General features: G+C 63.0%; 52 protein-coding genes and 1 pseudogene (1 of these 53 running past the window's edge). 24 read left to right on the forward strand and 29 right to left on the reverse strand.

The window, feature by feature from the left end; genetic code table 11:
- The first annotated feature begins 172 nt into the window (after positions 1-172).
- Both HDG37_RS26815 and HDG37_RS26820 read left to right on the forward strand, forming a co-directional pair.
- Complete coding sequence (locus tag HDG37_RS26815; protein WP_184052705.1) at positions 173-871, forward strand: SDR family NAD(P)-dependent oxidoreductase; 699 nt, start codon at positions 173-175, stop codon at positions 869-871.
- Between the two features lie 105 nt (positions 872-976).
- Positions 977-1,287 (forward strand): annotated as a pseudogene (locus tag HDG37_RS26820) (acylphosphatase).
- Positions 1,288-1,393: 106 nt separating this feature from the next.
- Here HDG37_RS26820 and HDG37_RS26825 read toward each other — a convergent pair.
- The 10 genes from HDG37_RS26825 to HDG37_RS26870 all read right to left on the reverse strand — a co-directional run bounded on the left by HDG37_RS26825 (position 1,394) and on the right by HDG37_RS26870 (position 12,328).
- Positions 1,394-1,618 carry an antibiotic biosynthesis monooxygenase gene (locus HDG37_RS26825; protein ID WP_260335054.1) on the reverse strand — a complete coding sequence of 75 codons (225 nt, stop codon included), beginning with the start codon at positions 1,616-1,618 and terminating at the stop codon, positions 1,394-1,396.
- 495 nt (positions 1,619-2,113) lie between these two features.
- Entirely contained in the window at positions 2,114-3,121 is a 1,008-nt protein-coding gene (gene lhpH / locus HDG37_RS26830; protein WP_184052707.1) for a trans-3-hydroxy-L-proline dehydratase, read from the reverse strand.
- Between the two features lie 78 nt (positions 3,122-3,199).
- Entirely contained in the window at positions 3,200-4,147 is a 948-nt protein-coding gene (gene lhpI / locus HDG37_RS26835) for a bifunctional Delta(1)-pyrroline-2-carboxylate/Delta(1)-piperideine-2-carboxylate reductase (RefSeq protein ID WP_184052709.1), read from the reverse strand.
- Between the two features lie 53 nt (positions 4,148-4,200).
- Positions 4,201-5,460 (reverse strand): amidohydrolase family protein, encoded by a 1,260-nt coding sequence (locus HDG37_RS26840; RefSeq protein WP_184052711.1) that lies wholly within the window; start codon positions 5,458-5,460, stop codon positions 4,201-4,203.
- A gap of 10 nt (positions 5,461-5,470) precedes the next feature.
- The gene (locus tag HDG37_RS26845; RefSeq protein ID WP_260335055.1) at positions 5,471-6,766 is read right to left on the reverse strand and encodes an MFS transporter; all 1,296 of its coding nucleotides are present in this window, start codon (positions 6,764-6,766) and stop codon (positions 5,471-5,473) included.
- 151 nt (positions 6,767-6,917) lie between these two features.
- Positions 6,918-7,817 (reverse strand): LysR substrate-binding domain-containing protein, encoded by a 900-nt coding sequence (locus tag HDG37_RS26850; protein ID WP_184052966.1) that lies wholly within the window; start codon positions 7,815-7,817, stop codon positions 6,918-6,920.
- Between the two features lie 320 nt (positions 7,818-8,137).
- Complete coding sequence (locus HDG37_RS40425) at positions 8,138-8,686, reverse strand: hypothetical protein (RefSeq protein ID WP_221312156.1); 549 nt, start codon at positions 8,684-8,686, stop codon at positions 8,138-8,140.
- A gap of 1,715 nt (positions 8,687-10,401) precedes the next feature.
- Positions 10,402-10,920 (reverse strand): hypothetical protein, encoded by a 519-nt coding sequence (locus HDG37_RS26860; RefSeq protein ID WP_184052712.1) that lies wholly within the window; start codon positions 10,918-10,920, stop codon positions 10,402-10,404.
- 249 nt (positions 10,921-11,169) lie between these two features.
- Positions 11,170-11,649 (reverse strand): nuclear transport factor 2 family protein, encoded by a 480-nt coding sequence (locus tag HDG37_RS26865; protein ID WP_184052714.1) that lies wholly within the window; start codon positions 11,647-11,649, stop codon positions 11,170-11,172.
- Positions 11,650-11,662: 13 nt separating this feature from the next.
- Positions 11,663-12,328 (reverse strand): TetR/AcrR family transcriptional regulator, encoded by a 666-nt coding sequence (locus HDG37_RS26870; protein ID WP_184052716.1) that lies wholly within the window; start codon positions 12,326-12,328, stop codon positions 11,663-11,665.
- Positions 12,329-12,451: 123 nt separating this feature from the next.
- Here HDG37_RS26870 and HDG37_RS26875 point away from each other — a divergent pair, with 123 nt between their 5' ends.
- Positions 12,452-13,102, forward strand: coding sequence for a YceI family protein (locus HDG37_RS26875; protein WP_184052718.1), 651 nt, complete (start codon positions 12,452-12,454; stop codon positions 13,100-13,102).
- A 41-nt stretch (positions 13,103-13,143) separates the two neighbouring features.
- On the opposite strand, the gene tdh is transcribed toward HDG37_RS26875, so the two are convergent.
- Entirely contained in the window at positions 13,144-14,175 is a 1,032-nt protein-coding gene (gene tdh, locus HDG37_RS26880; protein ID WP_090810329.1) for an L-threonine 3-dehydrogenase, read from the reverse strand.
- A gap of 28 nt (positions 14,176-14,203) precedes the next feature.
- The gene (locus HDG37_RS26885; RefSeq protein ID WP_184031083.1) at positions 14,204-15,409 is read right to left on the reverse strand and encodes a glycine C-acetyltransferase; all 1,206 of its coding nucleotides are present in this window, start codon (positions 15,407-15,409) and stop codon (positions 14,204-14,206) included.
- A 137-nt stretch (positions 15,410-15,546) separates the two neighbouring features.
- On the opposite strand from HDG37_RS26885, the gene HDG37_RS26890 reads away from it, so the two are divergent.
- From HDG37_RS26890 to HDG37_RS26900, 3 genes are all read left to right on the forward strand, one after another.
- Entirely contained in the window at positions 15,547-16,194 is a 648-nt protein-coding gene (locus tag HDG37_RS26890) for a helix-turn-helix domain-containing protein (RefSeq protein ID WP_184052720.1), read from the forward strand.
- Positions 16,195-16,261: 67 nt separating this feature from the next.
- Entirely contained in the window at positions 16,262-16,672 is a 411-nt protein-coding gene (locus HDG37_RS26895; RefSeq protein ID WP_184052722.1) for a DUF2471 family protein, read from the forward strand.
- Between the two features lie 115 nt (positions 16,673-16,787).
- Entirely contained in the window at positions 16,788-17,870 is a 1,083-nt protein-coding gene (locus HDG37_RS26900) for a site-specific integrase (RefSeq protein WP_184031072.1), read from the forward strand.
- A gap of 69 nt (positions 17,871-17,939) precedes the next feature.
- On the opposite strand, the gene HDG37_RS26905 is transcribed toward HDG37_RS26900, so the two are convergent.
- On the reverse strand, positions 17,940-19,169 hold the full coding sequence (locus tag HDG37_RS26905) for a DNA-binding protein (protein WP_184052724.1): 1,230 nt from the start codon (positions 19,167-19,169) through the stop codon (positions 17,940-17,942).
- A 1,945-nt stretch (positions 19,170-21,114) separates the two neighbouring features.
- On the opposite strand from HDG37_RS26905, the gene HDG37_RS26910 reads away from it, so the two are divergent.
- Complete coding sequence (locus HDG37_RS26910) at positions 21,115-22,464, forward strand: replication initiation protein (RefSeq protein WP_184052726.1); 1,350 nt, start codon at positions 21,115-21,117, stop codon at positions 22,462-22,464.
- Positions 22,465-22,522: 58 nt separating this feature from the next.
- Here HDG37_RS26910 and HDG37_RS26915 read toward each other — a convergent pair whose 3' ends face one another.
- Together HDG37_RS26915 and parA are read right to left on the reverse strand one after the other, a co-directional pair.
- Positions 22,523-23,578 carry a ParB/RepB/Spo0J family partition protein gene (locus HDG37_RS26915; RefSeq protein ID WP_184052728.1) on the reverse strand — a complete coding sequence of 352 codons (1,056 nt, stop codon included), beginning with the start codon at positions 23,576-23,578 and terminating at the stop codon, positions 22,523-22,525.
- Positions 23,579-23,602: 24 nt separating this feature from the next.
- Positions 23,603-24,265: a ParA family partition ATPase gene (gene parA / locus HDG37_RS26920; RefSeq protein ID WP_013092840.1), complete on the reverse strand. Its 663-nt coding sequence runs from the start codon at positions 24,263-24,265 to the stop codon at positions 23,603-23,605.
- A gap of 724 nt (positions 24,266-24,989) precedes the next feature.
- Here parA and arsC point away from each other — a divergent pair.
- Positions 24,990-25,349: an arsenate reductase (glutaredoxin) gene (gene arsC, locus HDG37_RS26925; protein WP_184052730.1), complete on the forward strand. Its 360-nt coding sequence runs from the start codon at positions 24,990-24,992 to the stop codon at positions 25,347-25,349.
- Positions 25,350-25,403: 54 nt separating this feature from the next.
- Here the strand turns inward: arsC and HDG37_RS26930 are convergent, their stop codons facing one another.
- Complete coding sequence (locus tag HDG37_RS26930; protein WP_184052732.1) at positions 25,404-26,387, reverse strand: sulfonate ABC transporter substrate-binding protein; 984 nt, start codon at positions 26,385-26,387, stop codon at positions 25,404-25,406.
- Positions 26,388-26,659: 272 nt separating this feature from the next.
- Between HDG37_RS26930 and HDG37_RS26935 the strand changes: the two genes are divergently transcribed.
- The gene (locus HDG37_RS26935) at positions 26,660-27,307 is read left to right on the forward strand and encodes a GntP family permease (RefSeq protein WP_260335057.1); all 648 of its coding nucleotides are present in this window, start codon (positions 26,660-26,662) and stop codon (positions 27,305-27,307) included.
- A gap of 133 nt (positions 27,308-27,440) precedes the next feature.
- Positions 27,441-27,731, forward strand: a complete 291-nt coding sequence (locus HDG37_RS26940; RefSeq protein WP_184052734.1) for a DUF1272 domain-containing protein — start codon at positions 27,441-27,443, stop codon at positions 27,729-27,731.
- A gap of 24 nt (positions 27,732-27,755) precedes the next feature.
- On the opposite strand, the gene HDG37_RS26945 is transcribed toward HDG37_RS26940, so the two are convergent.
- The 3 genes from HDG37_RS26945 to HDG37_RS26955 form a co-directional block, all read right to left on the reverse strand.
- On the reverse strand, positions 27,756-27,968 hold the full coding sequence (locus HDG37_RS26945; protein ID WP_184052736.1) for a zf-HC2 domain-containing protein: 213 nt from the start codon (positions 27,966-27,968) through the stop codon (positions 27,756-27,758).
- Entirely contained in the window at positions 27,949-28,557 is a 609-nt protein-coding gene (locus HDG37_RS26950) for an RNA polymerase factor sigma-70 (RefSeq protein WP_184052738.1), read from the reverse strand. The genes HDG37_RS26945 and HDG37_RS26950 overlap by 20 nt, the downstream gene beginning before the upstream one ends.
- A 752-nt stretch (positions 28,558-29,309) precedes the next feature.
- Positions 29,310-29,525, reverse strand: a complete 216-nt coding sequence (locus tag HDG37_RS26955) for a hypothetical protein (protein WP_013092833.1) — start codon at positions 29,523-29,525, stop codon at positions 29,310-29,312.
- A gap of 290 nt (positions 29,526-29,815) precedes the next feature.
- Between HDG37_RS26955 and HDG37_RS26960 the strand changes: the two genes are divergently transcribed.
- Complete coding sequence (locus HDG37_RS26960) at positions 29,816-30,370, forward strand: NADPH-dependent FMN reductase (RefSeq protein ID WP_184031046.1); 555 nt, start codon at positions 29,816-29,818, stop codon at positions 30,368-30,370.
- Positions 30,371-30,476: 106 nt separating this feature from the next.
- On the opposite strand, the gene HDG37_RS26965 is transcribed toward HDG37_RS26960, so the two are convergent.
- Both HDG37_RS26965 and HDG37_RS26970 read right to left on the reverse strand, forming a co-directional pair.
- Complete coding sequence (locus HDG37_RS26965) at positions 30,477-31,646, reverse strand: hypothetical protein (RefSeq protein ID WP_184052740.1); 1,170 nt, start codon at positions 31,644-31,646, stop codon at positions 30,477-30,479.
- A gap of 235 nt (positions 31,647-31,881) precedes the next feature.
- Positions 31,882-34,176, reverse strand: a complete 2,295-nt coding sequence (locus HDG37_RS26970; protein WP_184052742.1) for a hybrid sensor histidine kinase/response regulator — start codon at positions 34,174-34,176, stop codon at positions 31,882-31,884.
- A 606-nt stretch (positions 34,177-34,782) separates the two neighbouring features.
- Between HDG37_RS26970 and HDG37_RS26975 the strand changes: the two genes are divergently transcribed.
- From HDG37_RS26975 to HDG37_RS27005, 7 genes are all read left to right on the forward strand, one after another.
- Positions 34,783-35,148, forward strand: coding sequence for a response regulator (locus tag HDG37_RS26975; RefSeq protein WP_090808122.1), 366 nt, complete (start codon positions 34,783-34,785; stop codon positions 35,146-35,148).
- Positions 35,141-35,764: a chemotaxis protein CheC gene (locus HDG37_RS26980; RefSeq protein ID WP_184031036.1), complete on the forward strand. Its 624-nt coding sequence runs from the start codon at positions 35,141-35,143 to the stop codon at positions 35,762-35,764. The genes HDG37_RS26975 and HDG37_RS26980 overlap by 8 nt, the downstream gene beginning before the upstream one ends.
- A complete protein-coding gene (locus tag HDG37_RS26985) occupies positions 35,761-36,711 on the forward strand; it encodes a GGDEF domain-containing protein (RefSeq protein WP_184052744.1) in 951 nt (316 codons plus the stop codon). The genes HDG37_RS26980 and HDG37_RS26985 overlap by 4 nt, the downstream gene beginning before the upstream one ends.
- 233 nt (positions 36,712-36,944) lie before the next feature.
- Positions 36,945-37,793, forward strand: a complete 849-nt coding sequence (hpnD, locus tag HDG37_RS26990) for a presqualene diphosphate synthase HpnD (protein WP_184052746.1) — start codon at positions 36,945-36,947, stop codon at positions 37,791-37,793.
- 4 nt (positions 37,794-37,797) lie between these two features.
- Entirely contained in the window at positions 37,798-39,066 is a 1,269-nt protein-coding gene (gene hpnE, locus HDG37_RS26995) for a hydroxysqualene dehydroxylase HpnE (RefSeq protein WP_184052748.1), read from the forward strand.
- A complete protein-coding gene (gene shc, locus HDG37_RS27000; protein WP_184052750.1) occupies positions 39,063-41,141 on the forward strand; it encodes a squalene--hopene cyclase in 2,079 nt (692 codons plus the stop codon). Before hpnE ends, shc begins: the two co-directional genes overlap by 4 nt.
- Positions 41,142-41,144: 3 nt before the next feature.
- Complete coding sequence (locus tag HDG37_RS27005) at positions 41,145-41,903, forward strand: phosphorylase (RefSeq protein ID WP_184052752.1); 759 nt, start codon at positions 41,145-41,147, stop codon at positions 41,901-41,903.
- A gap of 55 nt (positions 41,904-41,958) precedes the next feature.
- Here the strand turns inward: HDG37_RS27005 and HDG37_RS27010 are convergent, their stop codons facing one another.
- Positions 41,959-42,180, reverse strand: coding sequence for a hypothetical protein (locus HDG37_RS27010; protein WP_184052754.1), 222 nt, complete (start codon positions 42,178-42,180; stop codon positions 41,959-41,961).
- A gap of 871 nt (positions 42,181-43,051) precedes the next feature.
- Here HDG37_RS27010 and HDG37_RS27015 point away from each other — a divergent pair.
- Entirely contained in the window at positions 43,052-43,528 is a 477-nt protein-coding gene (locus tag HDG37_RS27015; RefSeq protein WP_184052756.1) for a DUF3828 domain-containing protein, read from the forward strand.
- 278 nt (positions 43,529-43,806) lie between these two features.
- Here the strand turns inward: HDG37_RS27015 and HDG37_RS27020 are convergent, their stop codons facing one another.
- Together HDG37_RS27020 and HDG37_RS27025 are read right to left on the reverse strand one after the other, a co-directional pair.
- On the reverse strand, positions 43,807-44,826 hold the full coding sequence (locus HDG37_RS27020) for a VacJ family lipoprotein (protein ID WP_184052758.1): 1,020 nt from the start codon (positions 44,824-44,826) through the stop codon (positions 43,807-43,809).
- 2 nt (positions 44,827-44,828) lie between these two features.
- Positions 44,829-47,444, reverse strand: coding sequence for an MMPL family transporter (locus tag HDG37_RS27025; RefSeq protein WP_184052760.1), 2,616 nt, complete (start codon positions 47,442-47,444; stop codon positions 44,829-44,831).
- A gap of 211 nt (positions 47,445-47,655) precedes the next feature.
- On the opposite strand from HDG37_RS27025, the gene HDG37_RS27030 reads away from it, so the two are divergent.
- Positions 47,656-48,258 (forward strand): phospholipid-binding protein MlaC, encoded by a 603-nt coding sequence (locus HDG37_RS27030; RefSeq protein ID WP_184052762.1) that lies wholly within the window; start codon positions 47,656-47,658, stop codon positions 48,256-48,258.
- A gap of 142 nt (positions 48,259-48,400) precedes the next feature.
- Here HDG37_RS27030 and hpnH read toward each other — a convergent pair whose 3' ends face one another.
- A complete protein-coding gene (gene hpnH, locus HDG37_RS27035) occupies positions 48,401-49,555 on the reverse strand; it encodes an adenosyl-hopene transferase HpnH (protein ID WP_184052764.1) in 1,155 nt (384 codons plus the stop codon).
- Between the two features lie 10 nt (positions 49,556-49,565).
- Complete coding sequence (gene ispH, locus HDG37_RS27040; protein ID WP_184052766.1) at positions 49,566-50,510, reverse strand: 4-hydroxy-3-methylbut-2-enyl diphosphate reductase; 945 nt, start codon at positions 50,508-50,510, stop codon at positions 49,566-49,568.
- Between the two features lie 376 nt (positions 50,511-50,886).
- On the opposite strand from ispH, the gene hpnC reads away from it, so the two are divergent.
- Together hpnC and HDG37_RS27050 are read left to right on the forward strand one after the other, a co-directional pair.
- Entirely contained in the window at positions 50,887-51,753 is an 867-nt protein-coding gene (gene hpnC, locus HDG37_RS27045) for a squalene synthase HpnC (protein ID WP_184052768.1), read from the forward strand.
- The gene (locus HDG37_RS27050) at positions 51,753-52,925 is read left to right on the forward strand and encodes a glycosyltransferase (RefSeq protein WP_090808094.1); all 1,173 of its coding nucleotides are present in this window, start codon (positions 51,753-51,755) and stop codon (positions 52,923-52,925) included. The genes hpnC and HDG37_RS27050 overlap by 1 nt, the downstream gene beginning before the upstream one ends.
- 92 nt (positions 52,926-53,017) lie before the next feature.
- Here HDG37_RS27050 and HDG37_RS27055 read toward each other — a convergent pair whose 3' ends face one another.
- Together HDG37_RS27055 and hpnA are read right to left on the reverse strand one after the other, a co-directional pair.
- Complete coding sequence (locus tag HDG37_RS27055; RefSeq protein ID WP_184052770.1) at positions 53,018-53,596, reverse strand: hypothetical protein; 579 nt, start codon at positions 53,594-53,596, stop codon at positions 53,018-53,020.
- Between the two features lie 122 nt (positions 53,597-53,718).
- A complete protein-coding gene (gene hpnA / locus HDG37_RS27060; RefSeq protein ID WP_184052772.1) occupies positions 53,719-54,729 on the reverse strand; it encodes a hopanoid-associated sugar epimerase in 1,011 nt (336 codons plus the stop codon).
- Positions 54,730-54,867: 138 nt separating this feature from the next.
- On the opposite strand from hpnA, the gene HDG37_RS27065 reads away from it, so the two are divergent.
- On the forward strand, positions 54,868-55,161 hold the full coding sequence (locus HDG37_RS27065) for an acylphosphatase (protein ID WP_184052774.1): 294 nt from the start codon (positions 54,868-54,870) through the stop codon (positions 55,159-55,161).
- Between the two features lie 103 nt (positions 55,162-55,264).
- On the opposite strand, the gene egtD is transcribed toward HDG37_RS27065, so the two are convergent.
- A complete protein-coding gene (egtD, locus tag HDG37_RS27070) occupies positions 55,265-56,248 on the reverse strand; it encodes an L-histidine N(alpha)-methyltransferase (RefSeq protein WP_184052776.1) in 984 nt (327 codons plus the stop codon).
- Between the two features lie 560 nt (positions 56,249-56,808).
- On the opposite strand from egtD, the gene rarD reads away from it, so the two are divergent.
- Positions 56,809-57,035 carry the beginning of an EamA family transporter RarD gene (gene rarD / locus HDG37_RS27075; protein ID WP_184052778.1) on the forward strand. 670 nt of this gene lie beyond the right edge of the window, so 227 of the gene's 897 nt are visible here — the first part of the coding sequence; the start codon lies at positions 56,809-56,811; the stop codon falls past the right edge of the window.

Here is a 57,035-nt window from a genome sequence, read left to right on the forward strand (position 1 = left end):
CAGTCCTTCACCTTCTCACACGACGTCGGCAAGGCAACATTGCGACAACAGAAAACCACATTTGTGCTTGCGCTCAATGGGGAAGCCCTTGTAGTAGCCTTAGGATGTGCGGAAACGGACTGACGGCACGGCATACGTAGCTACTCAAGTCCCTGTTGAAGCAGGAGGAACCATGAGTCGAATTGAGACCGCTTTGATTGTGGGTGCGGGAAAGGGATTGAGTGCCTCCCTCGCGCGACTGTTTGCGGCCGAGGGTATGCAGGTCGCACTCGCTGCCCGCGACACCAGCAAGCTGACAAACCTCGTCGACGAGACCGGCGCTCTCGCCTTGAGTTGCGACGCCAGTCGAGCGGACGAGGTCAAGGCACTCTTTGACCATGTAGAAGACGCATTCGGCGCTCCTGACCTCGTTGTTTATAACGCGAGTGGCCGCTATCGCGCGGCTGTCGAAGATGTCGAGGCAGAGAAACTTGAGGATGCCTTCAAAGTGACCGCCTTCGGTGGCTTTCTCGTCGCCCAGGCAGCGGCAGTTCGAATGCTGGCACGCGGCAACGGCACCATCCTCCTGACCGGCGCTACGGCGAGCGTAAAAGGTCTACCCGGTTCGACGCCATTTGCAATGGGCAAGTTCGCCTTGCGAGGGATGGCCCAATGCATGGCGCGAGAGCTCGCCCCGAAAAATATCCATGTGGCGCATTTTGTGATTGACGGCGGCATTGCCAGTAGCTGGGCACAATCAGACGATGGCGGGACGGACGACAAATGGTTGAACCCTGACGCGATAGCGCGGGAATACCTTCACGTTCATCGTCAGCACCGCAGCGCGTGGACGTGGGAGGTGGAACTCCGACCATGGGTGGAGAGATTTTAGGAAACACCGCTCGCCTCACAACGCTGCGAAGTTGGCCGCTATGCCAGCCGTGGTCTCCCTGAAGAAACAGTGAGATACACTTCGCCATTCTTTCGAGGACTTCGCATGGACGCTGACGACGAAGATGGGATGCTTGAGACTCGGCTCGTTCGAGTACGCGGTCAGGTACAGGGCATCGGCTATCGGGATAGCGTGCGTACGCCGGGCTCAAGCGCTCGGCGTCTCCGGCTGGGTGCGCAACCGGATGGACGGTTCGGTAGAAACGATGCTGCAGGGCTCATCCGTGCAGCTTGCCGAAAATGTGCGCCTGGTTGAGCGGCGGGATGTCTGTAGCGCTTGTCGACGAGCTTGAGGTGACCGGGGTTCAGCCGGCGTTTGCTCGCTTTGACCGCTTTGAGCGATTGCCCACGTTGTAGTGGCGAGCGAGTGTCGCGAGATTGTTCGATGCGGTGTGACGCTGAGTTCCACAGCTGCCCGCCGCTGCTGCACCCGACTTTTTAGTCGGTCTGGCCGTGGCCTACGCTAGTATTGAAGGACCGCGGGAAAAAGAAAGCGAACTTCCTTGTCGGCAATGAAGTCCTTCGTCGCATCGTCATAGATGGCTCGATACGGCTTCTGGGGCTGCTCGCTGAGCCATTCGTCTCGGGTGCCGTTCCAAACTTCGAATAGAACCAGTTCGTCCGGTGCCTCCGGGTCTTCGCTGAGCACCGCACTGACGAAAGCTGGTTCTCTCGCCATCGTGTTCATGAGCTCCGCAAGATGTGGCACGAACAGTGGCCCGGTCGAGGGGTATCAGCCTGAGCGCGAGCTACGCTTATGTGATAGGCAACGCGGCTCTCGACAGGGCCCATGGGCATCAAATTGCGGCCATTGCAGAATACTTCCTCTCGAAGCGAAGCAGCGTCTATGTGATGAGTGTCTATCAGCGGGCTAGTTCTGGAGCGCTCGCCTCGATTACCGGTACCGGCGCGGTCTCCGACAGTCAGAATCAGTTGGTCGCAAGAATCGGCATGAAAACAAGGTTCTGACCAGTGCATCTTATCGGTGCGAGTCAGCTCGGCACTCTTTCCGTCGAGATGACTCGGGTTGCGCTATAGATGGGTTGCTCGTCACCCGCGCGCCTTCATCCTCGAAGGCTCCGAAACGAGATGCGGAGCCGGCGTCGGCGTCCTGAGAAAGCGGTCATTGGGGCATCGAAGTGTAAGCATTGCTCGTGTCAGTTGCACAAGCATTGCAGTCTGTCTATCGAACCAGGAACCCGTAAGTCAGAGGGTCACGCTCGTCCACAATCCAATTCGCAAAGCCGCAAACGAAAGCGTTGCCTTCTACTTCGGGGATGACTGCCCTGAAATCGCCCACCGTCGTCTCGCTCAGCACCCGTCCTTTGAATACCGTGCCGATGATGGACTCGTTCACGAGCGTGTCGCCATTTCCCAACTTACCGCGCAGATATAGCTGAGCGACGCGTCCGCCGGTGCCTGAGCCGGTCGGTGAACGGTCCACTTCGCGGTCGGCGAATACGCAGCAGTTGGCTTGCGTGGAACCCTCGTGCCGCGGTGCGTTAGCGATAATCGTTCCGTAGATATGGTTGATTTCAGGGATATCAGGGTGTACGACCGGGAACGCCTTGTTCGCAGCTTCCTTTACTTCCCCTCCAAAACGGATGAGCTGTTCCACCGACGATTCACGAACTTCAAGTCCATGTGGCTGACCATCGGTGTAAAAGTAGAATGCGCCGCCGAACGCAATATCGCCAGTCACCGAACCAAACGACGGCGTCTCGACCGTCACGTCCTGTTTCCAGATGAAGGACGGCACATTAACGAAACGGACATTGCCCGCGTGTTCGCCGTCCCACTGCACGAATGCCTCGATGAATCCGCACGGCGCATCGATACCGACGCGTGTCTCGGGCACCTGACGTTGCACCCAGCCAAGCTCCACCGCCGCCGTCGACAGTGCGATGACACCGTGGCCGCAATGGTCGCTATAACCTTCGTTGTGAACAAAGACGATGCCGAAATCAGCGTTCGGGCTAACCGGCTCGGTCAGGTAACCGCCGTACATATCGGCATGCCCACGCGGTTCGAACATGAGCGCCTTGCGAATATCGTCGGCGTTTTCTTTCAGCCATGCGCGACGCTTGACGATGGTGTCGCCAGGCAGACGCGGCAGACCGCTGGTAACGATGCGGAATGCTTCACCGCCGGTGTGGACTTCAACGGTCGAGATGGTGCGGGTGATTTTCATGTCTGCTTCAGTGAAGTCGGTGGGTATCCTGCTTTTACTCGCCGTAAGGAACCGGCAAGCAATTTAAATCGGCGCTACTTACACGTCAGCGCCGAATTGACACGCGTTTGCGTCGAGCGTTTTACGTGCTACGCGGCACGCGGCCAGGTCCCACGCAGCGCAGCCAACGCTCTTGAACAGAATCGGCGCACTCGGCTTCAGCTCGCCAGCCAGTGCCTTGGCAAGCGGAGAAACTGAGGTCCAGTCGACCTTGGCTTTGATAAGGTCGCCCGCTTCATGCTTTGCGCCGACGGGGTCGTCTACGACCACGCAACTTGCGTCGACGGTTTCCTTGCCGATTTCCGCTGCGTCTGCCGTGAAAGCGCCGACCCCGACGACGAGACGGCCGGGTCGCGCCGGCAACGTGTAGACCGGAGACTTGCTGGTTGTCAAAGTGATGACGACTTCAATGCTGTCGGGAATCACATCGCCATCAAGGACAGAGAGGTTCGGTGCTACCGACCGGCTCAGGGCCACGAAGGCCTCCGCTGCTGCCGGCGAGGTGCCCTTTGCGAACAGTTTGGCTTCCGGGAAGGAGGCCGCGAAAGCTTCAGCGTGGTTGGCCGCCTGCTTCCCGGTGCCGATGATGAGAATTTTGCGCGGAGCCATGCCATGCAGGGCCTGGATGCCCAGCACAGTGACCGCTGCCGTTCGCCGCCCGGTCACGGTCGGCCCGTCGAGCACGAACAACATTTCCCCGGTGTGCGCGTCGCATGCGATGACCTGACCATGGATGGTCGGAAGCTGGCGCTTCCCATTCGAAGGACACACGGTCACCAACTTGTGGATGGCGATGTCTTTGGCACTAGCAGGCATCGACAGCATCAGGCCGCCGTCCTGCATCGGAATGGCCAGCCGCTCAGGACTCACGATGTGTCCCGCGTCGTATTCGATGATGGTCTCCCGAAGAAGGCGCACCAGCGAGGGATAGTCCAGCAGTGCAGCTGTTGCGTGGGCGTCGAAACTTCGGGTGCTGAGAGAGGACATGTTCGGTTTCGCCTTTGGAGGAGTGGGCGCGACCCATGGCGCGCGCCAGCAGTTCACTCTGCGACTGGCTCGAGCAGTCGGCCGGCTTCCTTCATACACACCCCAGCCTTGATGACCACGGGAATGTGTTCGCCTTGCCCCAGCAGAAGGGAAATGTCCTCAATCGGGTCACCGTCGACCACGATGAGGTCAGCCACGGCTCCGACAGCGACCGTTCCCCGCACGCCTGGTTCACCCGTGATTTCGGCGGCAACGCAGGTTGCTGACCGGATGGCCTCAACGTTACCGACGATTTCTGCCCGAACCGCAAACTCGTCGGACTGGAAGCCGTGCAGCTCGCCCAGCATGTCCGAGCCGAACCCGACCTTCACGCCTTCGCGCGCCATCAGCGCAAGTGCCTGCCGGCCGACAGAGCGTGCTCCCTCAATCTTTGCGAGCGATTCAGCGGGGAAACCAAGCGCGGGACCTTGTTCAATGAGACGGTCGAGAGTAGCGATTGTGGGCACAACCGCTACGCCACGCTCCGCGAGCAGACGGGCAGTCTCCTCGTCGATGAGGTTTCCGTGCTCGATACATTTCACCCCGCACTCGACTGCGCGCCGGACGGCACGAGCGGTGTAGGCGTGCGCCATCACGTAAGTCCCGGCGGCCTCCGCTTCCTGAACCGCGGCACGGATTTCATCTTCCGAGTACTGGGTGTTGGTGATGGGGTCGTTGGGCGAAGCGACGCCGCCCGACGCCATTATCTTGATTTGGGAGGCCCCTTTGAGGAGTTCTTCGCGTACCGCCAGGCGCATCGCCTCGACACCATCGACCACCCGGGCAATCGCTCCCTGACGTCCCAGGCACCCGCAGGCATCGTCAAGATTGTCATTGCGCTGACGGAAGTCGCCGTGCCCACCGGTCTGCGATAACGCCTTGCCCGACGACAGGATGCGCGGGCCCCAAAGCACGCCGCTGTTGACAGCATCGCACATTGCAAAGTCAGCGCCACCTGCATCACGAACGGTGGTGAACCCGCGATTCAGCATGCCGCGCAGGATGGGCAACGTTTTAAGCGCAGCCAGAAAGTTTGGCATCATCGCGTTAGCGCCCAGATTCGCATTCGACGCGACAACGTGGACATGCAGGTCGATGAAACCCGGCAAAACGGTGCGCCCGGGGAGGCTCATTCTGCGGGCACCGACAAACGACGGTGGTATCTGTCCTATTGCCGCAATCTTCCCGTCGGCGATGCAGACATTGACGTTTGTCTGGCGTTTCTTCGTTGCGGGGTCGAAAACATTCACCCCTTCGATTACCAACATGCTCATGTGAATTTTCTCAAGACTGGTATGGCTTTGTCAGCAAGATGCCGAGCAGGCTAACCACCGCGGCGAAGATGATGTAATAAGACGCAGACTCGGCGTCACCCGTGTGTTGGGTAAGCCAGGTGATGATGAAAGCGGCAAAGCCACCGAAGATGGTCACTGCGCCGTTGTAGGCCAAAGACAATCCGGTCGCACGGATGCGGCTCGGGAACATTTCCGTGAAGAGAGCCAGAATCGGGCCGGTGTATGCAGCAATCAGCACGCCGAAAATCGCCTGGAAGGTCAGCAGCGTGGCAAAGTCGGGCGATTTAATCAGATGAGAGAACAGTGGATAGCCGGCAACCAGAATAACGAGCGCAGCAACCGACAGGACCCGCCGCTTGCCGACCTTATCCGATAGTGCCCCGAACACGGGCGCCATGACCATCAGCACGACACCGCTGACGACGCCCGACGTGAATCCCTCACGCTGGGTCATGTGCAGATACTTCACAACATAAGTCGGGATGTAGAACAGGATGACGTACGTGCAGACGGTCCACAGTACGACCATCAGCAGGCTGGAGAGCACCTGGCGAGGATACTCGCGAATGACGTCACGCAGCGGCGTGTTGGTGTGGCGCTTCTCCGATACGAACTCGGGCGTTTCCTCGATTTTCAGCCGAATGTAGTATCCAACCGGGGCCACCAGCATGCCGATGAAAAACGGAATACGCCATCCCCATGCGGTCAGCGAATCAGCCGACATGCTCGACGTGATGAGCGTACCGGTAAGGCTGCCGATGACCACTGCGAAACCGATACTCGTCTGAATCCAGCTCGAATAGAAAGCACGACGTTTAGCTGGAGCATGCTCGGTAAGGAACGCAGTAGCGCCGCCCATTTCACCGCCAGCGGACAGCCCCTGCAGCAATCGCGCGATTACGATAAGACACGGCGCGGCGATGCCGATAGATTGGTACGTAGGGGCGAAAGCAATGATGCCCGAGCCGAGCGCCATGATGAGCATGGCGAGCGACAGCGCTCGCTTGCGACCCACCTTGTCGCCGTAGATGCCGAACGCGATGCCACCGAGGGGTCGCATCACAAAGCCAACCCCAAAGGTTGCCAGTGATAGCAGCAGCGACGTTGTCTCGTTGCCTGCGGGGAAAAATAACTTACCAATGGTTGCTGCGAAGAATGCGTACCCGGAAAAATCGAACCACTCCAGACCGCTGCCAATGACAGTGGCGAAAATCGCCTTCCGGCGCGTCACCATCCTGATGGGCGGCTCGCCCACCAGTATGCCGTTTGATGCACTCGTTGCCATTTAGACCTCTCGGAATTGTCGTTTAGCGACGTGAGCGTTCGCGATTCGTCACGCATTCAATGTAATTTTTGGCGTGACGACCTCATAACGTTAAATTCGCAAACGCGCTTGCAAAAAACGCAACCGCATCGAGAGGCTTGCAACGGAGAGCTCAGGGAGCGACTGTCTGACCGATTACCCACTCGCGGAACCGACGGGCGGCAGGTGTTTCCGCACGCTCGGATGGCCAGGTGACAAAGTATGAGCCGCCCATGGTGGCGTAAGAGTCCGATGCCCTGACGAGCGCGCCGTGCTCAAGGAGCGGGTCAATGACCCGGTTCCAACCTAGCGCGACGCCCTTGCCATGCGTCGCGAGCTGCACAATGAGTGGGTAGCTGTTGACAATGATGGTTTGATTGAGCGCTGGTCGTTCAAGCCCCGCCTGTTCGAACCAGGTGTGCCAGGACATCCAGCTACGTTCCGCGTCCTCCAGAACAAGCAGCGTGCAGGACAGCAGTTCCACTGGCTTCAGTTTGCGCCCATCAAGATAGGTCGGCGAACAAACCGGAAATACCTCCTCGTCGAAAAGCTTCCGTGTGTACGTTCCGGGGACCTCGGGGTTGCGCAGATAGAAAATGCCTACGTCGTACTCAGCTGGCGAGACGGCTCCAAAGTGGTCCCGCACGATAATGCGCAGGTCCACATCGGGATTCGCATCGATAAACGAGCCGATTCTCGGCGCGAGCCAGAATACCGAGAGGCCAGCTGTGCAGGACACCGTGAGACGAGACCTGACGACGCGAGCCATCAGGCTCGACGTAACGCTAGTGCACAGCTCCAACATGCGCCGCACATCCACCGCATAAGTTTCCCCTGCCGGCGTGAGCCTTAGGGTGTTGTGCTCCCGCACGAACAGCCGGCGTCCCAGGAATTCTTCGAGTTGAGATATCTGGCGGCTCACAGCACTGGTAGACAGGTGCAGTTCCTGCCCCGCACGAGTGAAGCTCAGATAACGGGCGCTAGCTTCGAATGCTTGCAGACATGCCAGTGGAGGCAACGGGGAGAGAGCCATGGCGTGCGGCGGAATATCCAGGTTGTAATCGAGCAACAGGATAGCCCAACGGCGTGAGCCGACGGTCATGAGTGTCCCCAGACAGTTTCACGGTCGTATAACCGTTACTTGGAAAGCGGCTCGAGCGGACAATAACAGTCCGAGGCTGCCTGATATCCAGGAATCGATGACAAGTCGTTTGCGGAGGTCGCGTACGCGCCCGAATGAGGTTGAGACGCGATTTTGTGCGGAACTCGGGCCATCCTGCAATGCATAGCGCTGGTCATCTGCGGAAGGGGCAACTGACGACCAGCCGTCCTTATCACCGCCTCAAGCTGAAGCTAAATCACTCTGGAACTCGCCTGCTGCATTGTAGGGCAGCAAAGAGAGAGGTTTTGCTTCCCTACAGTGCAGCAAGCCTTGCCGGTGTCTTCATTTCGGTTTTGAAGGTTGTATTCCGCACGCACGGTCTTTAGCACGCCCTCGATGTCGCGCTCGAAGCCGACCGCGTTGCCGAAGTGGGTCATGTTCCAGTTGCAGCCTGTCTTGTCAGCCGTCCGCTCTCGCTTCACCTGCTTCCGGAGGCGTCCCGTGGCCGGCAGCTGGTCTTCTAAGCTCATAGAGTGCGCCAGTCCCCCGACCACTTGCACGGCTATCGCGTGGGCACGCTCCTCGTCCGTCTGCGTGAGCGGCTTTCGACGAACCAAAGCGTAGACGAGCCCGCAGTCGAGTCCGTCGGCCAGCTTGCGCAACTGTCTCAGTGTGATGCGCTCATCCGCTTCCGGCTGCTCGCTCTTGTGCAAGGTCGAAGCCGAGATGCCCTGTCGCGCGGCCGGCTGCCGCTCGGTGAGGCCCAAGGTCTCGCGAATGAGCTTCAGCCAGCCACGCACCCCATCAAACCTTTACTCTCCGGTACGGTGAGCCGTTGCAGGAGATCGCTCGAGATACCAATTGGTGAGCGGCACCCGGGTCCGGTCTTCACTCTCCATACGGTGAGTCGCCTCGGGAGGTCATGTGCGACTGTCAATCGGTGAGCGCGCCGCGCCCGATCAAATCTTCCCCCGCCGGTACGGTGAGCCATTCCAGGAGGTTGTTCGCGCGAGTCAGTCGATGACTTCACGAGAATCAGGCGCAGCCGACAGGTATGGTGAGGAGTTCCAGGAGAATCTTTTAGCACAGTCTGATAACGCGAAAAATGCCGGGCTGAGCAATCCCAAGAAATGCTCCTCAGCTGGGAATGGTGAGGTGAATCTAAAGTGCGTTTTCACTCATGCGTACGGTGAGAGAATCCAGGAGATGCTCATCATCTGCGAACTGTACGTTGTATCTGACACGGGTCTTTACTTACACGCACGGTGAGCAACTCCAGGAGGTGCCCGACAGCTGCGAATGGTGGGCTGGATCTGACACGGCCCTCACTCATACGCACGGTGAGCAACTCCAGGAGGTGCCCGACATCTGCGAATGGTGGGCTGGATCTGACACGGCCCTCACTCATACGCACGGTGAGCAATTCCAGGAGGTGCCCGGCAGCTGCGAATGGTGGGCTGGATCTGACACGGCCCTCACTCATACGCACGGTGAGCAATTCCAGGAGGTGCCCGGCAGCTGCGAATGGTGCGCTGGATCTGACACGGCCCTCACTCATACGCACGGTGAGCAATTCCAGGAGGTGCCCGGCAGCTGCGAACGGTGCGCTGGATCTGACGCGGCCCTCACTCACACGCACGGTGAGCAATTCCAGGAGGTGCCCGGCAGCTGCGAACGGTGCGCTGGATCTGACACGGCCCTCACTCACACGCACGCTGAGCAATTCCAGGAGGTGCCCGGTAGCTGCGAACGGTGCGCTGGATCTGACACGGCCCTCACTCATACGCACGGTGAGCAATTCCAGGAGGTGCCCGGCAGCTGCGAACGGTGCGCTGGATCTGACACGGCCCTCACTCATACGCACGGTGAGCAATTCCAGGAGGTGCCCGACAGCTGCGGATGGTGCGCTGGATCTGACATAGGCCTTCACTTACGGTGAGCAATTCCAGGAGGTGCCGGCAGCTGCGGATGGTGCGCTGGATCTGACATGGGCCTTCACTCATACAGACGGTGAGCAATTCCAGGAGGTGCGCGGCAGCTGCGGATGGTGCGCTGGATCCGACACTCACCCTCACTCACAGGGACGGTGAGCAATTCCAGGAGGAGTGCCTCGCAGCTGCGAACGGTGCGCTGGATCTGACACGGGTCTTCACTTAGGTGTATGGTGAGCAATTCCAGAAGGTGCGGACGCCGGAAACTAAACCGGCAAATTAGGTTAAATTGTTTCAACAACGTCGGCCTATACTCAGCCGTGGTTTCACCAAATGTTCGGTGGAATTCATGCTCGGCTTCGCGCCTATCCGAGAGATCGCTGCTTTGTGATTCATCGGAGGCCACAAAGTCCGGCCGAATAAGGGAAGTCGCAACTGTCCTTCGGCTAACCAGGTAAATGGACGTGCGCAAATCCTCTGTTCTTGAACATCACATGTGCGCCCAGCAAGGCAAGTCGCAACTTTATTGCCAAAAATATGTGACTTTTCGCAAGTCGCAACTTTTTTGACAACGCTCAGCTCCGTCAGAACTTTACCTTCAGCTGAAAACCAATCGTAAAGGGCAGATTGTCCGATGGGATCGGCGGAATGACGATGAAGTTCGCGCCGACGCGCTTGTATTCGAGCATCACGATCGGCGCGACCACCGGGCCGATCGTGTGATTGCTGCCAAGCCCCCAGTTGCCATAGTTATAGCCGGAGATGATCCCACCGATCGCCGCGATCCGCACGATTCCCCAATGCGCGAACTCCGGCGCCCACACGCCGCCGCCGTAGTAGGACGGCCGACGCAGCGAGTTGCGAAAGCCGCCGGCCGTCAGCGCCCACTGGTTGTTCAGCCAGCATTCGACGCCAAGCCCGGGATTGAACTGCTCGAAGTGCGTATCGGGATCGGGGTTGATGTGATACGAGCCGAGCATCGCGTCGACCCATACACCGCCGTCACACCAGTTGCCCGCGTGCGCCGCGGAGAGCGCCGCGAAGCTGGCGAAAAGCGCCACCGCGGCGCGCCGGATCTTCTTGTTCATCTGCCTGAAGTGCATTTCTTCTCCGTCACCGGTCGAGCGCCGGTGTCATGGTGTTCTGGCGATCCGCGTGCCGCCCGTCGCGCACTGTATCTGAAGCCGTGCGGTCGATGTTGAGGACTCGCTTGGCCGGCCGGGCACGCGAGGTGCCCCCGCAGCCGGAACCGCCACGATAACGGAGAACCGATGGCGCCGTGATGAACAAGCGGTGAAGAAGTTCGCGGCGCGCATCGGGCGCGCCGCCGGCGATGAATGTGGTGGGAACCTCTACAGACCGAGATCGGACAGGCTGGGGTGATCGTCGGGCCGCCGGCCGAGCGGCCAGCGATACAAGCGGTCGGCTTCGCGGATCGGCAGGTCATTGATGCTTGCGTGACGATGCGCCATCAGACCATGCTCGTTGAACTCCCAGTTCTCGTTGCCATACGAGCGGAACCAGTTGTTCGAATCGTCGTGCCATTCGTACGCGAAGCGCACTGCGATGTGGTTGTCGGTGAATGCCCACAGCTCCTTGATCAGCCGATAGTCGAGCTCCTTCGCCCATTTGCGGCGCAGAAAGCCGACGATCTCCGCGCGGCCATGCACGAATTCGGCGCGGTTGCGCCACACGCTATCCGTCGTGTACGCGAGCGATACGCGCTCGGGTTCGCGGGTGTTCCACGCATCTTCCGCGGCGCGCACTTTCTGGATCGCGGTATCGCGAGTGAATGGCGGCAGCGGCGGGCGGGCTTCGATCGTATCGGCCATGATGGTTCCTCAGTCAGTTGATGGTGCGCCGCCATGGCGGCCGTTTGGTTGCGGCGGGTTTCGCTGCCGCATCGAGCAAGGTCTTGCCAACCGCCTGCGCGTCGAGCGCCGCATCGGCTTCGCCGCTCACGAGCGCCACCGCGATCGCGCCGTCGAGCAGCACGAGCCATTGCCGCGCGAGCGGCGCCGCGCGACGCGCATCGATTTGCGCTTCCGCTACGAACGCGACGCATTCGGCACGCACGAAACCGAGCAGCCGTGCCTTGTGTTTGCGCGCGACGACGCGGATCGGATCGTCGGCGGATTCGATCTCGCCGGCCGCGTTCAGAAACGCGCAGCCATGAAAATCCGCCGATGCGAACCACTCGCGCAGCACGTCGAACATGCCGAGCAGGCGTCTGCGCGCGCCCTTGCCGCGCCGTTGCGTGCCGGCGATAAACCAGTTCATCCAGCGCTCGTCGCGCCGTTCGAGCGCGGCCGCGATTAGCGCATCTTTCGACTCGAAATGCGTGTAAAAGCTTTTGCGCGCGGTGCCGGACTGCCGCACGATCGCATCGACGCCGGTTGCATGGATGCCGCCGGCGTAGATGAGCGCCTCGGCGGCATCGAGCAGCCGCTCGCGCGCCGTGCCGGACTGGGCCGCGTCGTTTGGATCGGTCGGAATCGTTTCGTGTGTCATGGACGAAAAGGTAGAACGATCATTCTCCCTCGTCAAGTTTTTCTTCGAGCTTCGGCGCTGTGGGTGCGCTTGCTGCTATCGTGATGGAGATCGCTTGATCACCGCTCAACCGGAATCGCTTCGATGAAACCATCCTCCGTTCGCACCGCGCGGGTACGCGCGCTGCTCGGCGCAACGCTGCTGGGCGCGGTGGCCTGCACGCCGATCCAGGTGCTCACGCATTCGGTCAGTCAGAACGAGGCGCGCGTTCCGCCCGGACGCTACGACATCGATCAGGACCATACGAGCATCACGTTCGATATCGATCACTTCAAATACACGCGCTTTACGATGCGTTTCGATCGCAAGCAGGGGGAGCTCGACTGGAACGACGGCGGCCTCGACCGCAGCACGGCGTCGGTCGCGATCGACGCCGCGAGCATCGACACGAACGTGCCGCTGCTCGACAAGATGGTGAAAAGCGACAGCATGCTCGACGTCGCGCGCTATCCGCAGATCCGCTTCGCGAGCACGCGTTTCGAGCGCACCGGCGAAGCGCGCGGCACGCTGAGCGGCGATCTGACGATCCGCGGCGTCACGCAGCCGGTCACGCTCGACGTCACGTTCAACGGCTTCGCGCCCGATCCGCTAACGAAGAAAGACACGCTCGGCTTTTCCGCGGACGGTCATTTCAGCCGCGCGAAGTTCGGTCTGTCTACCTGGTATCCGGCCGTCGGCGACGATATTCACGTGCGCATCCAGGCCGAGTTCGTGAAAACGCCCGCAGGCGCGTAAGCGCGCTGCGGGCGTCAGCGTTCAGACGGTGAGGTGCCGACTCAGGCAGAGGTCCAGTCGAGAATCACCTTGCCGCTTTCGCCGGAGAGCATCGTCGCGAAGGCTTCCTGATAGTCGTCGACCTTGAAATGGTGGGTGAGGATCGGCGACAGATCGAGGCCGCTTTGCAGCATCGCGACCATCTTGTACCAGGTCTCGAACATCTCGCGCCCATAAATGCCCTTGATTTCAAGGCCTTTGAAGATCACCTGGGTCCAGTCGATCGCGGTTTGCGCGGGTGGAATGCCGAGCAGCGCGATCTTGCCGCCGTGGTTCATCGCTTCGAGCATGCCCGTAAAAGCACTCGGCACGCCCGACATTTCGAGTCCGACATCGAAGCCCTCGGTCATGTGCAGATCGTGCATCACGTCGCGCAACGATTCGCGCGACACGTTCACCGCGCGCGTCGCGCCCATCTTGCGCGCGAGTTCGAGGCGATAGTCGTTGACGTCGGTGATCACGACGTTGCGCGCGCCGACGTGCCTGGCGATCGCGACCGCCATGATGCCGATCGGCCCGGCGCCGGTAATCAGCACGTCTTCGCCGACGAGGTTGAACGACAGCGCCGTATGCGTCGCGTTGCCGAACGGATCGAAGATCGCGGCGAGATCGTCGGAGATTTCAGGCGGGATCTTGAACGCGTTGAAGGCCGGAATCACCAGGTATTCGGCGAACGCGCCCTCGCGATTCACGCCGACGCCGATCGTGTTGCGGCACAGATGCCGGCGGCCCGCGCGACAGTTGCGGCAGAAGCCGCAGGTGATGTGTCCTTCGCCCGACACCCGATCGCCGATCGCAAAGCCGCGCACTTCCTGCCCCATCTCGACGATTTCGCCGACGTATTCATGGCCGACGTGCATCGGCACCGGAATCGTCTTCTGCGCCCAGTCGTCCCACTTCCAGATATGAATGTCGGTGCCGCAAATCGCGGTGCGCGTGATGCGGATCATCACGTCGTTATGACCGACTTCGGGCTTCTTCACATCGGTCAGCGTGAGGCCCGGCCCGCGTTCGAGTTTTGCCAATGCTTTCATCTGCTTCTCCATTCGAATCACGCGGCGATCACGTGGTGATGACGCCGAGCTCGCGGCCGACGCGCGCGAACGCCTCGACGGCACGGTCGATCTGCTCCGGCGTGTGCGCGGCGCTCATCTGCGTGCGGATGCGCGCGCGGCCACGCGGCACCACCGGGAACGAAAAACCGATCACGTAGACGCCTTGCTTCAGCAACGCATCGGCCATCTTTCCCGCGAGTTGCGCGTCGCCGAGCATCACCGGAATGATCGGATGTTCGCCCGGCACGAGCGTGAAGCCGAGCGCGCTCATCGCGCGGCGGAAATGCGCGCCGTTTTCGCGCACGCGTGCGCGCAGCAGCGCCCCTTCATCGCTGGCGAGCAATTCGAGTACCTTCAGCGACGCCGCCGCGATGCTCGGCGTCAGCGTGTTCGAGAACAGATACGGGCGGGAACGCTGCCGCAACAGCTCGACGACTTCCTTGCGCGCCGCGACGTAGCCGCCGGATGCGCCGCCGAGCGCCTTGCCGAGCGTGCCGGTAATGATGTCGACGCGCGCCATCACTCCGCAATGCTCGGGCGTGCCGCGACCGTGTTCACCGATGAAGCCGACCGCGTGCGAGTCGTCGACCATCACCAATGCGCCGTACCTGTCGGCCAGATCGCAGATGCCGGCGAGGTTCGCGATGATGCCGTCCATCGAGAACACGCCGTCGGTCGCGATCAGTTTGAAGCGCGCGCCCGCCGCATCGGCTTCCTGCAGGCGCGCTTCGAGATCGCCGAGGTCGTTGTTCCTGTAGCGAAAGCGCTTCGCCTTGGACAGCCGCACACCGTCGATGATGCTCGCGTGATTCAGCTCGTCGCTGATGATCGCGTCGTTTTCGTCGAGCAGCGTTTCGAACAGGCCGCCGTTCGCGTCGAAGCAGCTCGAGTAGAGAATGCAGTCGTCGGTTTGCAGGAACGCGGCGAGCGCCGCTTCGAGTTGCTTGTGCACGGTTTGCGTGCCGCAGATGAAGCGCACCGACGCCATCCCGAAGCCGTCGCTGTCGAGGCCTTGCTTGGCGGCTTCGATCAGCCGCGCGTCGTCGGCGAGACCGAGATAGTTGTTTGCGCAGAAGTTCAGCACGTCGCTGCCGTCGGCAAGACGCACGTCGGCCGACTGCGGACTCGCGATCACGCGCTCGCTCTTGTAGAAGCCGTCGGCGCGGATCTGGTCGAGGGTGCCGCGCAAATGGGCAAGGTATTGGTCACGCATGAACGGGACTCCTGAGAGTGATGGCGCCCGCATTCGCATGCGCGCGGGAAGGGCGGCCTGTTATAGTCGGTTGTCAGCTTTATCGGATATTTTCGTTTTTCCGAACTAAAATCCGGTATATCGAACAACTCTAAACGATGGGTCAGGAAATGGCAAGTTCGGGTACACGCCGCACCGCGTCCAATGCGGCGCCCACCTCCGCCAGCGCGGCATTACCGCCGAGTGCGGCGATTGCGGCGCCGCCGCGCGTCGGCGAACAGATTCAACGGCTGCGCGCCGAGCGGCGCATGACGCTCGACGATCTGTCGCGCGCGGCCGGCGTATCGAAATCGATGCTCTCGGAAATCGAGCGCGACAAGGCCAATCCGACGATCGCGGTTGCGTGGCGGCTGACCAATGCGCTCGGCGTAAGTCTCGATTCGCTGTTTGCGCCGCCGAAGTCGCCTGAGGCAATCGCCGTTTCCGGACCGCGCGATATTCCTACGCTAAGCGGTCACGAAGCGAAATACCAGTTGCGTGTGTGGGGACCGATCGAGCTGGCCGGCAAGTTCGAGTGGTACGAGTTGACGCTGCAGCCTGGCGGGGCCCTCGTGTCGAACGCGCACGAGCCAGGCACGCGCGAGCATCTGACCGTGCTGCACGGCTCGATCGAAATCGAGGCGGCCGGCGCGACGAAGCGGCTTAAGGTCGCGGACACCGCGCGCTACGTCGCGGATGTTCCGCATGCGATCCGCAACGTCGGCAAGAGCGAGGCGAAAGCGCTGCTGGTCGTGATTCACGGTTAGGCCGTTCGGCCAGGTTGCGCCCGGTACTGTATGTTTGTACAGTATCAGGTGTCGATTGGAGCCGAGAATGAACAACCTGAAAACCGACCCTACCGATCAAACTCTCGCCGCGCTGCGCTTCCAGACCGCCGCGCGCGATCTCGAACATATCGTGCGCAGCATCGCCGCGCGCTACATCGTCAGGCAGGTGCCGCTCACGTGGCGTCTGCTCCATGCCATCGAAGCCGAGGCGCTGGCCGATCTCGGTTTTGCCAGCCGGCACGACGCGCTGATGCTCGGGCTGTTCCAGCGCCCGTCCGATCTGCCTTATCCAGAAACCGATGACCGCGTGGATTTCGGCACCTCCAACGCATTGCCGGCCGTTTTTGCGTTTGCCGTCAATGCGTACGAGGAAGCGGCGCGGCAAGCGGCGCGCCGGGCGGCGCTGCCACGGCCGGCCGATGCGCCCTTAAAGCGCGCCCGGGCGTGGGGCGGCTAATGGCGGCACCACGTCGGGATGGCTCGGATCCTCATCCATTCCTCGCGGTCGGCCTCGCGGCGCTCAGCGCCTACAATACGCGGACCAAACGGTGCAACTAACGGAAGGATTGCCCATGTCACCCCCTCATCTGTCCGACCCCGTTCCCCGTCCCGCGCCCTCCACCGATCTGTTCGATCAGCAACGCGAAGACTGGCGTCGCGACCCGCAGGTCGCGTTCGATGCGTGGCTCGCGAAGCAGCACTTCCGTCGCTCTTCGGCGTTGGTCTATCAGGCGCAGTGGGGGCAGTTTCTCGATTGGCTCGGCGCGCGGCAACAAAGCCTCGCGACGGTCGACACGCCCGCAATCGCCGAATTCGTCGCCAGCCTCGAGATTCGCAGAACGCAGCGGATCCGCTATTTGCGGCTTATCGAGCGCGTGCTCGATCACGTGCGCGAGATCGAATCTGCGTCGACCAACCCGGCTCGTTTCATCGCTCAGGACGGGGAAGCCGCGTGGCGCAATGCGCGCGACAATGAGCCGACCGGGTTTCTCACGCATGCGGAACGCACTGCGTTGATCGCGCGGCTGTTCGCGCCGTTGCCGGCGTTGTCGACCGCGCAGCGCTGGAGAGAGCGACGCGATCGCGCGTTGATCGCGGTGTTTCTGGGCGCAGGACTGAAGACGGGCGAAGCGGGAGCGCTTACGGTTAGTTGCGTGAGAGAGGGCTCGCCGTGGGTCACGATCGAGTCCGCGAATCCAGTGCTGACGCGGCGCACGCGACTCGCGCCGTTCGCAACGGCGATTCTCGACGCCTGGCTAGCCGAACGACGGCTGACGCAACTGGCCGGCAAGCTTGTGTTTCCCGCATCGCCGTCGGGCAGGCCGATGCATAAGGCCACGATGCTGCGCGCGGTGGATGCGCTCGTCGATGCAGCGGGGATTGCCACGTCGCGCCAATCGCGCGCGAGTCCGCAGACCTTGCGCAACACGTTTGCGGCGGACCTGTTCGAAAGCGGGGTAGAGGCCGAACAGGTCGGTCAATGGCTCGGCTTCGTGCAGGCGGTGTCCGCGAACCGGCTATATCGCGCGTGGCAAACCTGGATTGATCAGCAGGATTCGCCCGCGACAGAGGAGCCGGATCCAGCTGCGGCACCGTTGGCTGAGCCCCGCCGTGACGGGCGTTTGACGAGAAAAACGGGAGCCGGCGAACCTTGAAGAACCTCACCGTTGCGGTCCCGAATTTCCTCACCTTTGACGTTTTTCCGTTAGATTGGCCGCCTCTGGTTAACGCATCGCGTGCACGGAGCGGGACGACGGCGCGGTGGCGCCGTCGTTCGACAGAAACTGGTTCACCGCCGCGAGCCTCGATTCGCCGAGGCCGGAAGAGTGCTCGCATTCCGGGCACAACAGTTCGAAACGGTGATCGACCTGCGAGAGCTCCGGCTCACCTTCCTCGCATTTCGGGCATCTCGCGGGCAGCGTCACGTGGCCGTCAGCCGCGGTGCCGATCATGCTCAACTCTTTGCTCGTGAGCCGCCCGTCAGTAGCCAGCGAGCACAGCAGTACGGCGATGGCTGGATCGATGCCCTGCTGGCCACGCAGGGCGGCGACTTCTTTCGTCAGCGCGTCGACTTCGTCCGACTGCTCGCGCAGCTGCGCGTCGAGCCGATCGGCGCGCGCCTTGGCGGCGGCAATCTGCTGAATGAACTCGAATTCCTTGCGGCTCGCATCACGCACGCCGGACTGATACGTCGCGGCCATGCTACGCAGCGAGTCGAGTTCGACTAGCATCGGCTTGACGCGCCGCTCGGCTTCGGCCACCGCATCCTTGATCTGCTGTGCATAGTGCTCCGTGCTTTGCCGCAATTCGACGTGCAACGCGTCGATCCGGTCGCGCAACGCAGCATTGGCAGTCTGTTCGTTTTCGAGCCGTTGCCGCAGCGCCTCGTTCTCCTGGTCGAGCCGGCGCGTGGTTGCCTGCATGCCTTCGAGGTGAACGCTGCCGTGCGTAGTCGCGCTCGATAACTGCGTTTCAAGTGCGCGAACCCGCTCCCACGCGGTTTCGGCGCGCGCTTCGCTGCGCCTGATGGCGTCGTCGGCCGCATCCCGACGAATTTCCGCCTCGCGTACGCGTAGATCGGCGGCGCTGATCTGCGCGCGGATCTCTTCACGTTCGCCATCGAGCGACGCTTTGGCCTGCACGACCGCTTCTTCGAATAGCGCGCCCAGCAGTTCGCCGGCGCGATCTTCCAGTGCCTTTGGTATCGCGCCCGCTCCGACCTTGACCCGCGACACGCTGCGGATGCGCTCCCAGAAATGATCGATGTCCTTCGGGATGTCGCTCGCGCTGCCGGTTTGCGTGAGATCGCGAACGGCCGCCATCGATGGCCGGATGCCGAGATCGAAAAAAAGCCGTTTGCATGCATGCAGCGACAGATCCTGCCGGCGCACGCCCTGCGCACGCATCGATTCAAGCTCGTCGCGAATGGCTTGCCGCTCCTGATCCAGATTCATGTTTACCTCGACGTGGCTCGAATTGGATGGATCATAACAATTTACGTAGTGTTTGCTACCGATTTATCGGTGGCGAACGGATTGGCGTATACCGACGGGGTTTTGCGTGCAAATTGCGATAGTAAACACGCGCCTACCGTTTTTCTCCGTGAAACAAAACGAAGAATAGCTAATAAGCCATTGTATTAGAAGAATTTTATTTGATTTCCGCATGATCGCGCACTGTTTCACGATTGATCGGCAATGGCTGCGGGGTGGTGGGCCTGTGTTTCACGGGGCTCGCGGGTGTAAGGCTTGAGAGTAATAAAAATAAACACCTTTGAACCCTTGTTAAAGACGTTAACGACTCGGCAAACCCTTATCTGGCGGGGCTTTCAGGCCAGCAAGGTGAAGCTTTTCGGGAGACTTGGTGAGGGTCTGCGGGAAACTCGAGTGATGGGGTTCGGGAAGCTCGGTGAGCGGCTCCGGGACGGAACGTGAGCGGGTTCAGGAAACGCCGTATACGTGGGGTTTGGGCAAAGGTGAGATTTTGCGGGACTTCGCAGCCGCGAAGCGCCCGACACCCCTCGAAAGTGTTTGTTCGTTTGGTCTGCAGCAAGGTGAGGGCTTTCGGGAGGCTCGCGAGCGTGGTTTTTTGCCGGTTTTTTGGGGTGGTTAACCGCTTTGGTGAGCCGTAGCGGGAGAAAACGTAAAACGAAGGTGAGATTTTTCGGGGCGCGGGGTCCAGTTTTGCTTTCTTTTTGAGCATCCATACTGCTGAGGTGAGGTTTTACGGGAGCCAGGATGGAATTCGACGCATCGATTGCCCGAAAGACTGGTCGGCGGGAACCGCTGGCGATTGGAAAGGTGAGGGGATTCGGGGAACTGGCTGATCAGCTAGATCCTCGAGCTGATTTGGCCGGGGATTCCGTCAAAGGTGAGACTTTTCGGGAGGGTCTGGATAGGGTTCTGCGCATTAAGGTGAGGAGATTCGGGACTGAAACGCGGGCTATCGGCCGGAGATGCCCCGGCGGATGGCAATTTGCGAGCGTAGGTATACCTGGTCTCTGATTGCAAAGGTGAGTCTTTTCGGGAGATTCATGGGGACGCAATGAAAAGTGCTGCGGTGCGAAAAACGGGCTTAAGGTGAGGTTTTACGGGGACAGCGGTGGTTCGAGCGCTAGATGGGATTATCGCAAGTCACGGAAATCATTGATTTTTTTACTGTCCTCGAGCAAAGGTGAGAGTTTTCAGGAGTTCTTTGGGAGGGGGCGCCAGGCCTCCGTAAAGGTCAAAGGTGACGCTTTTCAGGAGGTTGCATTGGGGAAATGCGGTACTGGCGCGGCATGAGCGCGTGTCGTGTTGTGCCGTTCTGCGGAGCTACGGTGAGGTTTTTCGGGAGCATGGGAGCGGTGAGGATTTGCCTGTGGTTGGATCTCCCCTTTTTCGGCGGCTTCGGACGAAGCTCGAAGTCGTGCCCGACGATAGGAAGCTTGATGCACCGACAACAGGGCTGACGGGGCGCCCGTCGCTGGCCCGCGCCGCGTTGCGGTCTCAATACCGTGCGGGCATTCCATCTATCGATCCGGACTGTGCGTCGGCCGGCAGCACGCGACGATCGACGAAACGATCGCGAGGCCGCACGACGAAGTCATCACCCGCCCCGGACACCATCCGTTTACACAAGGGTCTCGAAAAAATCAGCGAAAATTTTTGAGGTGAGAAGATTCGGGATCAAATGCTCCCCATTGCCGCACGCGGCGAAACGAGCCCGATTCGCAAACGCCGCGGCCGGCAAGGAGAGCCCGATCCTGGCGGCACGCACACGAGGTGAGGGTTTTCGGGAGTTGCTCGAGGTGAGTTGCGCTTCGTAAACTCGCTTCACCGGCAATGGTGAGATGGGCGCTATAGACGCGTATCACCACAGCCGGTATGCTCTCGCGAAATCCCCTCCTCACCCCGACGCATGGCCACCAAGCGCGCGAAAAAGACCGATGTTGTCAGCCCGAGCTCGGCTGAGCTGCGCAAAGCCGTCGAGGCGATCGCGATCCAGCCCAAGAGCGGCAAAATCACGCTGCTCACGCGCAAGCTATTTAACGTGTTACTCGCGGTGGCCCAGCAAGCGGATGAATCGGGCGACACCTATCGGGCGCTGCTGTCCGACATCGTCGCCAATTCCGCGTTCGATTCCAATGACACCGCGCTCGTCAAGGAGCATCTGCGCCGCATGGTGTCGGTGCAGGTCGAGTGGAGCACCGGCACGTCGAGTCAGAAGCCTGGCCGCAAATGGGGTATTTCGACGCTGATCGCGGACGCGGAAATTCTCGAAGATCCGACCACGCGTCGCGTCTGGGTCGAGTTTTCGTTTGCGCCGAAGATCAAGAAGAAACTGCTCGATCCGGTTCAGTATGCGCGGCTGAGTCTGCAGTTCCAGAGCCAGCTGCGCAGCAGCGCGGGCCTCGCACTCTACGAGATCTGCGTGCGCTACCTGACCAACCCCAGCCACCTGACGATGCGCGAGACCTGGGAATGGTGGCGGCCGATTCTGTCGGGCACGCCGGACACTGAAGCCGGCGACGAGGCGAAGCGCGAGTACAAGTATTTCAAGCGCGACTACCTGCGTCCGGCCATCGCCGAGGTCAACGCGGTCACGAACATTTTTGTCGAGCTGATCGAGCATCGCGAGGGTCGGCGCGTCGCTGAAATCCAGTTCCGCGTGACCGAGCGCAAGCAGCCGATGCTCGCGCTCGACGAACATCCGAACGTGTTCGACAGCACGCTGGTCGACCGGATGGTGAAGATCGGCATTCCGCTCAAGGAGGCGCAGACGCTTTATGCGGACAGCGAGGAGAACCGGATCCGCGCGGCGCTGCAGATGACCGAGCAGCGTATGCGCAGCACGTCACTGCCGCCGGTGCGCAGTGCGCCGGCGCTGTTCAAGGATGCGTTGAAGAAAGGCTATGCGCCGCCGGTCGAGGCGCTGTCCGCGGGTGGCGGCACCGGCAAGGCCGCGGCGTCGCCGGCCGACGATCTGAAGGCGCGTCTGCTCGGCGAATACTCGGCTTACCGTCGCAAGCAGGCCTACGAGTTGTACAACGAACAGGGCGAGTCGGAGCGTGATATCGCGCGACAGTCGTTCGAGGAAGAAGAATTGCCAGGGCTCGGCACGCACATGCGCGACGACTGGCGGCGTCGCGGGCTCGACTCGAAGATCGTCGAAACGGCGTTCTTCGACTGGCTCGCGCACAGGACCTGGGGCGAACCGACCGACGGCGATCTGCTCGCCTTTACGCTGAGCCAGTCGCGCGCGGCCTGATGGGTCGATAACTGCCTTTGAAATCCAGGCGGCGGTGCATGCGCACCGCCCTCACGTCTTACTTCAGCATCTTCTCGATCTGCCGCAGGATGTCGTCGCGCTTTTCACGCGTGAGGCCTTTCAGGCGCAACTCGAGCCGGTCGTCCCCATACGACTTCAGATCGCCGACCGACACACCACCAAGCTTGATTTCCAGACGTTGGGCGTAGCGCTGCCGGCCCGCCGGTTTGACGCTTTCCTGCGAGGTCGCTCGGCCTTTGACGATGTCGGCGACCTGGCGTGTGCTCAGATCATCGGAAAGGATCCGGTTGATCAGTCGCAGTGTCGCCTCCGCGCCGCGAGCCGTGTGGTAGCGGCCCACCTGATACGCCATGTTCGAGCCGAAGCGGTCAGGGCGCGCGACCATCTCCTGCATCACGGTTTCCGGGAGTTTGGCGATGGACAGCGCGACTGCGACCGTCGATTCGTCGAGGCCGAGATGTTCGGCCAGTTCCTTCTGGCTCTGGAAATGCCGCTCGTCGAGAAAGCGTCGCCACACGACCGCGTTGTCGAACACCGTCTGCGAGTCGCGCTGCACGTTGAGGTCGTAACCGAGCTTGTAGCTCTGGATGCCGACCGGCAGATCGATGACGATCGCTTTCACCGACTCCTTGTTCGCTTCTTTCAGCGCACGCACCCGTCTGCCGCCGTCACTGACGAAGTAGGTGCCAGGGTTGTCATAGTCGGGAATGACGTGAATCGCCTGCTGTTGCCCCTGCTTCGCCAGATTGACGGCAAGCTCCGCAATCGACGACTTCACATAGAAGTACCGTGGATTGAACGGGCTCGGCTTGATCGTCTTGAGCGCCAGTTCGATGATCTGGCCGGGACGATAGCCGTGTTCGAGCCTCCAGGCGCGGTAGGCCGCCGATTCGTTGTCCGGATCAGGAATCTCCGCGTCCTGCAGACGCGACGGCAAGACGGCCGGAATCGGACGCCCGGCGATCGTGGGAGTTTTCGGCTCGTTTCTGACCAGGCCGTCGATCGCATTCAGACGGTCGAGCGCGGTGCGCTTTTCGCTGCTGGTCGTGTCAGGACGTGCTTGAAAGCCTTTGGCGAACTGGGACGGTTTCATTCAGGGTCCTTTATGCGCATAAATTCACGGGAGCAAGGCGGCGATCTCGTTGGCGCACGCCCGTACTTCGAGCGCGGCGAGCTTCGCGCCGCGGTCGTTCATCTGAAGCACCGTTTGCCCTAACGCCATTGCCTGCTTGTAGGCTTCGCGCGTGGGAATCTGGGTCTTGAGAAGAGGGAAGCCGAGTTCTTCGAGCGCGCGCTTCAGTTCGCGCGTCAGCATCCGTTTCTCTTCAGTCTTGTTGAGCAGGAACACGGCTCGGAGGTCTTCGTTCATGACCTGCGCTTGCTGGACCAGCTTGACGAGGCCGATGCTCGACCAGTAATCGGCTGGGGACGAGGAAGTTGGGATAACCGCGACGCTCGCCGCGAGCAGAACGACGCCTGAGACTTTTTCGGTGATGGAGGGCGGGCAGTCGACGACGATGATGTCGTAGTCAGCCACGAATTTCTTGATCTCGCGATGGATCTGGCTGCCTGCTTCGGACAGGTTGACGACGGCGAATGGAATACCGATGTCGCCGTCGGAGGCAGCGCTGGCCCAGTGAATCAAAGTGTTTTGGCCATCCGCGTCGACGACGAGAACGCGTTTGCCTTTCTCGTGAAATGCAGCGCCGAGATGCATCGCGATGGTGCTCTTCCCGACCCCGCCTTTCTGCTGTGTTACCGCGATGATTTCTGCCGCCAAATTTCACCTCCTCTTTTTAGACGCAAATGGATTTTACCTGGTTGAATTGCTATTTCAAATGATTTGCGTAAGCGCAGTTCGGAAATTGTCCATTCGGCAAAGGGTTTATGCGCATAAAGAGGCATCGGACGTGTGCCCGGGGTCTTGCGGGATATCAGAGCAAGCGTGGACTGGGGCTTAAGCGTTGCTGATCGCTGTCCGGCGGCGGCAAAGGGAAAGTAACGAGTGCTCGCGCACTGCGTGCACAGTCGTCGGTGACTGTGCGCGATTCTCGGGCTGATGCGCAGAGAAAAGGAGCGCACGCATCTGAGCGGCCAAAGAGGTGAGAGGTGCCAGACTTTATGCGCATAAAGTTCGCGTGCGAATTGGCCCGGAGGGACCATTCGTCATGAATTCGTCCGACGCCGATTCTCCCCAGACATGGCAGCAAGCGGCAAACGTGCATCCGGCGCCGCATCTGCGGGGGATATAGGTTGTCGTTTGAATCGCGCCCGCGCGAGCAAATCTCAGGTGCGACTAGAACTCAGGGTGCCAGCATTAAACTGTTTCCACTCGCCTTGAAGGCAGCGTCGGTTTATGCGCATAAACCGACCCACCTTGCCGATGATTCAAACAACGCGGATGCGGCGCAGTCATCCCGCGCCACGTCATCAAGTCACCCGCTAAAATTCCCGAACCCTTCTAACCGTCACCGCCTTCAACGGCGTAAGCCCCGAATCCAGCCATGATCACCATCTACCACAACCCGCGCTGCTCCAAATCTCGCACCACCTGCGAACTCGTCGCGAACACCTACAACTCCACAAACGAAGCGACGGAAATCGTCGAATATCTGAAGAAGCCACTCACCGTCGCAGAGCTCGAGAAGCTCAATGCTCAACTCGGCTGTCCCGTCCGCGAAATGATCCGCGACACCGAGGCCGAATATAAAGAGCTCAAGCTTGCCGACACGTCGCTGATGGACGCCCAGATCTATGAAGCATTGGCGAAGCATCCGATTCTGTTGCAACGGCCGATCGTCGTCAAAAACGGACGGGCTGTCATTGGCCGCCCGCCGGAAAATGTCGCCGCGCTTTTCGCCTGATCGCCCGACCGTCGAAGTAAAACGATGTGGGCAATGCGGACTCGAACTGCTGCGCTACGCTTTGCCGGACAGCGCGGCATCCTTGGTCACGATCTTCGTCGGAATCAGATGCAGTTCGGTGAACGTATCCGCGATGCGCTGTTGTTCCGCAAGTACGTTCGCGTCGACGGGCTTGTAGATATGCGCGTAATGCCGCAAGCCTGATTCGATCACGCTCGCGTCGAGCCCTTGAATCGGCGCGAGTCGGGCGGCGGCCTCGCTGTAATGGCCGCGCACCCACTCCCCTTCCTTGCCGACTTCATCGATCACGATCGCAAGGACGTCGCCGTTCTGTTGCGCGAAGGGCCGCGCGCTCAGAAAGAACTGGTGGTGACTCACGATACCCTCGGCATCGGCGAGCTGCCGCGCGTTCGTTTGCCGCCTGGCGGCTTCGAGGAACGGATCCCAGATCGCCCACGCATCGACCGCACCGCGCTCGAAGGCCGCTCGTGCATCGGCGGGCGGCAGATACACGGGTTGGATCTCGCCGAACCTCACGCCGTTCTTCTGCAACGCGGCGACGAGAAACCAGTGCACATCCGAGCCCTTGTTCAGCGCAATCCTCTTTCCCTTCAAATCGGCCAAGGTTTTGATTGGCGCGTCCGGATGCACGAGGATGCCTTCGGCGTGCGGCGTCGGAATTTCATACGCCGTGTAGACGAAATTGGCGCCCGCGGCCTGCGCGAACACGGGCGGCGCTTCGCCCACATAGCCGAAATCGATCGCGCCGACGTTCAGCCCTTCCAGCAATTGCGGCCCAGCCGGAAACTCGGTCCATTTGACCGTGATGCCAAGTGGCGCGAGCCGCTTTTCGAGCGTGCCGTGCGCCTTCAGCAATACCAGGGTGCTTGCGGCTTTCTGATATCCGATGCGAAGTTCTTTTGCATGTTCATCGGCGGCAAATGCGGCGGTGGTGAAGACCGGCAACGCGGCGGCGGCCATCGTCGCGCCTACGCCGGCCAGAAACGTACGGCGCATCAGCAGCGGATCACGGGACATGAGAATACTCGTCGAAAAAGAATTTAACGGACGCCCAAAGATGGTCCGATTGACTCCGACGATAATTCGTCTGCGAGCCTGGACGAACCGATAAATTCGCATAAGCAAATCATGCGGCAGTAGCGAAGCATTGCCCAAAGCCCAACCTATCCCCTCCCGCTAGAATCGACCGGCAAAACGCTGCTGCCGCCGCATCCGGGTCCGCTGATCGCGGTGAGCGCGTTGCACGCCGATCTCGGTTTGTCGCGAAGCTGCTGGTCGAGCCCGAAACGTTGTTCTTCGAGACACTGAATTTTCTTGGCGAGCCGCTGATCGCGCTGGGCCTCACCGTGCTGTTCGCGGTGTCGCGCTCGGTTGGTCGCGCGGCATGGCGCGCGAGCGCGTCGGGGGCATTCTGCGCAAAAAGCCTGCCGCCGATCGCCGCGCTGTTGCTGACGATCGGCGCGGGCGGCGGCCTGGTCGGGGGCATTCTGCGCAAAAGCCTGCCGCCGATCGCCGCGCTGTTGCTGACGATCGGCGCGGGCGGCGGCCTGAAACAGGCGCTCGTCGTCGCTGGCATCAGCGCGACGATCGGCAAGATCGCGGTCGGGGCGCATATGCCGCTGATCTTGCTCGCCTGGTTGATCGCCGTCGCGCTGCCTCAGGCCACCGGCTCGGCGACGGTCGCCACGACGACGACGGCCGGCATCGTCGCGCCGATCGTCGCGGGCCTCGGCGCGACGCACAATTCGCTGATGGCGCTCGCGATCGGCACCGGCTCGGTGTTCTTCTGCCATGTGAACCACGCCGACTTCTGGATGCTCCGCGAATATTTCGGACTCCAGCTTAAACAGACTGTGCTGGTGTGGTCGGTCTTGCAGACGATCGTATCGGTCGTCGGTCTTGCGTTCACGCTCGTGCTGTGGAGCGCGTTGACGTGAGCACGGCGCGCGTGACAGCCTCACCCATTTGGGCAGCGTATTGACGCGCGCACAGCGGAACACGCGCGCAGAACCTCACGCGACGCCAGGCAGCAAGCCGCGCCTCGCGTCATCAACAACAGGAGCCACCGTCATGCTCGAATTGCGACCAACCTGCGAAGGCTGCGGCAAGTCACTTCCGCCGAACGCGCCCGACGCAATGATCTGCACCTACGAATGCAGGTTCTGCGAGGTCTGCGCGCTGACGAGGGTGCGCAACGTGTGTCCGAATTGCGGCGGCAATTTCGCGCATCGGCCGATTCGCACCCGCGCGCAACTCGCCAAACATCCGGCGCGTGCCGATGCGCATCCTGTCGGCATCGATGAAGCATCGCATGCTCGCTTTTTCGAACGCTATCGCGACGTGCCGATCGGCGAGCGCTGAACTACGGTGTTGCAACGCGGCAAATCACTCGTCGCCGCTCACCTTTCCATCCTCGTTCGCCACGCCGCTCGCCACATGCGCGGCGACCCGCAGCAGGCGGATCTGTTTGCGATAGTTCCGGCACCCGCTGCAGGTCGGCAGATGCAGGCGGATCGCGAGCCATTCGCCAGTCGACAGGGAGCGGTCGAGCGCATCGGATAGCAGCCGCGTGATGTCCTTACATTTCCCCATTCGCATCCTCGCTGGATAGGCCTTTTTCGCTCAGGCACGTGCGCAGCCGCAGCCGCGCGCGATAGATCAGCACGCTGCAATGATTCGCGTTGATCTGCAGTTCGGCGCAGATCGCCGCGATGTCGAGGTCGAGAAACTCCCGCATCATGAACACGCGTCCAATGTGCTCGGGCAAATGCTCGAGGCACATCTCGAACAGCGTCCAGAATTGCTGCTGGCGCAATGCAGTTTCGGGTGTCGGCCACGGACGCGGTTTGGTCTCGCGCGACCAGTGGCCGTTGTCCTTGAAGAGCTCGCGATCAAGCAGCGCCTCGCCGTCGAGTTCGGCTTCGAGCGCCGACAGATTGACCGTGCGCTGGCGCGCGCGCAGCGTGTCGACGAGCTTATGGCGCAGGATGCCGAACACCCAGGTCTTGTGCTCCGACTGCGCGGCGAAACGTGTGGCCTGAGTCCACGCGGCGGTCAGCGCTTCCTGCACGGCGTCCTCGGCGGCCGCGGCATCGCGCAATTGCAGACGGGCGAAGCGCACGAGGTCACGCCGCAATTGCGCGAGATAGATGGGATCGTCCAGCGAGGGAGCGCCTGGCTGCGTCACGGCATGCTCCGTCGCTGCGCTGTCGGCCGCGCGCTGCGCTGCGCGTGTCGTCCTGAAACGTCGTGATTCATGAGCAGATGGTCGTCCTCGCACGGTTTGCAGATGCGTGCGCCATTCTCCCTCACGTTCCTGCCCTAGCGAATCGGTATTGAACATATGCCCTTGGCAATCGATGCCTGAGGAGCTTCGTCGCGCGGCGCGGCAGTTTATGACACCGGAAATTAATTGTTGCAAGAAATGATATTTCGAGCCTGCGCGACAAGGCGGTCGGATCGCCATACGGGCCGATCAACGCGTCGCGGTCGACCACCCATTCAACGCGACCACGCAATAGCGATTATTTCAATTTATAAAACAATGTCTTCTCGTCTTCGCTGTTTGTGGACGCGGGTTCGCTCGCTATTCTTCACGCCATCGATCGCATCGGATCGCGCAACCCACGCACAAACGAGGACGCACACCATGAAACGCATTTTCTCCGCCCTGATCGCTTCGGCCGCGCTGTTCGCAGCGGCTTCGGGTGTCGCTCACGCCGACGCTCCGGCTTCGACCTGCAACGGCCCGGCGTCATACTGCAACGTATTTTTTGGCAACTGATCGGCACGTCGAAATACGCAGCAAGGAAGCATGAGAAAAGGGCGCCGGCAACGGCGCCCTTTCGTATTCCAGTATTCAGCATTCGGCCTGCATGGGGATACGGCGGCGTCGAGCGGCCCCTTCTAGCCGCGGCCGACGGACAACCCCCGCGAGTCCTAGCGGCTCGGCGCCTTCCCTCCGCCATCGAGTCCGGCGCCCGTGCGCCACACCTGTTTGCCTTGTTCCGACAACTCGCCGCAGCTATGCGTGGCATCGGCTTCGACGCCGTCGACGGCCATCTCGCCGCCCGCCGGCTCCTGCGCGCGCTGCCGCGCTTTCTTGCGCGCGGCGACCGCTTCGTCGTGGGATTTTCCTGCATAGTCGAGACTCATGATCCGGTCCTCCAGAATGTCGATGGTGTCCATTTGCCTCAGATCGCCGTGGCCCGAAGGCATGCTTGATTGGCAAGGCAAAAGTTCCACTTATCCACAAGGTTATTCAGCGAATCTGTGGATAACTTTTCGAACCGCGAGGTTATCCACCGTCAGGTGCCGCAAGAATCCTTCCCGATCCGCTACGACCTGGCCAAATCCGCCAGGGCCTGGGCGTTTCGCGCGGCTTTTGCCTATGATGGACAGTTCGTACTCTCTGCGCGTCGAGCGCCTTACCTGAGGAAGCGAACATGGCCTATCACATTGCAGTGGTCGTCGGCAGCCTGCGGCGGGATTCGTTCAATCGTCAGCTGGCTCAGGCGGTGATTTCCCTCGCTCCAGCCGATTTCACCTTCGAATACATCGATATCGGCTCCTTGCCGCTGTACTCCCAGGACTACGACGCCGACTATCCCGAAGCCGGCAAGAAGCTCAAGGAGCGCGTGCAAGCCGCGGACGGTCTGCTGTTCGTGACGCCCGAATACAACCGCTCGATACCGGGCGTGCTGAAAAACGCGCTCGACTGGGGCTCGCGGCCGTGGGGCACCAACTCGTGGGCCAACAAGCCCGGCGCGGTGATCGGCACCTCGGTCGGTGCGACCGGTAGCGCGCTCGCTCAGCAGCATCTGCGCAACGTGCTCGCCTATCTCGACGTCGCGGCGATGGGGCAGCCCGAGGTGTTCATCAAGCACGATCCAGCGGTGATCAACGAAAAAGGCGAGATCGTCAACGACGGCACGCGCAAGTTCCTGCAGACGTTCATGGACCGCTACGTCACGTGGATCAAGCGGCACGGGGCGGTGTAGCCGAGCCTCAGCGCCGCTGACCGCGTCCTGACCCCATCCGCCGAAGCAACGCGAACACAGCGCGCGCCGCGTAAGGCGGCCGCGCTCGTGTCGCTCGGCGCATCGCCTACACGTGGTGATGGCCGGTTGCCCGCTCCCAGCCGTGACGCACCGCGAGCTTGAAGCGCTCCCACGTGCTGTGCGGCGACGTGGTTTCCCAATGGCGGCGTGCTTCGGGCTCGATCTCATCCCACGGACGATTGCGGAATCGCGCGTCGCGAGCGATCTCCGCGCCGTAGCGATAGGCCGGCACATAGTCTTCGTAGCGCGCGTTCGCGGCTGCGTACTGCTCGTCGTAGTGCGCGCGGAAATCTTCTTCGTACTCCAGATATTCGTTCGGCATCTGCGCGCCGGGACCGGTGCCCGGCTGCCCGCCTTCGGGGACGATGTCGGACGGCTGCATCACCGCGCCCGAACCTGGTACCGAGCCGGCCGCGATCGCGCTGCGTCCCGCATCGCCAGCGAGCGGATCGACGATGGGTTCGTTGACCGGATCGCTCATCGGCCGTTCGCTGATCGGCGGCGGCGCGAACGGCCTGGCGGCGGCGCCGATGTCCGCCGGCGGCATGGCGGTCAGCGGATCAGGGCGCGGGGTGGCGGGAGGGGGCATGGTGTCGGGTGCGGTCGTACCGGTCGTCGAAGTGGCGCCCGTCGCGCCGGCGATTCCGGTCGATTCGGTCATGGCCGCCGCACCCGCTGCGCCGCTGCTCGAACTCACGCCCGCCGCCCCCGGTGTCGCAGTGGTGTCGCGCATCCCGGGCGTCGCAACCGCCTCGGTCGTTACGCTCGACGTGCGCGGCGTTCCCGGCATCACCGCGCCGATGCCCAGCTCATCGAGTATCGAGTGGTCGCGGTCGGTGGCGGCCGGCGTGCCCGCCTCGGGCGGGCGGTCACCGATATCCGTCGCGCCGAGCCGCACGAGCGTATTGCGCGCCAGCTCCGCATGCGACTCGCTTGCCGCGTGGACGCACACGAGCACCGCGCCGCGCCGCATCGCCTCGGCATAACGCGCGGTGTCCGATGAGCGCGGCCCGGTCGAGAACAGGCTGGCGAGAAAGCGCTCGATATTCGCGAGCACGCCCGCGTTGGCGACTTCGCTGGTGGCCGAGCCAACCGAAGGTTCGGCGTTCGCCTGCAACTCGATCTTCTCGCGCGCAAAGCCGGTTTGCACGAGCGTGTCGCGGGCGGTTTCGGCCTGCATGTAAGTGTCGAATAAACCAATCACGGTATGTTGCATCGTTGTCTCCCGACATGTTCTGCTGGAAAGGGCGACGCTCGCGGCGTCGTCCCCTTGCCGTGTGCAGGCAAGCAACCTTCATGCCCCGCACCGCCGCGCGGCGCAGCCGCGTCCCATGCGCGGCCGCGCTGCCCGGCGTGCTACGCATGACGCGGGCTCACGATGAAAAAAGCGCGGCGTGTAAGCGCCGCGCTTTTTACAAGGCCCGGTAAATGACGCCGGCATGACGTCGACATCAGGTATCGGCCGGATGCGTGGCGGCATCGTTGCTCGTTTGCACGGCGTCGTGCTGGATCGTTTCGAGCAGTTGCTCCAGCAGTCCGATATCGAACGGCTTGGACAGCACGCGCACGTTCGCGTGCCGCGCGCGGTCGAGCTCTTCCGCGTAGCCGGTGACGAGGATGACCGGCAGCTGTGGGTCGAACCTGAGCACCGCTTCGGCCAGATCGATGCCGTTCATCTTGCCGGGCATGTGGATGTCCGACAGCACCAGATCGAACGGCAGCGGCTCGCCGGTGCTCGCACGCTTCGCGCGGGCGTCGTCGAGTACACGCAGCGCCGTGTCGGCGTTGAACACGCAGGTGACCTGATGACCCATCATCTGCAGCAGCGCCTCGGTGCCGGCGGCGACTTCTTCGTTGTCCTCGACGAGCAGCACGCGCAGACCCTGTGGCACGCCGCTTTCGGTCGCTAGCGCTTCTGCAGGCCCGGCCGTGTGCGGCTCGGTCGACGCGCGCGGCAGATAGAGCCGCACCGAGGTGCCCGCGCCGATCGCGCTGTCGATTGCCGCGAGCCCGCCCGAGCCCTCGCAGAACGCGAAGACCTGCGGCAACCCGAGTCCCGTGCCCATGCCTTTGGGCTTGGTCGTGAAAAGCGGCTCGAACGCGCGCGCGAGCACGTCGGGCGCCATACCGGCGCCGGTGTCCTCGAGCGACAGTTGCACGAACTCGCCGGTCAGCGGAAAGCCGTCCTCGTGACGGAACACGACATTGCTCGCGCGCACCGTGAAGCGCCCGCCGTTGGCCATCGCATCGCGCGCATTGACGGCGACGTTGATCAGCGCGAGCTCGAGCTCGGCGACGTCGACGCGCACCGGCCAGGTATCAACGCTGCTATTGATCACGAGCGACACCTTCGCGCCGAGCGACGCGCGCAGCAGTTCGCGGCACGACGGCAGCCAGCGTTCGAGCGACAGCGTCTCGGTGCGCAGCGGCTGCTTGCGCGCGACGCCGAGCAGCTGCCGCGTCAGCGACTGGCCGCTCTTCAGCGCGCGCTCCATCGCCGACAGTTCGCGCTCCAGTCCGCCGACGCCGCGCCGTCGCACGATCTGCACGTTGGCCGACAGGATCATCAGCAGGTTGTTGAAGTCGTGCGCGACGCTGCCGACCAGCGTGCCGAGCGCTTCCATCTTGCGCGACTGGCGGTACGCGGATTCGATCGAGCGGCGCATCGATGCCTCGGCCTGCCAACGCTGCCACGCTTCCTCTTCGGCGCCGAGGCGGCGCAGCGACAGCCAGATCACGCACCACAGCGCGATCGACGGCGTGAACATCGACAGGACCAGCACGCTCAGGTGCTTGTACCAGGCGGCCCAGATCGCCGACGTGCGATAGCCGCACAGCACGTAGACCGGATACGAGCCGACGTGCCGGAAGGCGACGATCAGGTTGCCGCCGGCGAAGCTCGAGCGCATCCGCACGACGCCGGAGCGCTGCCCCTGCCTGACCGCTTCGGCGAACGGCGAATCGGACGCGAGCGCGGTCGGCTCGCGTGGGCCGCGCGGGTAATGCGCGAGCACCGCGCCGTCGGTGCGCACGAGGCTCATGATCATCGGCGTAGCGTCGCTGCTGCCGAGCAACTCGCGATAGAACGCGTCGAAATAGCTGGGCCGCAGCGCGATCGACACGACGCCCGCGAACGAGCCATTGGGCGCCTGGCGCTCGACGCCCATGTTGAACACCTGCTCGCCGCTCACATGCCCCGCCATCACTTTCGACACGCGTTCGAGCTCGTTGCCGTCGCGGATGCCGACGAAATCGTCGCGCTGGCCGATCGAATTTTCCGGCGACGGATACAGGCGGCTGCTCACGAGCAGCGCGCCCTGCTGGCCGAAGATCGACACCGAGGCTACCTGCGGATAGCCGCCGCCCATCGTGCGCAACTTGTCGTGAATCGTGTGTTCGCGCGCGCGAATGCCGTCGTCGTCGAGGCCGTCGGTCAGATCGACGATGCGCGAGTTCAGCGTCTCGTTCATGTCGAACACCTTCAACGCGTGTTCTTCGGCGACCCGCACCGTGCGCAGCGTCAGATCGGTGGCGTCGGCCTCGCGCGAGCGCAGATCGGCGAATGCCATCGCCGCGACGTAGACGAACGGCAGCACGATCGCCGCGACCAGCAGCGCGATCAGCGTAATGCGACGCACCTGGAAATTCTGTTCCGGCACGGCGGGAAACGAGGCGTCGTCCTGCTCGCGGGCAGGACGACGCGAAAGACGGCCCGCGCGCGCGGAGTCGACCCGGTCTGATGTCATTGTCGTTGACGCGAAAAGTCGTTCGGATGTGGCAGCCCCGTATCGGGCCGTTGCCGGCACCATGCCGCCTTCAGAACAAGCATAGACGCAGCACGGAATAATTTGCCGCAACGCGTTGGGGATGGGCGTCCGTCGTGCCGGCCGTTCTTTAAGAGCGGCTTTAAAACAGCGACGAATCGGGAAGCGCAAACGTACACAAAAGGATAAAGATAAAAAAATGTCTGCCCCGACGATAGATCTATTTCTGAAATTCGCCTAGCAGAGAAACAGATCGTTACCGTGACCGATTCTGGCGAGTTGCTTTTGCGCGACTTTACTTCGACAATCCTCGTCACGATAAAAAGGGCCGTTGCCACCTCTGTACGCCGGATCGTCAAGGTTCGCCAAACGCGTCCTGCTGCATTCGCACCCCCTCTCGCCAAAGGCAATCGCAATTCGACAGGCGCCACTGTACCTGGTCGCGCATCGGTCGGCATCACGCGAAGGTGTGCCACCCTCCGCTGTCGCGACGAACGAAATACGCACACAACCAGGCGCGGAAAGCGCGCAGACGAACCAGCCGATTCCTTTATCCGACCCGCCCAAACCGCCCGACCCGCCGTTGCCATGCTCCCCATTGTGATCGCCGACGATTCGCTGCTCGCCCGCAAGTTGCTCACGAAGGCACTGCCGCCCGACTGGGCAGTCGACGTGTCCTACGCGACGAACGGGCACGAGGCGCTCACGCTGTATCGCGAGGGCAAGGCATCGGTAATGTTCCTCGACCTGACGATGCCGGACATGACCGGCTACCAGGTCCTCGAAGCGTTGCAGCACGAGGACCTCAACACCTTCGTGATCGTCGTTTCCGCCGACGTGCAGCCGCTCGCCCAGCAGCGCGTGCGCGAGCTCGGCGCGATCGCGTTCATCGCCAAGCCGGTGACGCCGGAGGCGGTCCTGCCCATCCTCAAGGAGTACGGCTTGTATGTCTGAGCCCGCCTTCACCGAAGACCAGCGCGACGCGCTACAGGAAATCGCCAATCTCGCGATGGGCCGGGCCGCGACGCGGCTCGCGGGCCTGCTCGATTCGTTCATCGAACTGTCGGTGCCGCGCGTGCGGATGGTCGCGGTGAGCGACGCGGCGCGCACGCTGCGCGAGATGACCCATATCGACGACACGGTCAGCGCGGTGCGTCAGGGCTTTCGCTCGGACATCAAGGGCGAGGTGCTGGTGATCTGTCGCAGCGACAGCATCGCGCAGCTGTGTTCGCTCGTCCGCGACCCGTACGCGCGTTCGAGCTACGAGGAGGTCGGCGAGCGCGAACTGATGCTCGACGTCGCGAACCTGCTGTCCGGCGCGTGCGTGTCGTCGATACTCGACCAGCTCGGCCGCACGCCGGTGTTTTCCGCGCCGGGCATGCTCGGCGACACGCTGACGCTCGACGAAGTGTTCCAGCCCGGCGTGCTGCAATGGCAGGTGGCGCTGCTCGTCGAAGTGAATTTCGCGCTCGAACATCAAAGTTTTCGCGCGCATCTGGTGATGCTGATGGCCGAAGAATCAATCCGACACATGAATGAAGCGCTCGATGCGCTGCTGTCCAGTATATGAACGTCTCCGTGGAATCGTTGAGCGACCTCGTGGTCGAGCGGGTCGGTTTTGGCATCTTCGTGCTCGACCGTGAACTGAACGTGCTGATGTGGAATCGCTTCATGCAGGACCATAGCGGCCTGTTGGCGGAGCAGGTGGTCGGCCACTCGATCTATCAGAACTTTCCGGAGCTGCCGCGCGTGTGGCTGTCGCGCAAGATCGAGAGCGTGTTTCAGCTCGGCAGCTTTGCGTTCAGCTCGTGGGAGCAGCGCCCGTATCTGTTCAAGTTCGATCACGACCGGCCGATCACCGGTGGGGTCGACTTCATGCAGCAGGACTGCACGTTCATGCCGCTGATGCGCGGTCGTGAAGTGGTGGCCGTGTGCGTGACGATCTCCGACGTGACGCATGTGAGCATCGTGCAGCGCGAACGCGAGGAGGCAGTTGCGAAGCTGCAGGAGTACGCGAATCGCGACGGACTGACCGGCATCGCGAACCGGCGCTTTTTCGAAACGCGGCTGAGCGACGAGTTCACGCGCTGGCAGCGCTACGGCGGCGAGATGTCGATGTTGCTGTTCGACCTCGATCACTTCAAGAAGATCAACGACCAGTTCGGTCATGGCGTCGGCGATACGGTGCTGCGTGTGATGGCGCAGCGCGTCGCCGGCGTGGTGCGCGCACAGGACACGTTCGGGCGCTTCGGCGGCGAAGAGTTCGCGCTGCTGCTGCCGTGCACGCCGCTCGACGACGCGATGCTGGTGGCCGAGAAGATCCGTCGCGTGATCGAGGAAACGCCGGTGGAGCTGATCGGCACCAGCGTGCCGGTCACGGCGAGCCTCGGCGGCGCGACGGCGCGCGCCGGCGTGCCCGCCTACGACGTGCTGATCAACGAGGCCGACGCGGCGCTCTATAGCGCAAAGCGTCAGGGCCGCAACTGCGCGGTCGCGTTCCGGCTCGCGGGAGCCTGATTCGCTAGCGGGGGCGGCGCAGTCGAGGCCGCCGCGCCCGGCGGCCTTCCTTCCCGTCCCCCTATTGACCGGCGAAACTGCGGTCACCGGCAAAGATTGCTATACTTTTCGCCGTTTCCGGCCGCCCAGCCGGATGTTTCGCGCGTGTCCGCGCGCGCGGGCCCACTGCCCTGCGGGTCGGCATAAAAACCTCTTTGAACGCCTTTCAGCGGGCGCCTCCAGCGGAGATCGTCTTGGCTGTTTCCAATCTTGTCGTGGACGATACTGAAACCGACGCCGCTGCCGCCACGTCCGGCAGCTCGTTTTATCTTGCGATGCGCATCTTGCCGGCGGCGCAGCGCGATGCGATGTACCAGGTCTACGCCTTCTGCCGCGCCGTCGACGACATCGCCGACAGCGACCGGCCGCGCGCCGAGCGCGCGGCCGGGCTCGAGCAATGGCGCGCCGACATCGACGCTTGCTACGCCGGCCAGCCGCGCGCGTCGCTGCGCGCGCTGACGCGGCACATTCACACGTTTCATCTGCAACGCGAGGATTTTCACGCAATGATCGACGGCATGGCGATGGATGCCGCCGCCGACATCTGCGCGCCCGACGACGCCACGCTCGACCTCTATTGCGACCGCGTCGCGAGCGCGGCCGGCCGTCTGTCGGTGAGGATATTCGGGATGCGTGACGAGCCGGGCCGGCTGCTCGCGCACCATCTCGGCCGCGCGCTGCAGCTCACCAACATCCTGCGCGATATCGACGAAGACGCCGTCATCAACCGCTGCTATCTGCCGCGTGAGCTGCTCGCGCGCGAAGGCATCGCGGCCACGGACCCGCGGCAGATCGCTGACGATCCGACGCTGCCGCGCGTCTGCGCGACGCTCGCCGAGCGCGCGAAGCAGCACTTCGCCGAGTCCGACGCGATCATGGATCGCGAGCCGCGCGCTCAGGTGCGCGCGCCGCGCATCATGTCGGGCGTCTATCGCGTGCTGCTCGAGCGCGCGCTGGAGCGCGGCTTCGACGTTCCGCGCACGAAGGTCCGCAAGCCGAAGCTGCGCCTGCTGTGGATCGTCGCGCGTTACGCGTTTTTCTGAGCTGATGCCGAAGCTCGTCCACGTGGTCGGCGCGGGCGTGGCCGGGCTCGCCGCCGCCGTGCAACTGCAGCGGCGCGGCGCGCGGGTCGTGCTGCACGAAGCGCAGGATCACGCGGGCGGCCGCTGCCGTTCGTACTACGACGCGAAGCTTGGTGCGACGCTCGACAGCGGCAATCACATCGTGCTGTCGGCCAATGCCGCGACGCTCAACTACGTGCGCGCGATCGGCGCCGCCGACGAACTGGTCGGCCCCACGCAGCCCGAGTATCCGTTCGTCGATCTGGCCACGCGTTCGCGCTGGAGCGTGCGTCTGTCGCCGGGGAGTTTGCCGTGGTGGATTTTCGATGCGCACGCGCGCGTGCCGAACACGGGCCCGACCGATTACCTGTCGCTCGTGCCGCTGCTGTTTGCGAAACCGGGCCGCAGCGTCGCGCAGACGATGCGCTGTCACGGTCCGCTGTGGGAACGGCTGCTGCGGCCGCTGCTGCATGTGCTGCTGAATCTGGAGCCGCGCGACGCCTCGGCCGAACTGACCGGCGCGCTCGTGCGCGAAACGCTGCTCGCGGGCGGGCTCGCGTGCCGGCCGCTGGTCGCGCGTAATGGTCTTGGCAGCGCGTTCGTCGATCCGGCGCTGCGTCTGCTGCAACATGGCGGCGCGACGATCCGGCTCGGTTCGCGTCTGCGCGACATCACGTTCGCGGCCGACCCCGCCCGTGTGCAGGCGCTGCATTTCGACGATGAGAGCATCACGCTCGGCGCGAACGAGGCGGTGATTCTCGCGCTGCCGCCCGAAGCCGCGGTGGCTCTCGTGCCGGGCCTGCGCGCGCCGACGCGTTTCGCGGCCGTGCTCAACGTGCATTTCGCGGTCGAGCCGCCGTTCGGCCTGCCGCAGATCACCGCGCTGCTGAACGGAACGGCCGAATGGCTGTTTGCGTTCGACGACCGCCTGTCGGTGACGCTCAACGGCGCCGAGCGGCTCTTCGACACGCCGCATGACGTGTTGGCGGCGACCGTCTGGGCCGAGGTCGCGCAGGTGGTCAATCTGCCGGCCGCGCCGCTGCCGCGCTGGCAGGTGGTGATGGAATCGCGCGCGACGTTTGCCGCGCTGCCCGCGCAGGAGACATTGCGGGCGGGCACGCGCACTCGCTGGAACAATTTGCTGCTCGCGGGCGACTGGACGGCCACCGGCCTGCCCGCGATGCTCGAAGGCGCGGTCCGCTCCGGCCGGAAGGCCGCGGATACGCTGCTGAATCAACCGATGGAACGCAGATGAACGACTTATCTCACACCCAGCCGCTCGACGCGGCGCTGCCCGAAGCCGCCGATGCGGCGCCGGACCTGGCCGAAGCCGCCGTGGTTGCCAACGCGCCCGCCGTGGCGGACGCATTGGCAACCGCAACGCCGGCGCCCGTGCAGGGCGCGAGCGCGCTCGACGCATCGATCACGCGCGCGACCGATGCGATCCTGGCCGCGCAGCAACCGGACGGCCATTGGGTCTACGAACTCGAAGCCGACGCGACGATTCCGGCCGAATACGTGTTGCTGGTCCACTATCTCGGCGAAACGCCGAACCTCGAACTCGAACAGAAGATCGCGCGTTATCTGCGCCGCATCCAGTTGCCGGACGGCGGCTGGCCGCTTTTCACCGACGGCGCGCTCGACATCAGCGCGAGCGTGAAGGCGTACTTCGCGCTGAAGATGATCGGCGACCCGGTCGATGCCGAGCACATGGTGCGCGCGCGCGACGCGATCCTCGCGCACGGCGGCGCGGAACACGTGAACGTGTTCACGCGAATCCTGCTCGCCCTCTTTGGCGTGGTGTCGTGGCGCGCGGTGCCGATGATGCCGGTCGAGATCATGCTGCTGCCGGTGTGGTTCCCGTTCCATCTGTCGAAGGTGTCGTACTGGGCGCGCACGGTGATCGTGCCGCTGCTGGTGCTCAACGCGAAGCGGCCGCTCGCGCGTAATCCGCGCAAGGTGCGCATCGACGAGCTGTTCCGCGGCGCGCCGGTGAACACCGGCATGAACGAGCGCGCACCGCATCAGCACGCGGGCTGGTTCGGCCTGTTCCGTTGTGTCGATTCGGTGCTGCGCGCGGTCGACGGCCTGTTGCCGAAGGCGACCCGCGAGCGCGCGATCCGCGCGGCGGTCGCGTTCGTCGACGAACGGCTGAACGGCGAGGACGGCCTCGGCGCGATTTTCCCGGCGATGGCCAATTCGGTGATGATGTACGACGTGCTCGGCTATCCGGCCGATCATCCGCATCGCGCGATCGCTCGCAAATCTCTCGACAAGCTGCTCCTCATCAAGGACGACGAAGCTTATTGCCAGCCGTGTCTGTCGCCGGTGTGGGATACGTCGCTCGCCGCGCACGCTTTGCTCGAAACCGGCGAAGCGCGCGCCGAACAGGCGGCCGAACGCGGGCTTGCGTGGCTGCGTCCGCTGCAGATTCTCGACGTGCGCGGCGACTGGATTTCGCGCCGCCCCAACGTGCGGCCGGGCGGCTGGGCGTTCCAGTACAACAACGCGCATTTCCCGGATGTCGACGATACCGCGGTGGTCGCGATGGCGATGCATCGCTCGGCGGCGCTCACGCAATCCGATGTGGATCGCGAAGCAATTGCCCGCGCGCGCGAATGGGTGGTCGGCATGCAAAGCAGCGACGGCGGCTGGGGCGCGTTCGAACCGGAAAACACGCAGTACTACCTGAACAACATTCCGTTCTCGGACCACGGCGCGCTGCTCGATCCGCCGACCGCGGACGTGTCGGGCCGCTGTCTGTCGATGTTCGCGCAGATCGGCGAGCTGCCGCAAAGCAGCGAGCCGGCGCGGCGCGCGTTCGACTACATGCTGCAGGAGCAGGAGTCGGACGGCAGCTGGTACGGCCGCTGGGGCCTGAACTACATCTACGGCACATGGACCGCGCTGTGCTCGCTGAACGCGGCCGGCATGCCACACGACGACCCGCGCATGCGGCGCGCGGTGCAATGGCTCGTGTCGATCCAGAACGACGACGGCGGTTGGGGCGAGGGCGGCGAGAGCTACAAGCTCGACTATCGCGGCTACGAGCGTGCGCCGAGCACCGCGTCGCAGACAGCCTGGGCGCTGCTCGGACTGATGGCGGCGGGGGAGGTCGATCACGAGGCGGTGGCGCGCGGTATCGACTATCTGCAGCGTGAGCAGCGCGAGCATGGGCTGTGGGACGAAACCCGGTTTACCGCGACCGGCTTTCCGCGCGTGTTTTATCTGCGCTACCACGGCTATCGCAAGTTCTTCCCGCTGTGGGCGCTCGCGCGCTTCCGTCATCTGAAGCGCAATGGGCTCACGCGCGTCACGGTCGGGATGTGACGGATGTCCGTGTCGATGACGCCGTCCGTGGGGACGGGCGCTAGCAGCTTGCCGGTGATCGTCGTGACGGGCATGGCGTTCGAGGCGCGCATCGCGCGCGGCGACGGCAGCGAGCGCGTCGAAGTCGTGTACGCGGCGCGCGCCGATCTGCTCGAGCGCGCGCTGAACGCCGCGGTCGCTCGCGGCGCGGCGGGGATCGTCAGTTTCGGCACGGCGGGTGGGCTCGCGCGGGATCTGCAGCCGGGCGCGCTGATCGTCGCGGATGCCGTGCATGGGCCGTTCGGGTGTATCGACACGGATCGGCAATGGGCCGAGCGGATTGCCGCCGCCGTGACCAACGTCAGGACGGCCGAAGGGCTCGCGGGACGTCTGCGCCGTGGCGCGATGGCGGCGGTCGCCGCGCCGCTGATCACCGCCGAAGACAAACGCGCGCTGCACGAATCGACCGGCGCGCTCGCGGTGGATATGGAATCGCACATCGCTGGCGCGACCGCTGCCGCGCACGGTCTGCCGTTCGCCGTGTGTCGCGCGATCGTCGATCCGGCCTGGCGCACGCTGCCGCCGGCCGCGACCGCTGGTTTGCGCGACGACGGCAGCACCGCCCTCGGGCCAATTCTGCGCGAATTGCTGCGGCAGCCGTCGCAACTCGGCGCGCTGCTGCGCCTCGCCGGCGATGCGCGCGCCGCGCGGACTACGCTGGTCGAGGCGCGGGAGGCCTTGGGGAAGGGCGGCGCGCTGCGGATCGCGGGCGTCAGCAGTTGAGCGACGGGGATGGCGGTTAGCGATCCCGACTGCGTCTGGGGCCGGTAGCAAGTCGCTAGCGTGTGCGTGACTCACCCCTGGAGCGGCGACTCGAGTCTTCGCCCAGGTCCCTTAGGCGGTTGTGCAGCCGCTGGTTATCTGCGTAAAGCCCCGCAAATGCCAGTATGAACAGTAGCAGCGGAAACCACTGGCCGCTGTAGCGAATCAGCGCCCATGCGATCGCCGCACAGGCGATCGCGGCGAGCAGAAGCGCCACTTTATCGACGATCCAATTCATACCAATTCCGCTCGATGGAGCGCCAGACAGGCGTAGTGCCGGCGCGCTGGCCTATTTGTCAGCACTTCCGGATGGCGATGGATGAATGCCAGCATGGTCTGTGGAACGACCAATCCGAGGCGATCAATTGTAGTGAGGCGGCGCGTTCGCTGATTCAATGGCTTTGGTGTCCCATGTCCGAGTCGCACGTCTTCTGCCCGCATGCGTAGGGTCAGCGGCACCAGGTCCGCCTGCACGGCGGTCCCAGATATTGGTGTCAATCACGGCAGCCTGTCCTCGGGTAGCACCAGGCGGCCGAATGAATACCGGTTATTGCTCACAATGTTCACCGGTTAAAAAGAGAAAATTCTAGCCGATGAATGCCCGTTTTTATTTTGGGATAGCATCCTCCATAATAAAAATGGTGAATCTATTGTAAATTCTTGTCACATTCCGTATTAATAATTGACTTGCCCATCGAGTGGCGATAATTATCAGGCTCCTCTTCTTAAGGAGCCTGATAAAAATGGCATGGGACAAAACCGGCGCGGTGCGATACCTGCAAGCTAACGCTAGGCTATCGAGCCAGAGCCGATGCGCGGAGTACACTAGGCGTGCGATTGAAGCGGGAGGACTGCGGATTACGCATACGGCGTACGCGAAAGATTACGGCTCGTCGCTCGTGGGAGCGGGGTTTCACCGAGGTGGATGGCACTCTGCAGCGCGGCGACGTGGTAGTTATTCAGGCCATTACGGGTCATCCATACGGCCACATGGCGATGTTTGACGGCCAGATATGGATATCGGATTTTCGACAATTGCATGGGTTTTATCCGGGTCAGGCCTATCGAACCATGAAACCTGCATACAAAATATTCCGGCACGACTGACAATGAGTAAATTTCTTTTGCGCGTTTTTGCCTCACTGGCTCTTGCGTTGGTACTCGAGCCGGGTGTAACCACCGCAGCGACTCCGGATACACCAGAAGCCGCAGTGAAGGCGTTTTACACTTGGTATTTGCAGCGGGAGGGCAGCGTTTATCAACTGACGGATAGCCACATTTACAACTATGTGGCAAAACCGACGGTCGATAATCTGCGGGACGACTATCGCCACAAACGCTTGCCGGGCGGTGCGGACTACTTCACGCGGGTGCAAGACCTCGATCCGCAAATATGGCTCACAACGATGACTTTGCATCCGGCAATCGCGCTCGGCGGGACGGCGGTAATTCCAGTGACGTTCGGGTTAACGGAAAAACAGAATCTCGTCGTGTTCGTCGCAAAGGAAAACGGGCATTGGCGGATAACCAAGGTAGAGGACACAACCGGCTATCAGGGATTCCACCAGTATGACCCGATGGATTAGGGAATACGTTCCTAACCTGCCCGCCCGTTGTCGAGCGGGCCTTTTTCCGTTGGCGCTGCATGGCCGCACGAGTATCCGGTTCCGCGGACGAGCAGTTCGCTCACTATCGCGCGAACTCCAAGCCGGTACCGCAAACGGCACCCGTCAGGGCCGTCGAGGAAGGGTGACGTTTGGCTGTACTTCAGCGTGGGGCGCCCATCCAGGGCGCCCCGCTGTGCCTTGTAGCGCTGGACTGAAGCGCCAGGGCCCGGCGGCCGGTTCCCAGATCCCCTGGAGCGCTATTGCGGGGCCGACGCCGGCTCAGCAGGCACGGCTGGCGTAGCGCCCGCGCCACTGTCGCCCGGATCGGTGTAGCTCGGCAGATCCCCGCTGGGCGCGTTGGTCGCTCCACCGGAAGCCCCATTGGGCGCCGGCGAGGACTCACCCGGATCGTTGTAATTCGGCAGCGCACCGGGCGCGCCCTTGGCCGCGCAGCCCGCTCCCGAAGCGCCATTGGGCGTCTCGCCCACATCGCCCGGATCGGAGTAATTCGGCAGGCCGCCCGCCGGCGCGCCTGCCGCTGGGGCAGCAGCCGGGCCCGTATCGCCGTTATCGTCGTAGTTCGGCAGCGGCGGAGGGTTATTGCTCGTGCCGCGCAGACGCGCGAGGCGCTGCTGCACATAGGCATCACGAACGAACGAGTACTTGTCGAGCGCAGCCTGCTCCAGAAGGCTGGTCGCGCCGAGCAGATCCGCACGTGTGCTCACGAACTGCAGCACGTACAGAGGATTGCGGGTCGCGGGTTCGATATAGTTCAGCGGATTGAACTTCACATCGACGACGAGCCCCATGCTGTCGCGCACCGTGCTCGGCCCGAACAGCGGCAGCACCAGATACGGACCCGACGGAATGCCCCAATGCCCGAGCGTCAGACCGAAGTCCTGATGATGCTTGGGCAGACCGGCCGGCGTCGCCCAGTCGAGCAGGCCGCCAATCCCAAACACCGAGTTGAACGCGAAGCGCATGATGTCTTCGGTCGCATCGGTGATCTTCAGTTGCAGCAGCGCGTTTGCGGCGTTGGTGAGGTCGCCGAGGTTCGAGAAGAAATTGCTGACGGCGGTGCGCAGCGGCTGCGGCGTCACTTTCTGGTAGCCCTTCGCGACCGGCACCGCGATATAGCGATCGACTCCGTCATTGAAATTGAAGATCACCCGGTTCACCGGCTCGAACGGATCGCCCGGCTTGCGATCCGGAGCGGTCGCGCAGCCGGAAATGAGACCCGCGGCGGTGAGCGCCAGCGCGGTGTTACGCAGCTTCATGCTTATATTCCTTTTTGCTTCCCGCGACGTTGACGCGGCTTGCCCATCAGCACCGGCTGGAAAACCACCGCTCCGATCAGCGTGCAGAACAGCGAAAGCACGAGCAGCCTCCCCATGCTGGACGTGCCCGGATGGTGCGACAGCCACAGGCTACCAAACGCGGTGGCCGTTGTGGCGGCGCTGAACAGCACCGCATGCGTGAGGCTCGACTGCAACAGGCCGGTCTGGCCGTGGCGCCACGCCATCACGAAGTAGATCTTGAACGCGACGCCGACGCCGAGCATCAGCGGCAGCGCGATGATGTTCGCGAAGTTCAGCGGCATGCCGAATACCACGCACAGTTCGAGCGTGACGATCGCGGACACCAGCAGCGGCACCAGCGTGCGCAGCACGTCGCCGACCCGGCGCAGTGCGATCCATAGCAGCACGGCGATCGACAGCAGCGCATAGAGGGCCGCCTGCAGGAACGCCTTGATGATCGTGTCGGCCGAATGCAGGATCGAGATCGGTCCGCCGATCGCGCCCGGCTCCGCCCTCTTCACCGCGTGTGCGAAGCGCGCGAGCATCTGGTCGTCGTTTGGATCGACGCCGGGCGGCACCTTCGGCGCGATATCGACGAGCGCATGACCGCCCTTGCCGATCCACATCGCGGTGATGCCTGGCGGCAGGGTCTGCTGGGTTATTTCGGTCGGCTGCAGAAGGTTCTCAAGCTGCTTCAAGGCGATGCGCAGCGTGTCGGACATCGCGACTTCGGCGCGGTCGCGCGTGGCGGCGTCGGCGGCGGCGAGCTTTTGCAAAGTCGCGGACAGGTGCTGCGCATCCGCCGCGCCCGGGCCCGGATGGTCCTCGGCCGCGAGCGACAACTGATTCGCCGCGCGCTTCAATGCGGCGACGCGCAACTCGTCGGTGGCTTGCGGCGCGGGCTGCTGTTGCAGCGCCGGCAGCAGCTGTTGCGCGGCGCTCGCGATCAGCATCATCTTCTGCTGCTGGTCGGCCGGCACGAAGGTGCTCAGCGTGTTGACGCGGCCCACTTCCGGCAGCTTGCGCAGTCGCCCGGCCATCGCGTCGGCGTCGGCAAGCGACGGCGCCAGCGCCTGGACGTTGTTCACCGCGGCTTCGGGCGAATCCTTCAGCGACAGCAACGTTGCCATCGACTCGGTGTGCGGGTCCTTCAGATGCAGCGGATTGAAGTCGAAACGCAGGTGCGTGAGCAGCGGTGTCGCGCCGATCACGACGAGCAGCGTGCCGATCAACACCGGCTTGCGATGGCGGTCGAGGAAGTCGTCGACGGGCTCGAGCTGCCTGAAACCGGGCGAGGCGACTTCGCCCGGCGGATTGAAGAGCTTCAGCAGCGCTGGCAGCAAGGTCATGTTGGTGAAGTACGCGACGAACATGCCGACGCCCGCGATCTGGCCAAGCTCCGACACGCCGCGATAAGCGGTCGGCAGGAACGAGAAGAAGCTCAGCGCGACTGCCACGGCCGCGAGCGTGAGCGGCACGCCGATGCTGTGCGCGGTGTGCATCAGCGCGGCCGACAGCCGGTCGTCGCGGTTGCGCTCCTCGCGATACTTGACGCCGAACTGCACGCCGAAATCGACGCCGAGCCCGACGAACAGCACCATGAACGCGACCGAAATCATGTTGAGCGCGCCGACCATCAACAGGCCGAGCGCGGCCGTGATCGCGAGGCCGACGAACAGCGTGATGAACACGGCCGCGATCATGCGGCCCGAGCGCAGCGCGAGCCACAGAATGATCAGGACGACGATGAAAGTGCCGATGCCGTTCAGCACCGCGCCGTCCTGCACTGACGCGAACTCCTCGTCGGCGAGCGGCTGCTCGCCGGTCAGGCGGATCGTCGCACCGTAGCGCTGCTGGAGATGCAGCGAGACCGCGGTTGCGCGAATCGCCCTCGACGCGCTCGCGCCCGGCTCCAGCGCGTCGTAGTTGACGACCGGATGCACGACGACAAACGAACGCGCCGGATCGGTGGCGACGCTTTTATCGACGAGAGCGCGCCACGAGAACGCGGCGGGCTGGCCGGCCAGCACGCGATCGAGCGTGTTCGCGCTTTGCGCAAGCAGCCGGCTCATGTCAGGGAGTTTGACCTGGCCCAGTTGCAGCGGCAGCAGCAGGGTCGTAGTCAGCGTGCCGGCGAGACCGGTCAGGCTCGGATCATGCGCAAGTTGATTGACGAGCGGGCGCGACTGCACGAGTTGCGAGGTGGTGGACATCACCTCGTCGGTGGACGGAAACAGCAGGCCGTTGTGTTCGAAGAAGGGGCCGCCGGCGGGCTGCGAGACCGACGTGAACTCTTTCGGATCGGCTCTGAGCGCGGCGGTCAGCGCATTGGCGGCGGCGTCGGCGAATTCGGGCGCGCGCGCCTCGACCACCACCAGCACGGTGTCGCCACGGTCGGGGAAGGCGGCGTCGAGCGCGTTCTGGACTGCGGCCCATTGCTTGTCGGTTTCGATGAGACGGCTGATGTCCGTGTTGATCTTGAAGTTATGCGCGACGTATATGCCGCTCAGGACAGCGAGCACGATCGACAGCGCGATGATCCTCAGCGGATGACGCACCGAATACGCGACGAGACGGACGATAGATGACTTCAGCATGTAGGCGGACGTGGCCTTATCACGGGTGTTGTTTTTGACGAAGGTGCATAAGTATACAGAGCCCGGGCAAGCAAGCCCGACTTCGGTAGCAAGTACGGCTCCTGACGGCTTCGTCCGGATGGGAACGTAATCCCCGCTATACTGGTGTACCTCTCTTTAGCCGCGGGGCTGCGGCCCGTCGGCGCTACTTCTTTCGAGTCATGACAAGCGTATGAAACGATATCTGACTGCTTTTGTGGCTGCGGCCGTGGTATCCACGGCGGCGTTTGCGCAGAGCGCACCCGACGCGGTGGTAAAAAGTGCAGTCCAGGGCACGGTGAGCGCAATGAAGGCTGACCCGCAGGCGCGCGGCGGCGACATGGCGAAGATCACCCAGGTCGTCCAGACGCACTTCCTGCCCGCCACCGACTTTCAGCGCACCACACGTATCGCGGTAGGCAAGCCGTGGGCGACCGCGACGCCGGAGCAGCAGAAGCAACTGTACGAGCAGTTTACGCTGCTGCTCACGCGTACCTATGCCGCATCGCTGTCGCAACTGCGCGACCAGGACGTGAAGTTCCAGTTTGCGCCGGTCAGCGTGCAAGGCGGCGCGACCGACACCGTCGTGCAATCGCACGTGATCAGCAACGGCGGCGATGACGCGATCGACTACCGGCTCACCAAGGGGCCGTCGGGCTGGAAGATCTATGACATCAACATGATGGGCGCGTGGCTGATCCAGGTGTATCAGACGCAGTTCGCCGACCAGATCGCCAAAGGCGGCATCGACGGGCTGATCAAATTCCTGACCGCGCATAATGCGCGCGGCGCGTAAGCGGGTCGGTCGACAGAAGTTTCAATCGGTAAAAGAAAAGCGCGGTGGCCTTGATTGGCCACCGCGCTTTTTTTCGAGTTGCTTGCGCTAACGATCAGGCGCAATACAGGGGCGGCGCGCGGCCGCTCTCCTGTCGAACGCCTCAGTGCGCGGCCGTCGCGGTCTCCACCTTCTTGCCCTTGCCGGCGCGCGTGATTTCTTCGAGCTTGATCTCGACGTGACGCGAGAACACGTACTCGGCGGGACGCTGCTTGTCGAGCGGAATGTCCTGCGCGAACGCGCCCGTGGTTTTCGGGCCGCGCATGCTGACCTTCAGCGCCTTCAGCGGATGCGCAACCGTGTCCATCACGGCCGTCGCTTCGAAACCGCAGTGGACCATGCAGTCCGCGCACTTCTCGTAGTTGCCGGTGCCGTACTTGTCCCAGTCCGTGGTTTCCATCAGTTCCTTGAAGGTCTTCACGTAGCCTTCGCCGACCAGATAGCACGGTTTTTGCCAGCCGAACACGGTACGCGCCGGGTTGCCCCACGGCGTGCATTCGTAGGTCTGGTTGCCCGCGAGGAAGTCGAGGAACATCGCCGACTGGCTGAACGACCAGTTCTTGCCGTTGTTGCCGCGCTTGAAGATTTCGCGGAACAGATGCTTGGTCTTGTCGCGGTTCAGGAAGTGCTGCTGATCCGGCGCGCGCTCATACGCATAACCCGGCGATACCGTGATGCCGTCGACGCCCATCGGGCCCAACGTGTCGAAGAACTTCGCCACGCGTTCCGGCTGCGCGTCGTTGAACAGCGTGCAGTTGATGTTCACGCGGAAGCCGCGGCGCTTCGCTTCGCGGATCGCGGCCACGGCCTTCTCGTACACGCCTTCCTGCGACACCGAGTGATCGTGCGCTTCCTTGTCGCCGTCAAGGTGAACCGACCACACGAAGTACGGATTCGGCTCGTAGTCGTCCATCTTCTTTTCCATCAGCAGCGCGTTCGTGCACAGGTACACGAACTTCTTGCGCGCCATAATGCCCTTGACGATCTGCGGCATTTCCTTGTGCAGCAGCGGCTCGCCACCCGCGATCGACACGACCGGCGCACCGCATTCGTCGACGGCCTGCAGGCATTCTTCCAGCGACAGACGCTGGTTCAGAATCGGATCCGGATAGTCGATCTTGCCGCAGCCATTGCAGGCGAGATTGCAGCGAAACAGCGGCTCCAGCATCAGGGCGAGCGGATAGCGTTTGTTGCCGGAGAGATGCTGGCGCATGATGTATGCGCCGACGCGGACTTTCTGTAGCAGCGGAATAGACAAGGCGTCCTCCTTAAACTTCGCGTGCAGCGAGAGGTTGCATCAGTTTCGATGGCAACTTGAATTCGACTTTTTCTTCACGGCCCGCCATCGTCGTGACATCGACGGGCCCCAATGCGCGTAGCGCATCGATTACGTTTTCGACCATTTCTTCGGGCGCCGACGCGCCGGCCGTGATGCCGACCGTGTGCACGTTGGCGAACCATTCCGGCTTCACTTCAGAGCCGTCGGCGACGAGGTAGCTCGCCACGCCGCTCTCGCTGCCGATTTCGCGCAGCCGGTTCGAGTTCGAGCTGTTGGTCGCGCCGACCACCAGCAGTACATCGACCTCTTTGCTCAATTCGCGCACCGCCGCCTGGCGGTTCTGCGTTGCATAGCAGATGTCGCGCGTGTCGGGACCGACCATGTCGGTAAAGCGGCGCAGCAGCGCGTCGATGATGCCGCGCGTGTCGTCGACCGACAACGTGGTTTGCGTCACGTAGGCGAGCGGCGCATCGACCGGCAATTCGAGTTTCGCGACTTCTGCCTCGCTCTGCACGAGCAGCACCTGGCCGGGAATCTGGCCGATCGTGCCTTCCACTTCGGGATGGCCGGCGTGGCCGATCAGGATCAGCGTGCGGCCGGCGGCCACGTACTGACGACCCTGTACGTGCACCTTGGTCACGAGCGGGCAGGTTGCGTCGAGCACGTCGAGGCCGCGCGCTTCGGCATCACGTTCGACGGTTTGCGCAACACCATGCGCGCTGAATATCGCGACGGCACCTTGCGGCACTTCATCGAGTTCCTCGACGAAACGCGCGCCCTTCTGGCGCAGATTGTCGACCACGTGACGGTTATGGACAATCTCGTGGCGGACATACACGGGCGCGCCGTGTTGCTGTAACGCACGATCGACGATTTCGATTGCGCGGACAACGCCCGCACAAAAGCCGCGGGGCTGAGCAAGGATGACTCGCATAAGTTGGCGAACTCCGACTAACGCGGGTTTCGAAGAAGTCGTGAAACTGACTTTATCGCCGCGCTCATCTTGATTAGTTGACGTCTTGAGCCCCGGCGACCGGCCGGTACAGCAAAACCAAACGCGCATTCTAACGCTATCGGGGCCACTTTGCTTTTTGCTGCGGCCCGTGTGTTGGCCGCTTGCCGCACCCGCTGGGCCGTGCGGAGGACCTGGGCGGCGAGCGTTACGAAGATGTAAGGAGCCAGCGCGGGATTGCCTCTAAACGCGCCCGACCATGACCGCACACTGCACCGTCACGGCGGAACCCTTAAACTACCGATCCTTGCCGCGCGGACGTCGCGCTGTATTACAGAATGGTTTCGAGGCTCGCTGGATGGACGTCGATCAGCACGAAAACTTTCCGATCGCGAGCGTGTTGCTGCCTAAGGCCCTACGCGCGCCTGTCGGTATTATCTATCAGGTCGTGCGCACCGCGGCCGATATCTCCGCCGAAGGCCAGTGGAGCGCCGCCGAGCGGCATGCCCGGCTGGCCGATTTCCGCGCCGGGCTCGACGCGATCGCGCAACGGCGCGCCGCGCCCGTGCATGCGCTGCTGTTCGGCAAGCTCGCTGGCGTGATCGCGCAATACGAGCTGCCGCTCGAACCGTTCTACGATCTGCTCGAGGGCTGCGCGCAGGACATCGATACCAATCGCTATGCGGATCGCGCCGCGCTCGTCGACTATTGCCGCCGCTCGGCGCATCCGGTCGGGCATCTGCTGCTGCATCTGGTCGGCGCGGCGACGCCGCACAATCTTGCCGACGCCGACGCGATCTGCACGGCGTCGCAGCTGATCAGCTTCTGGCTCGACGTCGCCGCCGACTGGCAACGACAGCACGTGTACCTGCCGCAAGCCGATTTGCGCCGCTTCGGCGTGACCGAGGCGCAGCTTGCCGATGGTGTCGTCGACGATGCGTGGCGCGCGCTGATGGCGTATGAAATCGCGTTCGTGCGCGCCACGCTGGTCCGCGGCGCACCGCTCGCGCTGCGCATGCCGGGGCGGCTCGGCATCGAGCTGTGCGGCGCGGTGCATGCAGGCCTTCGGTTTCTCGAGCGCATCGAGCGCGCGGATTACGATGTGTTCCGCGCGCGCCCGGTCCTCAATCTGTTCGACTGGTGCGTGGTGGCGGCGCGCACCCTGAAAATGCGACTATCCAGACGCGTCGGCATGGCGGCGCGCTCAATCGAGGGTAATGCTTAATGGCGGCGGTCCTGTTCGTTCTTTCGTGTGTTTCCCTGCTGATCTGGTGCGTGCTGCTGTTCGCGCGCGGCGGCTTCTGGCGCGCGCGCCCCGCCGCGCCGCTGGCCATCGCGGCGCGCGACGCATGGCCGGCCGTCGCGGCCGTCGTACCGGCGCGCAATGAAGTCGACGTGATCGCCGAGGCGGTCACGTCGCTGCTCGAGCAGGACTATGCAGGCGCGTTCCACGTGATCGTCGTCGATGATCACAGCACCGACGGCACCGCCGACGCCGCGCGTGCCGCAGCGCTGCGGCTGCAATGTCCGGAGCGCCTCACCGTGCTGAGCGCGAAGCCGTTGCCCCCGGGCTGGTCCGGCAAGGTGTGGGCGCAGTCGCAGGGCATCGAGGCGGTGCGCACGCTCGATCTGCCGGCCGAATTCCTGTTGCTGACCGATGCCGACATCGGCCATCCCGCCGAGGCGTTGACGCAGCTCGTCGCGCGCGCGGATGCCGAAAAGCGCGACCTCGTCTCGCTGATGGTCCGGCTGCGCTGCGATTCGTTCTGGGAAAAGGCGCTGATTCCGGCCTTCGTGTTCTTCTTTGCGAAGCTGTATCCGTTCGCGTGGGTCAACAATCCACGCAACCGCACTGCGGCCGCGGCGGGCGGCTGCATGCTGGTGCGCCGCGCGGCGCTCGAGGAAGCGGGGGGCATCGAGTCGATTCGCGCCGAGCTGATCGACGATTGCAGTCTTGCCGCGCGCATCAAGCATCGTGGCACCGGCCGTCATCCGATCCGGCTCGATGTGGCGGCGAAGAGCGTGTCGCTGCGTCCCTACGATAGCTGGCGCGACATCTGGAACATGATCGCGCGCACCGCGTTCACGCAGCTGCGCTACTCGCCGCTACTGCTCGCGGGCACGCTCGTCGGTATGGCGATCATCTATCTGTTGCCGCCGGTCGCGGCGTTGATCCTCGGGCCGCTCGGCTGGCCGGCCTGGATCGCGTGGGCGGCGATGTGCTGCGCCTATGCGCCGATGCTCGTCTACTACCGGCGCTCACCGCTGTGGGCGCCGTTTCTGCCGCTCGTGGCGCTGTTCTATGTCGGCGCGACGTTCGCATCGGCGGTGCGCTACTGGCGCGGCAAGGGTGGGCAGTGGAAGGCGCGCGTGCAGGCGCCGGTGCAGGAGCGCTGAAGTCTGTCGATGGCCGATGCGCTCGTCGGATGCAGAAGGCAGACGTAAAAAAAAGCGGCTCCAGGCCGCTTTTGTTATGTACGCGCGTTTCGTCACGCGTTCGTCAGCATCATGTACATCTGGATCACGATGTCCGGCGAGAACGTGAACGGCACCCAGCCGTGGCCGGTATGGCGCATCACGAGCAAGCGGTCGCCGTTCGACTGCTTCTGCACGGCCATCATCGGATTCTTCGTCGAGACGAATTGCCAGCCCGGCGGGATGCCTTGCGGCTGCTCCGGCGTCATCGACGCCCGTGCGTTCGACAGTTCCTCGATCAGCCGGCTGATCTGATCCGGGCGTAGCGCGACGGTCTGGTCGCCGATCGTCATCGTGATTTCGTCGCGCGCGGGGCGGTTGATTTCGAGCGTCGGCTGGAATTGCGGGGCGGCCGGCTTATCGATCGCTTCGGCGTGCGTTTCTGCGTTTGCTTCTGCGTTTGCTTCGGTGTTCGCGGGCTGTTCCGCTGCTGCTTGCGCCGCTGCTTCGTGCGCGGCATGCTCCACCGCCGCGGGCGATGCCGCAGCGTCAGCGCTTGTCTCGGGAGTGTTCTCGGCCTGCGTGGCCACGACAGCCTGAATGAGCTGATCGACGCCCATTTCCAGCGCGCCGAGCTGTTCGTGAAGATTCATGCGAGGTTTCTCAGGTAGGACCCGCGATTTTACCCGCTGCGCGCGGGCTTGGACCCGTCGCCGGCGCGGGACTTGTAACAAAATGCTTGCGGCCGCTGTTCAGCCGTTCACTTATCCCTTGATCACCGCTTCAGATACCCCGCCTGCCGGAACCATTCGAGCGCATCGGCGAGCCCCTCGCGATAAGGCCGCGCCCGATACCCCAGCTCGCGTTCCGCCTTCGCCGACGTGAAATACATCTTGTTCTTCGACATCTTCAGTCCGTCGACGGTGACGAAAGGTTCGCGCTTCGTGAATTTGGCGACCGCTTCCGCGCCCATCGCGAGCGGATACAACGGCCAGCGCGGCAGGCTCAGTGTCGGTGCCTTGCGGCCGGTCAATGCCGCGATATCGGCGAGCATCTGCTGCAACGGCAGATTTTCGCCGCCCAGAATATAGCGCTCGCCGATCTTGCCGCGTTCGAGCGCAAGGAAATGACCGGCGGCGACGTCGTCGACGTGCACGAGGTTCAGCCCCGTATCGACGAATGCGGGAATCTTGCCGAGCGCCGCCTCCAGAATGATGCGCCCGGTGGGCGTCGGTTTCACGTCGCGCGGGCCGATCGGCGTCGATGGATTGACGATCACCGCGGGCAGACTGTCCTCGGCGATCATGCGCTCGACCGCGCGCTCGGCGAGCACCTTGCTGCGCTTGTAGACGCCGATCGCCTGGTCGGCGCGAAGCGGCGAGGTTTCGTCGGCGGACTGGCCGGAGCTCGTCACCTTCAGCGTGGCGACGCTGCTCGTATACACGATGCGTTCCACGCCTTCCTTCAACGCCGCGCGCATCGTCGCCTCGGTGCCTTCGAGATTCGCGCGCTCGATCTCGCCGGGGTCCGGCGCCCACAGCCGATAATCGGCGGCCACGTGCAGCAGATAGCGCACGCCGCGCAGCGCGTGGCGCATCGATGCTTCGTCGCGCATGTCGCCGACGACGATTTCCGCGTCGAGCGATTCGACGTTCTTGCGCGGACTCGTCGCGCGCACCAGCACGCGTACGCGCAAGCCCTTGCTCTGCGCGATGCGCGCCACCGACGAGCCGACGAAGCCGGACGCGCCGGTCACGAGCACGAGATCGCGATTCTGTTCGGTCATTCTGTTTCCATTTCCTGCGTGACGGTCGACGGATTGTACGTGGCGCGCGCAAAGGGTGGGCGTTGCCGAGCGCGCTCGCCGCGACGCGACTAGAATGCCGGCTTGAAAGACTGTCAGGCATTAAAAGGAGGTAGCGGCATGGCCCCGGATCTGGATGAGCGGATCGAAACGTATTACGCGCGGGTGCGCGGAACCGTGCAGGGCGTTGGCTTTCGCCTTGCGACGGTGCGCCAGGCGCACGCGCTCGGCATCAAGGGATGGGTCGCGAATCTCGACGACGGTTCGGTCGAGGCGATGTTGCAGGGATCGGCCAATCAGATCGACCGGATGTTGTCGTGGCTGCGTCACGGACCGCCGGCGGCGCGCGTGACCGAAGTGAACGGCGAGGAGCGCGTGACGGACAGGTGTTACGAGCGCTTCGAGCAGCATTGAGCTCGAGCTGCGCGAGTTAAAAAAGCGGCGCGCCGTCCAGAGGAGGGCGCGCCGCTTTTTCGTGTATGACTTTATCGGCCGTTATTTGCCGCGTGCTCAGCGCTTACCGGGCCACCAACAAACTCTCCGCGAATCCCCACTCATCCTCGATCCATTGATGGCTGCACACGAAGCCGGCGCCATCGGCGATCGCGGGCAATTCTTCCGCGCGATACTTGTGGCTGCTTTCGGTCCAGATCGTCTCGCCTTCCTTCAGCGACACCGTCAGCTTTGCGGCGCGCACGTGAGCGGTGATATCGCGCTTCGCGCGCAGATGCATCTCGATGCTGCGGGCGTCCGGATTGAAGCGCGCGACGTGCTCGAACTCATCGAGCGGAAAGTCGCCGTCGAGTTCGCGGTTGACGCGCGCGAGCAGGTTCAGATTGAACGACGCGGTCACGCCGATCGCGTCGTCGTAGGCTGCGACCAGCACCGGCGTCGGTTTGATCAGATCGGTGCCGAGCAGCAGCGCGTCGCCGGGCGCGAGCATGTTGCGGATCTCGCGCAGAAAACGCGTCGCCGCGAGCCTGCCGAAGTTGCCGATCGTGCTGCCAAGGAACAGCACGAGCAAGCGGTCGCCGGGCGCGCGCTGCCGGCTCACTTCGGCGAGACCGGCCAGATAGTCGCGCTCATAACCGACGATCGAAATCCGCTCGATGTCACCGAGTTCGCGCCGGCACAACTGCAACGCACTGCGCGAAATTTCAATCGGGCAGTAGGAAGTAGGGCGTTTTTTACACAGCGCCTCGAGAATGCGCCGCGTTTTACGGCCGCTGCCGCTGCCGAGTTCGGCGACCGTGACGTCATGCGGCAAATGCTCGACGATGTCGGCCGCGTGCTTCGCGAGCAGACGTTCTTCGGCGCGCGTGACGCCATATTCGGGTAATACGGTAATCACTTCAAAAAGTGCGGAACCGACCTCGTCGTACAGATACTTCGACGGCAGCTCTTTTTGCGGCGTATGGGTGAGGCCGGCGTACACGTCGGCGGCGAAGGCGCGACGCAGTTCGGAAGGCGAGTTGCTGAGCGATAGGGCTGGCTGGGTCATGCTGGCTCCAGTAGTCACATTCGATGAGCGGGATTGCTGCCGGGCGGTGGCATGCGCGATGAAACGCAGTTGAGGCATGCCGTGGGCGAGATGCGCGGGCGGTGATTCGCGGCGGCCTGACAGACTGCGCTCGAGGCTGCATTCGCCGACCCGGCTCGTGGTTGCTGCTCGTTGCGTGCCGCTGTGGACGTCGTTGTCGCGAGTGGTGCGGCCACAGCGTGCAAAACTTGGGTAGCAAGATTCGCGCGAGGCGAGGACGAGCCGGAAATGGCCTCGCCGGCCGCGGCGCACGAAGTTATGTTCTAGTGCATCGACGCGCGACGCGCACGACTAATTGCAGCCGACTGACGAAAAAGCGCAAGCCCGTTGGCGAATAACCCGTCTAGAATGCCCGTTTTCCTACGGTTTTGCACCGCCGCTTCAGAACAACAACGCAGCGTCTGCCGCTTTGCCCGCGTGGCCGCCTGCTCACGAGACATCATATTCATGACGACAACGAATGCGGCGAGCCTGCGTCGCGCGCCGCAAGCCCACGCGTCACACCGATCCCCGACCGCGCAATGAATCACAACGACTTCAGGCGCGGGATCGCATTGTCGGTCGGCGCGTCGGCGATGTTCGCATTATTGTCCGCTTACGCGACGCTGCTCAAACCGCTGTCGGGCCTCGACATCTTCGCGTGGCGCATCGTGTGGACCGTGCCTGGCGCGCTGCTGCTCGTCGCGGTGCGCAAGCGCCTGCCGATTCTGCGCGCGCTCGTTGTCCAAATGATGACGCAGCCGAAGCT

The sequence above is a fragment of the Paraburkholderia sp. MM5384-R2 genome (assembly GCF_014201025.1).
Taxonomy (GTDB): domain Bacteria; phylum Pseudomonadota; class Gammaproteobacteria; order Burkholderiales; family Burkholderiaceae; genus Paraburkholderia; species Paraburkholderia tuberum.

Coding starts and splice junctions, on each gene's coding strand:
- HDG37_RS26900 (WP_184031072.1), top strand. CDS start 16,788: ATGTCACCCCCTCATCTGTCCGACCCCGTTCCCCGTCCCGCGCCCTCC.
- tdh (WP_090810329.1), bottom strand. CDS start 14,175: ATGAAAGCATTGGCAAAACTCGAACGCGGGCCGGGCCTCACGCTGACC.
- HDG37_RS26960 (WP_184031046.1), top strand. CDS start 29,816: ATGGCCTATCACATTGCAGTGGTCGTCGGCAGCCTGCGGCGGGATTCG.
- hpnE (WP_184052748.1), top strand. CDS start 37,798: ATGCCGAAGCTCGTCCACGTGGTCGGCGCGGGCGTGGCCGGGCTCGCC.
- lhpI (WP_184052709.1), bottom strand. CDS start 4,147: ATGTCCTCTCTCAGCACCCGAAGTTTCGACGCCCACGCAACAGCTGCA.
- HDG37_RS27065 (WP_184052774.1), top strand. CDS start 54,868: ATGGCCCCGGATCTGGATGAGCGGATCGAAACGTATTACGCGCGGGTG.
- HDG37_RS26840 (WP_184052711.1), bottom strand. CDS start 5,460: ATGAGCATGTTGGTAATCGAAGGGGTGAATGTTTTCGACCCCGCAACG.
- HDG37_RS26895 (WP_184052722.1), top strand. CDS start 16,262: ATGAACAACCTGAAAACCGACCCTACCGATCAAACTCTCGCCGCGCTG.
- HDG37_RS27030 (WP_184052762.1), top strand. CDS start 47,656: ATGAAACGATATCTGACTGCTTTTGTGGCTGCGGCCGTGGTATCCACG.
- HDG37_RS26905 (WP_184052724.1), bottom strand. CDS start 19,169: ATGAATCTGGATCAGGAGCGGCAAGCCATTCGCGACGAGCTTGAATCG.
- HDG37_RS27055 (WP_184052770.1), bottom strand. CDS start 53,596: ATGAATCTTCACGAACAGCTCGGCGCGCTGGAAATGGGCGTCGATCAG.
- ispH (WP_184052766.1), bottom strand. CDS start 50,510: ATGCGAGTCATCCTTGCTCAGCCCCGCGGCTTTTGTGCGGGCGTTGTC.
- HDG37_RS27005 (WP_184052752.1), top strand. CDS start 41,145: ATGTCCGTGTCGATGACGCCGTCCGTGGGGACGGGCGCTAGCAGCTTG.
- shc (WP_184052750.1), top strand. CDS start 39,063: ATGAACGACTTATCTCACACCCAGCCGCTCGACGCGGCGCTGCCCGAA.
- HDG37_RS26980 (WP_184031036.1), top strand. CDS start 35,141: ATGTCTGAGCCCGCCTTCACCGAAGACCAGCGCGACGCGCTACAGGAA.
- HDG37_RS26970 (WP_184052742.1), bottom strand. CDS start 34,176: ATGACATCAGACCGGGTCGACTCCGCGCGCGCGGGCCGTCTTTCGCGT.
- HDG37_RS26965 (WP_184052740.1), bottom strand. CDS start 31,646: ATGCAACATACCGTGATTGGTTTATTCGACACTTACATGCAGGCCGAA.
- arsC (WP_184052730.1), top strand. CDS start 24,990: ATGATCACCATCTACCACAACCCGCGCTGCTCCAAATCTCGCACCACC.
- HDG37_RS26865 (WP_184052714.1), bottom strand. CDS start 11,649: ATGGCCGATACGATCGAAGCCCGCCCGCCGCTGCCGCCATTCACTCGC.
- HDG37_RS26985 (WP_184052744.1), top strand. CDS start 35,761: ATGAACGTCTCCGTGGAATCGTTGAGCGACCTCGTGGTCGAGCGGGTC.
- HDG37_RS26845 (WP_260335055.1), bottom strand. CDS start 6,766: ATGGCAACGAGTGCATCAAACGGCATACTGGTGGGCGAGCCGCCCATC.
- HDG37_RS26850 (WP_184052966.1), bottom strand. CDS start 7,817: ATGGCTCTCTCCCCGTTGCCTCCACTGGCATGTCTGCAAGCATTCGAA.
- HDG37_RS27050 (WP_090808094.1), top strand. CDS start 51,753: ATGGCGGCGGTCCTGTTCGTTCTTTCGTGTGTTTCCCTGCTGATCTGG.
- egtD (WP_184052776.1), bottom strand. CDS start 56,248: ATGACCCAGCCAGCCCTATCGCTCAGCAACTCGCCTTCCGAACTGCGT.
- HDG37_RS26910 (WP_184052726.1), top strand. CDS start 21,115: ATGGCCACCAAGCGCGCGAAAAAGACCGATGTTGTCAGCCCGAGCTCG.
- HDG37_RS27015 (WP_184052756.1), top strand. CDS start 43,052: ATGAGTAAATTTCTTTTGCGCGTTTTTGCCTCACTGGCTCTTGCGTTG.
- HDG37_RS26945 (WP_184052736.1), bottom strand. CDS start 27,968: ATGCGAATGGGGAAATGTAAGGACATCACGCGGCTGCTATCCGATGCG.
- HDG37_RS26885 (WP_184031083.1), bottom strand. CDS start 15,409: ATGCGTGACCAATACCTTGCCCATTTGCGCGGCACCCTCGACCAGATC.
- HDG37_RS27025 (WP_184052760.1), bottom strand. CDS start 47,444: ATGCTGAAGTCATCTATCGTCCGTCTCGTCGCGTATTCGGTGCGTCAT.
- hpnA (WP_184052772.1), bottom strand. CDS start 54,729: ATGACCGAACAGAATCGCGATCTCGTGCTCGTGACCGGCGCGTCCGGC.
- HDG37_RS26875 (WP_184052718.1), top strand. CDS start 12,452: ATGAAACCATCCTCCGTTCGCACCGCGCGGGTACGCGCGCTGCTCGGC.
- HDG37_RS26915 (WP_184052728.1), bottom strand. CDS start 23,578: ATGAAACCGTCCCAGTTCGCCAAAGGCTTTCAAGCACGTCCTGACACG.
- HDG37_RS26890 (WP_184052720.1), top strand. CDS start 15,547: ATGGGTCAGGAAATGGCAAGTTCGGGTACACGCCGCACCGCGTCCAAT.
- hpnC (WP_184052768.1), top strand. CDS start 50,887: ATGGACGTCGATCAGCACGAAAACTTTCCGATCGCGAGCGTGTTGCTG.
- HDG37_RS27020 (WP_184052758.1), bottom strand. CDS start 44,826: ATGAAGCTGCGTAACACCGCGCTGGCGCTCACCGCCGCGGGTCTCATT.
- HDG37_RS27010 (WP_184052754.1), bottom strand. CDS start 42,180: ATGAATTGGATCGTCGATAAAGTGGCGCTTCTGCTCGCCGCGATCGCC.
- HDG37_RS26940 (WP_184052734.1), top strand. CDS start 27,441: ATGCTCGAATTGCGACCAACCTGCGAAGGCTGCGGCAAGTCACTTCCG.
- HDG37_RS26825 (WP_260335054.1), bottom strand. CDS start 1,618: ATGAACACGATGGCGAGAGAACCAGCTTTCGTCAGTGCGGTGCTCAGC.
- HDG37_RS26815 (WP_184052705.1), top strand. CDS start 173: ATGAGTCGAATTGAGACCGCTTTGATTGTGGGTGCGGGAAAGGGATTG.
- HDG37_RS26870 (WP_184052716.1), bottom strand. CDS start 12,328: ATGACACACGAAACGATTCCGACCGATCCAAACGACGCGGCCCAGTCC.
- HDG37_RS26955 (WP_013092833.1), bottom strand. CDS start 29,525: ATGAGTCTCGACTATGCAGGAAAATCCCACGACGAAGCGGTCGCCGCG.
- HDG37_RS26975 (WP_090808122.1), top strand. CDS start 34,783: ATGCTCCCCATTGTGATCGCCGACGATTCGCTGCTCGCCCGCAAGTTG.
- HDG37_RS26860 (WP_184052712.1), bottom strand. CDS start 10,920: ATGCACTTCAGGCAGATGAACAAGAAGATCCGGCGCGCCGCGGTGGCG.
- lhpH (WP_184052707.1), bottom strand. CDS start 3,121: ATGAAAATCACCCGCACCATCTCGACCGTTGAAGTCCACACCGGCGGT.
- HDG37_RS26930 (WP_184052732.1), bottom strand. CDS start 26,387: ATGTCCCGTGATCCGCTGCTGATGCGCCGTACGTTTCTGGCCGGCGTA.